General features: G+C 33.8%; 47 protein-coding genes. 22 read left to right on the forward strand and 25 right to left on the reverse strand.

Annotated features, from left to right (window positions below; translation table 11 throughout):
* Positions 1–277, reverse strand: a 277-nt coding sequence (locus BT156_RS12980) for an ISAon1 family transposase N-terminal region protein (RefSeq protein ID WP_072405990.1), incomplete at its 3' end; no start/stop codon positions are given.
* A gap of 725 nt (positions 278–1,002) precedes the next feature.
* Here BT156_RS12980 and BT156_RS12985 point away from each other — a divergent pair.
* Positions 1,003–1,830, forward strand: coding sequence for a glycosyltransferase family 2 protein (locus BT156_RS12985; protein ID WP_228430120.1), 828 nt, complete (start codon positions 1,003–1,005; stop codon positions 1,828–1,830).
* Between the two features lie 374 nt (positions 1,831–2,204).
* Here BT156_RS12985 and BT156_RS12990 read toward each other — a convergent pair whose 3' ends face one another.
* On the reverse strand, positions 2,205–2,654 hold the full coding sequence (locus tag BT156_RS12990) for a hypothetical protein (RefSeq protein ID WP_072410607.1): 450 nt from the start codon (positions 2,652–2,654) through the stop codon (positions 2,205–2,207).
* A gap of 309 nt (positions 2,655–2,963) precedes the next feature.
* Here BT156_RS12990 and BT156_RS12995 point away from each other — a divergent pair, with 309 nt between their 5' ends.
* From BT156_RS12995 to BT156_RS13030, 8 genes are all read left to right on the forward strand, one after another.
* Positions 2,964–3,506 (forward strand): YMGG-like glycine zipper-containing protein, encoded by a 543-nt coding sequence (locus BT156_RS12995; protein WP_072410608.1) that lies wholly within the window; start codon positions 2,964–2,966, stop codon positions 3,504–3,506.
* A gap of 55 nt (positions 3,507–3,561) precedes the next feature.
* Entirely contained in the window at positions 3,562–5,196 is a 1,635-nt protein-coding gene (locus tag BT156_RS13000) for an LIC_10190 family membrane protein (protein ID WP_072410609.1), read from the forward strand.
* Positions 5,197–5,246: 50 nt separating this feature from the next.
* On the forward strand, positions 5,247–6,317 hold the full coding sequence (gene aroC, locus BT156_RS13005; RefSeq protein WP_072410610.1) for a chorismate synthase: 1,071 nt from the start codon (positions 5,247–5,249) through the stop codon (positions 6,315–6,317).
* Positions 6,318–6,331: 14 nt separating this feature from the next.
* Positions 6,332–6,895, forward strand: a complete 564-nt coding sequence (locus BT156_RS13010; RefSeq protein ID WP_072410611.1) for a thioredoxin family protein — start codon at positions 6,332–6,334, stop codon at positions 6,893–6,895.
* A 54-nt stretch (positions 6,896–6,949) separates the two neighbouring features.
* On the forward strand, positions 6,950–7,489 hold the full coding sequence (locus BT156_RS13015; protein WP_072410612.1) for a TlpA family protein disulfide reductase: 540 nt from the start codon (positions 6,950–6,952) through the stop codon (positions 7,487–7,489).
* Between the two features lie 84 nt (positions 7,490–7,573).
* Positions 7,574–7,921: a YkvA family protein gene (locus BT156_RS13020; RefSeq protein ID WP_072410613.1), complete on the forward strand. Its 348-nt coding sequence runs from the start codon at positions 7,574–7,576 to the stop codon at positions 7,919–7,921.
* 208 nt (positions 7,922–8,129) lie between these two features.
* On the forward strand, positions 8,130–9,509 hold the full coding sequence (pyrF, locus tag BT156_RS13025) for an orotidine-5'-phosphate decarboxylase (RefSeq protein ID WP_072410614.1): 1,380 nt from the start codon (positions 8,130–8,132) through the stop codon (positions 9,507–9,509).
* 52 nt (positions 9,510–9,561) lie between these two features.
* Positions 9,562–12,387 (forward strand): gluzincin family metallopeptidase, encoded by a 2,826-nt coding sequence (locus BT156_RS13030; protein ID WP_072410615.1) that lies wholly within the window; start codon positions 9,562–9,564, stop codon positions 12,385–12,387.
* Between the two features lie 56 nt (positions 12,388–12,443).
* Here BT156_RS13030 and BT156_RS13035 read toward each other — a convergent pair whose 3' ends face one another.
* Both BT156_RS13035 and BT156_RS13040 read right to left on the reverse strand, forming a co-directional pair.
* On the reverse strand, positions 12,444–13,310 hold the full coding sequence (locus BT156_RS13035; protein WP_072410616.1) for a lamin tail domain-containing protein: 867 nt from the start codon (positions 13,308–13,310) through the stop codon (positions 12,444–12,446).
* Between the two features lie 221 nt (positions 13,311–13,531).
* On the reverse strand, positions 13,532–14,353 hold the full coding sequence (locus BT156_RS13040; protein ID WP_072410618.1) for a lamin tail domain-containing protein: 822 nt from the start codon (positions 14,351–14,353) through the stop codon (positions 13,532–13,534).
* 186 nt (positions 14,354–14,539) lie between these two features.
* On the opposite strand from BT156_RS13040, the gene BT156_RS13045 reads away from it, so the two are divergent.
* On the forward strand, positions 14,540–17,737 hold the full coding sequence (locus BT156_RS13045) for a hypothetical protein (protein ID WP_072410620.1): 3,198 nt from the start codon (positions 14,540–14,542) through the stop codon (positions 17,735–17,737).
* A gap of 77 nt (positions 17,738–17,814) precedes the next feature.
* Here the strand turns inward: BT156_RS13045 and BT156_RS13050 are convergent, their stop codons facing one another.
* On the reverse strand, positions 17,815–19,779 hold the full coding sequence (locus BT156_RS13050; protein ID WP_072410622.1) for a T9SS type A sorting domain-containing protein: 1,965 nt from the start codon (positions 19,777–19,779) through the stop codon (positions 17,815–17,817).
* A gap of 200 nt (positions 19,780–19,979) precedes the next feature.
* On the opposite strand from BT156_RS13050, the gene dusB reads away from it, so the two are divergent.
* Positions 19,980–20,975, forward strand: coding sequence for a tRNA dihydrouridine synthase DusB (dusB, locus tag BT156_RS13055; protein ID WP_072410624.1), 996 nt, complete (start codon positions 19,980–19,982; stop codon positions 20,973–20,975).
* 56 nt (positions 20,976–21,031) lie between these two features.
* Here dusB and deoC read toward each other — a convergent pair whose 3' ends face one another.
* The 5 genes from deoC to BT156_RS13080 all read right to left on the reverse strand — a co-directional run bounded on the left by deoC (position 21,032) and on the right by BT156_RS13080 (position 25,531).
* Entirely contained in the window at positions 21,032–21,778 is a 747-nt protein-coding gene (gene deoC / locus BT156_RS13060) for a deoxyribose-phosphate aldolase (RefSeq protein ID WP_072410626.1), read from the reverse strand.
* Between the two features lie 3 nt (positions 21,779–21,781).
* Positions 21,782–22,252 carry an Lrp/AsnC family transcriptional regulator gene (locus tag BT156_RS13065; protein WP_066755185.1) on the reverse strand — a complete coding sequence of 157 codons (471 nt, stop codon included), beginning with the start codon at positions 22,250–22,252 and terminating at the stop codon, positions 21,782–21,784.
* Positions 22,253–22,291: 39 nt separating this feature from the next.
* A complete protein-coding gene (locus tag BT156_RS13070; protein WP_072410628.1) occupies positions 22,292–23,221 on the reverse strand; it encodes an endonuclease/exonuclease/phosphatase family protein in 930 nt (309 codons plus the stop codon).
* Positions 23,222–23,594: 373 nt separating this feature from the next.
* Complete coding sequence (gene trmD, locus BT156_RS13075) at positions 23,595–24,272, reverse strand: tRNA (guanosine(37)-N1)-methyltransferase TrmD (protein ID WP_072410630.1); 678 nt, start codon at positions 24,270–24,272, stop codon at positions 23,595–23,597.
* Positions 24,269–25,531: an NAD(P)/FAD-dependent oxidoreductase gene (locus BT156_RS13080; RefSeq protein WP_072410631.1), complete on the reverse strand. Its 1,263-nt coding sequence runs from the start codon at positions 25,529–25,531 to the stop codon at positions 24,269–24,271. Before BT156_RS13080 ends, trmD begins: the two co-directional genes overlap by 4 nt.
* A 65-nt stretch (positions 25,532–25,596) precedes the next feature.
* On the opposite strand from BT156_RS13080, the gene BT156_RS13085 reads away from it, so the two are divergent.
* Positions 25,597–26,460 carry a glycoside hydrolase family 25 protein gene (locus BT156_RS13085; protein WP_072410633.1) on the forward strand — a complete coding sequence of 288 codons (864 nt, stop codon included), beginning with the start codon at positions 25,597–25,599 and terminating at the stop codon, positions 26,458–26,460.
* 1 nt (position 26,461) lies between these two features.
* On the opposite strand, the gene BT156_RS21795 is transcribed toward BT156_RS13085, so the two are convergent.
* The 3 genes from BT156_RS21795 to BT156_RS13105 all read right to left on the reverse strand — a co-directional run bounded on the left by BT156_RS21795 (position 26,462) and on the right by BT156_RS13105 (position 29,966).
* A complete protein-coding gene (locus BT156_RS21795; protein ID WP_083582348.1) occupies positions 26,462–28,108 on the reverse strand; it encodes an alpha/beta fold hydrolase in 1,647 nt (548 codons plus the stop codon).
* 163 nt (positions 28,109–28,271) lie between these two features.
* The gene (locus tag BT156_RS13100; protein ID WP_072410634.1) at positions 28,272–29,402 is read right to left on the reverse strand and encodes a peptidogalycan biosysnthesis protein; all 1,131 of its coding nucleotides are present in this window, start codon (positions 29,400–29,402) and stop codon (positions 28,272–28,274) included.
* Positions 29,403–29,447: 45 nt separating this feature from the next.
* Positions 29,448–29,966, reverse strand: a complete 519-nt coding sequence (locus tag BT156_RS13105) for a DUF1761 domain-containing protein (protein ID WP_317047200.1) — start codon at positions 29,964–29,966, stop codon at positions 29,448–29,450.
* Between the two features lie 273 nt (positions 29,967–30,239).
* On the opposite strand from BT156_RS13105, the gene BT156_RS13110 reads away from it, so the two are divergent.
* A complete protein-coding gene (locus BT156_RS13110) occupies positions 30,240–32,132 on the forward strand; it encodes an ABC-F family ATP-binding cassette domain-containing protein (RefSeq protein WP_072410635.1) in 1,893 nt (630 codons plus the stop codon).
* 163 nt (positions 32,133–32,295) lie between these two features.
* Here BT156_RS13110 and BT156_RS13115 read toward each other — a convergent pair whose 3' ends face one another.
* The gene (locus BT156_RS13115) at positions 32,296–33,354 is read right to left on the reverse strand and encodes a Gfo/Idh/MocA family oxidoreductase (protein ID WP_072410636.1); all 1,059 of its coding nucleotides are present in this window, start codon (positions 33,352–33,354) and stop codon (positions 32,296–32,298) included.
* Between the two features lie 189 nt (positions 33,355–33,543).
* On the opposite strand from BT156_RS13115, the gene BT156_RS13120 reads away from it, so the two are divergent.
* From BT156_RS13120 to BT156_RS13130, 3 genes are all read left to right on the forward strand, one after another.
* On the forward strand, positions 33,544–35,769 hold the full coding sequence (locus tag BT156_RS13120; protein ID WP_072410637.1) for a TonB-dependent siderophore receptor: 2,226 nt from the start codon (positions 33,544–33,546) through the stop codon (positions 35,767–35,769).
* Positions 35,770–35,863: 94 nt separating this feature from the next.
* Positions 35,864–36,379, forward strand: a complete 516-nt coding sequence (locus BT156_RS13125; protein WP_072410638.1) for a hypothetical protein — start codon at positions 35,864–35,866, stop codon at positions 36,377–36,379.
* 162 nt (positions 36,380–36,541) lie between these two features.
* Positions 36,542–37,132, forward strand: a complete 591-nt coding sequence (locus BT156_RS13130; RefSeq protein WP_072410639.1) for a hypothetical protein — start codon at positions 36,542–36,544, stop codon at positions 37,130–37,132.
* Positions 37,133–37,239: 107 nt separating this feature from the next.
* On the opposite strand, the gene BT156_RS13135 is transcribed toward BT156_RS13130, so the two are convergent.
* On the reverse strand, positions 37,240–37,875 hold the full coding sequence (locus BT156_RS13135; RefSeq protein ID WP_072410640.1) for a peroxiredoxin: 636 nt from the start codon (positions 37,873–37,875) through the stop codon (positions 37,240–37,242).
* 99 nt (positions 37,876–37,974) lie between these two features.
* Here BT156_RS13135 and BT156_RS13140 point away from each other — a divergent pair, with 99 nt between their 5' ends.
* On the forward strand, positions 37,975–38,856 hold the full coding sequence (locus tag BT156_RS13140; RefSeq protein ID WP_072410641.1) for a mechanosensitive ion channel family protein: 882 nt from the start codon (positions 37,975–37,977) through the stop codon (positions 38,854–38,856).
* Positions 38,857–39,103: 247 nt separating this feature from the next.
* On the opposite strand, the gene BT156_RS13145 is transcribed toward BT156_RS13140, so the two are convergent.
* From BT156_RS13145 to BT156_RS13175, 7 genes are all read right to left on the reverse strand, one after another.
* On the reverse strand, positions 39,104–39,577 hold the full coding sequence (locus BT156_RS13145; protein WP_072410643.1) for a hypothetical protein: 474 nt from the start codon (positions 39,575–39,577) through the stop codon (positions 39,104–39,106).
* Between the two features lie 78 nt (positions 39,578–39,655).
* On the reverse strand, positions 39,656–40,846 hold the full coding sequence (sucC, locus tag BT156_RS13150; protein ID WP_034723629.1) for an ADP-forming succinate--CoA ligase subunit beta: 1,191 nt from the start codon (positions 40,844–40,846) through the stop codon (positions 39,656–39,658).
* A 423-nt stretch (positions 40,847–41,269) separates the two neighbouring features.
* Positions 41,270–42,547 (reverse strand): chloride channel protein, encoded by a 1,278-nt coding sequence (locus tag BT156_RS13155; protein WP_072410644.1) that lies wholly within the window; start codon positions 42,545–42,547, stop codon positions 41,270–41,272.
* A 75-nt stretch (positions 42,548–42,622) separates the two neighbouring features.
* Entirely contained in the window at positions 42,623–43,219 is a 597-nt protein-coding gene (locus BT156_RS13160; RefSeq protein ID WP_139255478.1) for a hypothetical protein, read from the reverse strand.
* A gap of 145 nt (positions 43,220–43,364) precedes the next feature.
* Positions 43,365–43,751, reverse strand: coding sequence for a DUF423 domain-containing protein (locus BT156_RS13165; protein WP_054511731.1), 387 nt, complete (start codon positions 43,749–43,751; stop codon positions 43,365–43,367).
* A 2-nt stretch (positions 43,752–43,753) separates the two neighbouring features.
* Entirely contained in the window at positions 43,754–44,824 is a 1,071-nt protein-coding gene (locus tag BT156_RS13170) for a hypothetical protein (protein ID WP_072410648.1), read from the reverse strand.
* Positions 44,825–44,990: 166 nt separating this feature from the next.
* Positions 44,991–46,319, reverse strand: a complete 1,329-nt coding sequence (locus BT156_RS13175; protein ID WP_072410650.1) for a hydroxymethylglutaryl-CoA reductase, degradative — start codon at positions 46,317–46,319, stop codon at positions 44,991–44,993.
* Positions 46,320–46,520: 201 nt separating this feature from the next.
* On the opposite strand from BT156_RS13175, the gene BT156_RS13180 reads away from it, so the two are divergent.
* The 4 genes from BT156_RS13180 (at position 46,521) to BT156_RS13195 (ending at position 50,300) form a co-directional block, all read left to right on the forward strand.
* Entirely contained in the window at positions 46,521–47,768 is a 1,248-nt protein-coding gene (locus BT156_RS13180) for a putative DNA modification/repair radical SAM protein (RefSeq protein WP_072410652.1), read from the forward strand.
* A gap of 112 nt (positions 47,769–47,880) precedes the next feature.
* The gene (locus tag BT156_RS13185) at positions 47,881–48,639 is read left to right on the forward strand and encodes a TIGR03915 family putative DNA repair protein (RefSeq protein WP_072410654.1); all 759 of its coding nucleotides are present in this window, start codon (positions 47,881–47,883) and stop codon (positions 48,637–48,639) included.
* Positions 48,640–49,109: 470 nt separating this feature from the next.
* Positions 49,110–49,406 (forward strand): MGMT family protein, encoded by a 297-nt coding sequence (locus BT156_RS13190; RefSeq protein ID WP_072410761.1) that lies wholly within the window; start codon positions 49,110–49,112, stop codon positions 49,404–49,406.
* 99 nt (positions 49,407–49,505) lie between these two features.
* Complete coding sequence (locus BT156_RS13195; protein WP_072410656.1) at positions 49,506–50,300, forward strand: alpha/beta hydrolase; 795 nt, start codon at positions 49,506–49,508, stop codon at positions 50,298–50,300.
* A 74-nt stretch (positions 50,301–50,374) separates the two neighbouring features.
* Here the strand turns inward: BT156_RS13195 and htpG are convergent, their stop codons facing one another.
* Positions 50,375–52,267, reverse strand: a complete 1,893-nt coding sequence (htpG, locus tag BT156_RS13200) for a molecular chaperone HtpG (RefSeq protein WP_072410658.1) — start codon at positions 52,265–52,267, stop codon at positions 50,375–50,377.
* 269 nt (positions 52,268–52,536) lie between these two features.
* Here htpG and BT156_RS13205 point away from each other — a divergent pair, with 269 nt between their 5' ends.
* Positions 52,537–55,434, forward strand: coding sequence for a S9 family peptidase (locus tag BT156_RS13205; RefSeq protein WP_072410659.1), 2,898 nt, complete (start codon positions 52,537–52,539; stop codon positions 55,432–55,434).
* A 63-nt stretch (positions 55,435–55,497) separates the two neighbouring features.
* On the opposite strand, the gene recA is transcribed toward BT156_RS13205, so the two are convergent.
* Positions 55,498–56,505, reverse strand: coding sequence for a recombinase RecA (recA, locus tag BT156_RS13210; protein WP_072410661.1), 1,008 nt, complete (start codon positions 56,503–56,505; stop codon positions 55,498–55,500).
* Positions 56,506–57,072: 567 nt separating this feature from the next.
* Complete coding sequence (locus BT156_RS13215) at positions 57,073–57,663, reverse strand: hypothetical protein (protein WP_072410663.1); 591 nt, start codon at positions 57,661–57,663, stop codon at positions 57,073–57,075.
* Between the last annotated feature and the right edge of the window lie 8 nt (positions 57,664–57,671).

Here is a 57,671-nt window from a genome sequence, read left to right on the forward strand (position 1 = left end):
CTCTTTGGATGATATTACCGGTTTTCGTATCGGTCCATCTTCTGCGTTTGATGTGTAGTTTTACTGTTTTTCCACGAAGAGGAAAATCGTCAACGCTAATTTCCGGAACAAAACCTTTTGACTGCAATAACAGAGACGAAAACTCTTTCGGAGCTGTATTTTTCTCGTCAAAATAGATGTGGAGGATTTTATTTTCTTCCTCAAATTTTACAATCTCAAAATGCTCAATCAAGAGTTCAGGTAAAAATAATTTGAGGAGTTCGGCATCGTTTAACATTCCACAAAATTAGCAATATTTTTTTCCTCCCCAACTTTTGAGATTGATCCGATTTCTCTATTTTAGCTTGCGGAAATAATTCTCTGCGATTTCATTTAACAAGAAAAAAACCTCCTGGGAAGGAGGTCAAAAAACACAAATGATGAAATAAAATTATATCGAAAGATATTAATCCATTTAATTCTCTAACAAAGTTATGATGTATAAAACCCATTTCTTATGAGCATACTCATAAACCCTCAAAAAATAGGCTTAATTTTTATATAACTTAAGTATTACAGTTAATAAGAATAGATTTTTTGGAATAAAATATTAAACATATTCTCTGCTAAATTCTTACTGAATAAAGAGAGTAAGCACCTAAAAATCAAACTATAACTAGATGTAATAGAACTATTATAGGAAAAAATTCTAAAATACATACTAAATTTGCAGATAAATATTGCAGATAAGGCAACGGTTAAATTCTATCTTTTTAATATTCCTATTTCAAAATACATATTCGAGTAATTAATTGGTTTTAAATTATTAATCCCTAAAATGAAAGATAAAACAAGTCCTAAATTACAATTTTCAACAATTAATAATCATAATAGTTAAAATATATTTTAAAAATATTCATAACTATAAAATATAAAATTATTATTAAACATACATTGATTTAAATCATGATTTTCAATGAATTTAATTGATAAATTTGAAATTAAATTATAAGTCACATAATAATGAATAAAATCTCTATTCTAATTGCAAATTATAACAACGGAAAATATTTTCTGGAAGCTTATAATTCAATTATTGATCAGACCTATAAAAACTGGGAGGTTATAATTGTTGATGACGCGTCTACTGATGATTCAATAGAGATCATTAAAAATATTATTGGTAACGACAACCGTTTTAAGCTGTATGAAAATATATCAAACAAAGGTTGCGGTTATACAAAGAAAGAGTGCATGAAGTATGCAACAGGAGAAATATGTGCTTATTTAGATCCTGATGACGCACTTTACCCTATTACTTTAGAAGAATCGGCTGAAGAATATTTATTCAATAATAAAATTGTCGCCACTTATTCTAAAATGATGCTGTGTGATGAAAATCTGAATCCTCAGAAAACATTTAGCGCCACAAAAAGAATTTTCAATGACAGATACTTTTTTAACTGTCCTATACAATTTGCTCATTTTTTCACTTTCAAAAGAGAAGTATATTTTAAAACTCAAGGAATCGATCCTGAATTAAAAAGTGCAGTAGACCAAGATCTGTATTTGAAAATCCTTGAACTTGGAGAAGTAGCTTTTATTAATGAAAACCTATACAAATATAGGCTTCACGCTGATGGTATTTCTCAAAACAACTCAAAACAAGGCGCAAAAGATTCGTTTGCAAAAGTCATTCACAAAGCCATGGAACGAAGAGGAATCAAAAGAATCAACGGCAAAAATGTTCCGGATCAATTTACCAACGCAGACGAGATCTATAAACTTTTAGAATACCAGACCGCACCATTATTCAGAATAAGAAATAAATTTAATATCGCATTCATGTAGATTCTAAAAACCAATGAAAATATTTGTTCCCAAATAAGTATTGACTGTATTATTTATTCCTAATTTCTATAATTCCCTTACTAATATTCATCAAAAAAGGTCTCCCTTGCGGGAGACCGTAAAAACACAAATGATGAAAAAAATCTATCCGGAAATGAAAACCCGAATAGAATATCGTAAAAGTAATTCACATTACTTTATTGTCCTTTTTAAATTATAAACTGTTACAAATTTATAATAATAAAGCATTAGTTAAAAATCCTAATTTACTATCTATCAGTAAAACAAATGAATAATAATTACAATTAGAATACTTTTTAAATAAAAAATTTCTAGACTGATATTTTACCATTGCAAATATAAACTAATTTTTATTATTCCTCCCATGCAATAGGAATATAAACAGTAACATATCCATCTGCATCCAAATACGCATCGGAAACCACTCCTACAACTGAGCCATAACCAACCCAGCCACCTTGTCCCTGCATCGCCGTAAAGGTGTAGGTTCCGGCAGGAATTCCATCATAATATTTAGGTAAAGCCTGAAATCCACCACTGGCATACGTATCGTAAGACTCTCCTGTATTATTATTTGTTGCAATAAAACTTCCTACATCATAATTTCCGGAAAGAATTTTAGTTCCTGTACTGGAAAGCAATCCGTAACGAATATGATATGCCTGTGTTTTGGAGGTTTCCTTTGAAGTTTTATTATTCAAATTTGCTTGGGAATCAATCATAACATCATCATTTGGCGAACAGCCTGTAAAGATTATCGCTAATCCCGCAAAAGCTAAAATCTTAACTATTGAGTTTTTCATATTAATATAATTTGGTCATTCAAAAATATGAATTTTATATTAATTCAATGAAAATCAACAGTTAACATTAGTTTATATTAAATTTTAACAAAAATAAATTCTCATACACAAAGACGTAGAAAAATGAGATAATAAAGCAATTTCATTTAAAATTAAATAAACATTAACCTTATTTCGCAATCAACAAAGGGTGTTTTAATATATTTTTAGAACATTTAACATTGGTTAACTTAAGGTTGGCTTCATAATTGAAAATATTATCATAGTTAAGGTCAATTCGACTAAAACAACCTTATTAAAATTTGAGTTATGAAAAATATAGTGTTAACAGGGCTTTTGTCAGTTTTTTTATTGACAGCCTGTAAGAAAGACGACCAATTAGCTGAAAAATCTCTTGAACAACAGAAAATCGAATTTCAGGCAAAACAGTTGGATATAGAGAAACAAAAATTAGCAATTGAGAAAGAGAAAATGGCTTATGAAGCTCAGAAAAAAGCTGATAGTATCGTTGAAGTTCAAAAAGCTAAAACAGTGGCAGCTAATAATTCAAAACCACAGGTAATAAGAGAAACAAAAACCATTTACAGAGAATCAAGCTCTAGCTCTAACAATGGAACATATGCAGATAACGGAAACAGTTCTACAGGAACCACTGCAACCAAGAAAAAAGGAATGAGTAAAGCTGCAAAAGGTACCATAATCGGTACTGTAGGTGGTGCCGCTGCAGGTGCGATCATTGCTAAGAAAAATAGAGGTCTTGGTGCCGTGATTGGTGGTGTAGTTGGTGGTGCAACAGGATATACAATCGGTAGAGCCGGTGACAGAAAAGACGGTAGAGTTCAACCGAAATAATTAATATTTTCACAATAAATTTAAAAGATTGCTTATTTTTAGGCAATCTTTTTTTATGATCTTAATTTTACTTTCTACAATTCTTATTATTCCGACCTTGCTGGGTTTCGGGAAAATTGCGGAAAATTTTTCAGGTTCTTTATTTGATGGAATTTCCTCAAAAATTTTTTCCGGAATATTGGGAATCAGCTTCATATGGACGATTCTTGCATTTTTTATTCCTTTGAATATTTATGTAGAAATTATAACGTTGTTAATTGGACTTCTTTATTTTTTTAAAGATCAATTATACCAAGAAATTTATGATTTTTCAAAAAAAGATACAATTTCAATTGCAATAATCTCATTTGTAATTCTCTTAGCAAGTTCTTATTATCCTTATATATTGGATCATTTTGGATATTACGTTCCGACCATAAAATGGCTCACAGAATACGGATTCATAAAAGGAATTTCAAATCTGGATCTTACATTAGGGCAAATGTCTGTGTGGCATATTTTTCAGGCGGGATTTTCTAATTTTTCCGATCCATTCTTAAGAATTAATGCTATTTTATTGATTGTCTATGCTATTTATATTATAGAAAAGAAAAGCTGGATTCAATTATGTTTCATTCCGATTCTGCTATTGTTTTCACAATCTCCAAGTCCGGATCTTCCTGTCATCATTTTTTCGATGATTATCTTAAAAGAGATTCTTTCAGGAAATAAAAATGCGTCCTTATTAATAGGATTCTCATTTTTTGTTTTTGCCATAAAACCCACGATGATCTGGCTGCCGATTTTAAGTTTCCTCTACTCTATTCTTATTATTAAGTCAAATTTTAAAAGTCTGATTTTTGGAAGCTCAATTCTTACTTTATTCTTAATTAAAAACATCTGGACTTTCGGTTTTCCAATATTTCCGGTTTCAGTTGGCGATTTGGGAATAAGTTGGAAACCCAATCCCGAAGTTTTAAAAATATCCTCACAATATGCTATTCTGAAGACGTATGATATGCAATATTCTTATCAGGAAATCCAGCAATTTTCTACGATAGATTATATTAAAAACTGGCTTTTGTTAGATGGAATTAAATCAAAAATCAACATTTTATTCATTGTAAGCTTAATATTATTTATTGGTTTTACGATTATAAAAAAAAATAAGATCATTTCATTAATTTGCATTTCATTGATAATAAAAACCGTTTTAGTTCTTTTATTCTCAGCACAATACAGATTTCTCATTGATGTTTTTTTCGTGATATTTTTTGTAATGTTCATTAATTATTTTACCAAAAAGAAAGCTTTTTTTGTTTTCACATCATTAAGTATATTTTTCATCGGATTTTTATCTTTCCCGAATCTTATTCAAAAATATATCCCGAGTTTCAAATTAAGTAAATTCATGGGAACATTTGAAAAAGAACAATTATACAAACCTTCAAGTTATATTTATAAAAATTTCAGTACTCAAAAAGTAGGCAATTTGAAATTTAATATTTCTAAAAAATATTCATTTAATTTTGATACTCAGCTTCCTGCAATCACATCAAGCTATATTTCTGATGATGTAAAGGCAGAAATTTTCCCGCAACTTATTGATGAAAATAATATCAAAAAAGGATTTATCTGGAGAAAAATGACTCCAAAAGAGAAAAAAGAAGCCCAAAACGTTATCAATACTATCGAAAACACCAATAAATAGAACCAATCCGAAAGCTTTATTATGTGGAGAAAAATCGGTAATTTTGTATCATGTTCAATACTTTAGGTAATCTTCTCAGTCTTACAACATTTGGAGAAAGTCACGGTGTGGCTTATGGTGGAATCATCAATAATTTTCCGGCAGGTTTGGAAATCGATCTTGATAAAGTTCAGTACGAATTAGATCGCAGAAAACCAGGTCAATCGGCTATTGTTACACAACGAAAAGAAAGTGACACCGTAAAATTTCTTTCAGGAATGTTTGAAGGAAAAACAACGGGAACTCCAATTGGTTTTATCATCGAAAACGAAAATCAGAAATCAAAAGATTATGATCACATCGCTAATTCTTATCGTCCGAGTCATGCAGATTTCACGTACGATCAAAAATATGGGATTAGAGATTATCGTGGCGGTGGAAAATCTTCAGCGAGAGAAACAATCAACTGGGTTGTGGCAGGTGCGCTTGCAAAACAGCTTTTATCAGATATAGAGATCAATGCTTACGTTTCTTCTGTAGGCGATATTTTCTGTGAAAAACCGTATCAGGCTTTAGATTTTTCTAAAACTGAAAGCAATGAAGTTCGTTGCCCGGATTCAGAAACAGCAGAAAAAATGATCTCAAGAATCAAAGAAATCAAAAAAGAAGGAAATACAATTGGCGGAACAATTACCTGTGTAATTAAAAATGTTCCCGTGGGAATTGGAGAGCCTATTTTCTCTAAACTTCAGGCAGAATTAGCAAAAGCAATGCTAAATATCAATGCCTGCAAAGGTTTTGAATATGGAAGCGGATTTTGCGGAGCTAAAATGACAGGAAGTGAGCACAACGATGGTTTCAACACAGATTTCACGACAAAATCTAATCTTTCAGGGGGAATCCAGGGAGGAATTTCTAATGGAATGGATATTTATTTCCGTGTAGCTTTCAAACCTGTGGCTACAATTTTACGACCTCAGGAAAGCGTTGACAAATACGGAAATCCGGCTATTGTGGAAGGAAAAGGAAGACATGATCCTTGTGTGGTTCCAAGAGCCGTTCCTGTGGTAGAAAGCTTGGCTGCTTTTGTATTGGCAGACTTATTTTTGATCAACAAAACAAGAAACATCAATAATTTTTAATAAAAATTAATCGTATGAAAAATTACTGGGATAAAGGAATTTCTTTCGAAGAGTATGTAAATACAGGAAGAGAAAGATTAGAAAATCCAACCACTGAACAGGACAAAGATTATAAACAATATTACGAATTGGGACTTCAAAGAATGGAAAGAACTTTAAAAAAGTACACTCCCGATGAAGAACAATTAAAAGAATTGGAATCTAAAAATTTCGACGGAAAAATTTTAATTATTTCAGAAACCTGGTGCGGGGATGCAAGTGCAACCGTTCCAGCTTTGGTTAAATTTTTCGAAGGTCACAACGAAGTAAGAATATTTTTAAGAGACAGCGATAAAAGCCTGATCAGTCAATTTCAAACCAACGGAACAGAATCTATTCCGAAAGTTATTATCTTGGATAAAGATTTTAACGTAAAAAATTCTTGGGGACCACGTCCAAAATTCGGAAAGGAATTATTAATGAAATACAAAGCCGATCCGGAAGCATATACAAAAGATCAGTTTTATAATGACCTGCAGTTGTATTATGCCAAAAACAGAGGTAAAGACGCTGTTCAGGAGATATTGGAGTTGTTATAAATAGGTATTAGTGTTTGGAAGTTAGTATTTGGTGTTTGGTTTTAAAAAGTAAAAATGAAAAAAAATATAATTTATATAGTCTTGATCGCCATTATCGGCGTGAGCGCTTTCGTTCCGGGAGTAAAGCACACTCTTAAAGACCTGTTTTTCCCGATCGCGACGATTGAAAACGCGGTACACATCAGCGAAGAAGATTATGATATCGAATTAAAAGGAATCAACGTTCCAAGCACGAATCTTAAAAACTTCAAAGACAAACCTATTTTCCTGAACTTTTGGGGAACCTGGTGCCCGCCGTGCAGAAAAGAATGGCCTTCAATTCAAAAATTATATGACACCAGAAAAGGAAATATAGACTTCGTTTTGATTGCAATGAATGATCAGGAGCCGGCTGTGAGAAAATTTTTAGAAGAAAACAAATATAACGTTCCCGTTTATATTGCTCAAAGCCCGATCTCAGAAAAGCTTTTGCCAAAAGTATTTCCAACTACCTTTCTCTTAGATAAAAGCGGAAGAATCCTTATAAAAGAGGATGCTTCAAGAGACTGGAATACAGAATCTACCCATCAATTTATTGATAATATTATTAAGTAATATTTAACTAAAATTTTTATTGAGTTGGTACGGAATTTGCGAAATTTGTATAGTTGAAAAAATTATTTCAAAACTAAACACACAATGAAGTATTCAAAATTAAATTTGGCAAAAGAAGCCATTAGCCATAAAGGTTTCGTAAAAAAAATCCCTGATATATTCAGGATGATAAAAATGTGGAGGAAAGGAGAATATCCTGTAAATTCGATTGATATTATTCTACCTTTATTAGGTCTTGTCTATGTAATTTCACCAATCGATTTACTTCCTGAGGTTGCAATACCTGTTTTGGGAGTTTTGGATGACCTGGCAGTTCTGTCATTAACGATTCCTAAATTGGTAAAAGAAGTTGACAAGTTTTTACTTTGGGAAGCCGAAAAGGAATACAGCTCGGGTCAGACGAAAGTAATCGACGCGCAAATAATAAAATAAATAAAAACCATTCCGAAAAGGAATGGTTTTTTGTTAATAGTGAATAAGTCAATTAACTTCGTTGTGAATTTTAATAATTTAAACCTAACAAATAACTGCAAACAATTCACAATTGCACTTTCACTTGCAAAGCAAAATTGACAATTCCCCTTTCACATTTTAAAGTTCCCTTTCAAATCCTTAAATTTGCAACATCTAATAAAAAATAATGGAAAGTAAAAAAGAATTCTTTTTGGAGTGCTACAAGCTAGGTATCATTAAATTCGGAAGATTCACTTTAAAAAGTGGCATTGAAAGTCCGTTTTATGTAGACTTAAGACCTTTAGCCTCAGATCCTAAAATTTTAAAAAATCTTGCTAATTATTTATTGGAAATGCTTCCTTTAGATAATTTTGATTTGATCTGCGGAGTTCCTTACGCTGCACTTCCGATGGCAACAGCTATGTCTCTGGAAAGCTACATTCCGTTGATTATCAAAAGAAAAGAAGCAAAAGATTACGGTACTAAAAAAATGATTGAAGGAATTTATCAAAAAGGACAAAACTGTCTTTTGGTAGAAGATGTAATTACTTCCGGAAAATCTTTAGTAGAAACCATCGCCGAAATCGAGCAGGAAGATCTTAAAGTTGCAGACATCGTTGTTGTTCTTGACAGAGAACAAGGCGGAAAACAGCTTTTAGAAAACAAAGGATTTAGAGTTCATACCCTTTTCAATATTTCAGAAGTTTGCGAGATTCTTCAGGAAACTGGAGATCTTAGTGATGAAGAAGTAAAAAGAATTCAGGATTTTCTTCAAGGGAATCATATTCAGTTTGAAGAGAAAACAAGATCTTCTTATGAGCAGAAATTGCAGAATGCTCAACATTCGGTTTCTAAAAAATTATTAGAGACAGCTTTAGCAAAACAATCAAACCTTATCGCTTCTGCAGACGTTACCACAACCCAGGAATTGTTGGAACTGGCAGAAAAAGTAGGTCCAAATATTATTGCATTAAAAACTCACATTGATATTATTTCTGATTTCGATTACGAAAAAACAATCGTTCCATTAAAAGCATTGGCTACAAAATATCAATTCTTATTAATGGAAGACAGAAAATTTGCCGACATCGGAAACACTCAGGAATTACAGTTCACAAGCGGAGTTTTCAAAATTACAGATTGGGCAGATTTCGTGACTTCACAAGTTATCGGAGGTTTTGAATCGTTAGACTGCTTCAAAAATGTAGGTGTTGTAGCCATCATCGGAATGTCTTCAAAAGGAACTTTAACAACCAACAGTTATAGAGAAGAAGCTCTTAAAGTTGCTTTATCTCATCCAAATGTAATCGGTGGTGTTTCTCAAAATCCTATTCCGGAAGAGATCTTATTGTTTACTCCGGGAGTAAATCTGGCAGACTCAGGAGACGGAAAAGGACAGCAGTATAATACACCTGAACATGTATTCAAAACACTTCACACAGATTTCATCATTGTAGGAAGAGGAATTTATAAATCTGATAATCCTGAACAGGCTTCTATCACGTATAAAAACGAAGGTTGGAGCGCCTATTTGAATTCTTTGGAAAAAAAAGCAATTCAGAACTAAAATCTTACGAAATTTCTTCAAAATAAGTTATATTTGGTACTTTATCAGAATTTTGAAAAAAAGTATTAGTATTTGTCTTGTTTTGTTTTTGGGTGTTGTAGAGGTTTCTGCGCAGAAAGACAGCATTTATATTGAGGCCAAATTGTCTTCGGATAAAAAAACGCTGAACATTAATCAGGAACTCGTTTATTACAATAATTCCGAAAAAGATCTCAATACCGTAAAACTTTTAAACTGGGTTTCAGCTTACAGAAAAAGAGGAACTTCGCTGGTTTATAGAAAACTGGAAGACAGAAATAACGATCTGCATTTTGCCAAATCTGAGGAACAGGGAAAACTTTTAAGTTTAAACATTAAAAGTTCTGACAATCAGGACATTTCTGTAAATAATATTTCAGAAGAGAATCTTTTCCTTCCTTTGGCTAAGGTTTTAAAACCCGGCGAAAGCGTAAAATTACAACTGCAATATCAGATGCAGCTGCCTGATAAAAAATTTACAGGCTACGGAACATCTGATAAAAATATAGCTTTAAAATATTTCTTTATTGTTCCGGATCATTTTGATCCGGACAATATTTCTCAGAGAAATTATCATGATATTGAAGAATCTATCAGCTTTAATACGTATTGGACGATCAATTTTGACATTCCCGTCAATTATTTTATTGAAAGTAATCTTCAGCAGATCCAGATGAACTCTTTTAAAGGATATTTAGATTCTGATCCTGAATTCCTGATCTCACAAAATGAGTTTCCTTCCATAAAAATCAATACTGAGGATATTAATACCGAAGTAAAATTTGGATATAATTTAACTCCGGAAGAAAAGCAGAATTTAGAATTTTATTTACCCTTACATTTAAAATTCATTAAAGAAAAAATAGGTTCCGTTCCTGAAAAAATATTTATTTCAGACAAGTTCAGAGACAAAGAAGACTTCTTTGGAAATAATGATATTACGTTTTTGAAATTCAGATTCAGGCTATTTACCGAAGCTGAAAAAACAGATATGGATTATTTTGGGATCATTGCTAAAAAAATTCTTGACGAAGGTATTATCACAGACAAACAAGACAACCATTGGTTTAAAAATGGTTTAAAATCTTATCTTGAAATCCAGTATTTAAATAAATTTTACTCAGAAACTAAACTTTTAGGAACTTTACCCGAAACCAAAATCTTCGGTGTAAAACCTTTAAAACTGTTTCATGCTTCAAAAGTTAAGTTGATCGACCGTTATGGTTTGGCATATCAATATATCATGTCTCAAAATCTTGATCAGAAAATTGATGAAAAATTTACTGTTTTAAGCAATTTTAATGACATGGCGATCAGTGGTTTCGAAACAGGAAGTCTGTTCAATTATTCAGCCGATAAAATGGGGTACGAAAAATTCAATACTCTGTTAAAGAATTATATTGCTGAAAATACTGATAAACAAATTAATCCAAAGGATTTCTTAAAAGAACTTTCTCAGGAAGATAAAACAACAGGTTATTTAACTGATTTTCTTGAACATAAAAACAGGGTTAATTTTAAACTGAAAAGATTTAAAAAAGAAGATGATTCTTTAAATATCAATATCTATAAGAATACCCTTTCTTCAATTCCCGTAAAACTGGAAACTGAGACTAGGGAAACAGAAGAGAAAAAAGAATATTGGATAGAAACAGATGAAAATGAAAAGTCGAAAATGTTTTCTATTCCGGCATTAGATATTTATAAAATCACCTTGAATAACGATTTTATTTTCCCGGAATCGAAGTACCGAGATAATTTTCTTTATGCAAAAGGCTTCTTTTCAAATACAAAAAAGATCAAATTAAAACTGATAAAAGATATTCCGAATCCTGAATTCAATGAAATTTATATTAGTCCGAGGGTTCGTTTTAATAATACCTATGACAAATTTTTGATCGGATTTAATTTTAAAAATCAATCTTTTTTTGATCAGAAGTTTTTGTACTCTGTAACGCCTACTTACAGTACAGGAACCGGGAAAATGACAGGTTCAGGAGCTGTTTCATACTCTTTTCTGCCTGCTGAAAGCATTCTCAGAAGTTTGACTTTTGGAGTTTCAGGATCTTATTTTCATTATGATTATGATCTTGCTTACAGAAAAGCATCCATTTTTTCTAATATCAATTTCAGGAAAAATCCTAGAAGTACAGTAAGCAGAGGAATTGGCCTTTCTTATACTTATTTTGAAAGAGACCTGAGTCAGGCAATGATCGATAGACATGATTATGACAAATATAATCTTTGGAGTGTTGGTTATGGATATTCCGACAGTCAGATGATTCACGAAAAAAGTTTAAGCGTAAGCACACAAGGAATGGAAGATTTCAACAAAATCACCGCAGAAGCTTTTTATAGATGGGAATTTGCCCCAAAACAAAAATTAAGCGTAAGATTGTTCGGAGGCTATTTTCTTAGAAACGATACACGAAATAACACTTTCAATTATGGTATTTCCAGAGTTTCCGACTACTCTTTTTCTTATAATCTTTTAGGACAAAGTGCCAACAGCGGAATTTTATCCCAGCAATTTATTTTGGCTGATGGCGGTTTCAAATCGTTTATTCCCGGAAGTGTTAACAAATGGATTACCTCTGCGAATGTAGATTCAAGTGTCTGGAAAATATTTCATATTTATGCTGATGCAGGTGTTTATAAAAATAAAGATCAGCCTACAAAGTTTATTTGGGACACAGGCGTAAAAGTAAGAGTAATTCCTGATTTCCTTGAAGTGTATTTTCCAATTCAGTCTTCTTTAGGATTTGAGCCTTCATTTAAAGATTATGCGAGAAGAATAAGATATACATTGGTTCTTAACTTAGGGTCAATCATCAATGCAGCCAGAAGAGGATGGTATTAAAAAATAAAAACAGCTACAAATGGCAGCTGTTTTTTATATACAAAGATTATTTAAAACTAATCTTTTAGTATTTTTTGAGAAACAGGTTCATTATTGATGGTTCCCGTAACAATATAATTTCCTTTTGGCAAATCAGAAACATCTAAACTTAGAATATTTTTCACAGAAGTTGCTTTTAGAATAGCTCCTGCGGAGTTGTATATTTTTACATTTTTCACTTCAGTTCCGAATATCAATTCATTTTCTTTTACAAATCCATTTTGGATGAAATTGAATTTTCTAGAATTATTATAAATATCAGCAACCGCTAATGTTCCACCGGAAGAATTACCCGGAGAAGCCGTTGCAATAGTAAAATCGACTACATTATTATTGGTGTCGCCAGAGATTCTTGTAATAGAAGTTGTTGTGGTTGGTGAAGGAGCCGGCCCAGGACCTTCAAATTGATCTGCTGTAGGTCCATAGCCTACAAAATCTAACACATTTGTAGCTGTCGGTCCGGTAACCTGTGTCGCATTACTAGCCAAAACAACTTTTCCGGAAGTAACAGCTATCCCGATTCCGACTGAAGGATTTGGATTTCCATTAAAGTTAATAACCGTTGTAGCAATAAAATCCGGAGTTGGGAGATCTACCGTTCCGCCGCCGCCGGTTGCCTCTTGAATCAGGTACGCCTGGCCAGGAGTCAAAGTAATAGTTGGCAACGTATGATATTGAGTAAAAGCTCCAACAGCCGGAGCGTACTGAATGGTTGCTCCTGTTAAAGTAGCTGTTGACGAACCAATATTTTTCAGTTCTATAAAGTCATTCTTCAATGTTGCCCCCGAATTTCCGCCGCCGCCGTATATTTCGCTGATAACAATCTGAGCATTCGTTAATGCAACCGTCGAAACTAATCCGATAATAGTAAAAATTTTTCTCATGATAATATGATTTTTGTGATGTTATCATGAAAATGCAAAAATAATACCGAAAACAATAATTAAAATCAAATATATATTTAATTATTTAAATTAAAATCAACATAATTAATTTAAAAGAACATTATCTATTTTAAACGAATATATTTAATAAAGATTAATTAAACAAAAAAAACCGCTGCTTCAATGAAACAGCGGTTGTATATCTAAAAAAATATTTCAGATTAGTCTTTCAAGATTTTTTGAGAAACCGGTTGGTTATTTACCGTTCCTGTAACGATATAATTACCTTTTGCTAATTCAGCAACATTTAAAGTTTCATTTTCTTTTACAGAAGCAGTTTTTACAACTTGTCCGAACATATTGTAAACTTTTACATCTTTAGCCTGAGATCCGAAAGTAATTCCTTCATTTTTAACGAAAGTGTTTTTCACGAAGCTTCCTTTTACTTTAGATAGATCAGAAACTGCTAAAGTTCCTGTAGAAGAAGAATTTTGTGGTGTTGGCGCACCTGCTACAAAATCAGCACCGTTATTGTTAGTATCTCCACTAACTCTAGCGATTGAAGTTGTATTAGATGGCGCAGGTGCTGCTGATCCCTCATAATAATTTGCAGTTGCTCCAAATCCAACGAAATCAATTACGTTAGTACTTGTTGCAGAAGTAACAGCTGTACTGCTAGAAGTTAATGCAACTTTACCGGCCGTTCCAGACAAGTTAAGAGCACCTGTAAAATCTGCAGTTGGCAAATCTACACCATTTGCACCCCCTGATTCCTGAATTAAATAAGTTTGTCCTGGAGCCAAAGTAATATTCGGTAAAGAGTGTGTGTTTGTTCCTCCATTAAAAGTTCCTGTCGCTGATGCGTACTGTATAAACGCTCCTGTTAAAGTAGCTGAAGATGTACCTACATTTTTCAATTCAATAAAATCATTTTTGTAAGGAGCACCTGAGTTACCTCCTCCTCCATAAACTTCATTAATCACAATCTGAGCATTTGCAGACGAAATAATAGCAATCCCTAAAATAGTAAAGATTTTTTTCATGATTTAAATTTTTAATTATTAATAATTTACATGACAAAATTACGTAGATTTTTTTATTCTATACAATAATTGGGTTAATTTTTTGTTAATAATGATTAACCCCTCACCATTAACATTTTTTAAGTATTTTTACCAATTATTATTAAAAGCTTGCGGAATTTTATCCTATTATTCTCGTTGTTTTTTATGGGCCTATTCTCGGGAAATGCCCAAGTCTTTTCGTGGAAAAATCCTAATATTCAGGAAGACAGTATAAAAAAGGACAGTATTCTCGCCGCAAGACTTGAACAGGATATTTTCACAAAAGATACTTTAGACTTTGTAAGAACAAGCAACAGAATTATTGTAGATGAAGCTGTACTTGCAAAAAATGATAAAAAAAGATTCTTAGGAGAACTAAATTCTAAAGGTTCAATTATTCGAGGGATAACTTTTGGTAATAATCAGGGGCAATCTGTGCAAAGTTCGATGGATCTGCAAATTTCGGGGAGACTTTCTAAAGATGTGACTATTTTGGCCAGTATCTCAGATCATAATTTACCCATTCAGGCAGATGGATACACGCAAACTTTAGAAGAATTTGATAAGATCTACATGCAGCTTAATATAAAGGATAAATCTATTCTCAGGGCCGGACATCTTGATCTTAATGAATCTAAAAACTATTTCGCAAAATACCAGAGGCGAAGCATGGGACTTCAGTTCCAGACAGAATTTGGAAAGGACAATAAAACTTTTGTAGATCTTTCCATGGGTGTGGCTCGAAGTGAGTTCCACAGAGTTCGTTTTCAGGGAGTCGAAGGAAACCAGGGACCTTATCGTTTAACAGGTAAGAATGGCGAACAGTTTATTACCCTGATCTCAGGTTCCGAACAGGTTTTCATTGATGGTATCTTAATGAAACGTGGTGAAAACCAAGACTATATCATCAATTACAATACAGGCGAGGTAACTTTTACCAGTTTCCGACCTATTTTCCAGCAAAATTTCATTACTATTTCTTATAATTATGCGAATAGAAATTATTCGAGATATTTATTTACCGGAAAACTTGAGCATAAGAGAGAAAAAATGAAAGTCGGCTTAAGCTGGTTTATGGAAAATGATAACAAAAATGCTCCCTTAGCGCTTAATCTTTCTAAAGAAGACGAGCTGATCTTGGCTAATGCTGGAAATGATCCTAATTTAATGTATGCTCCATCAGGCGTGATTACCGAATATGATGTCAATAAGATTTTATATAAATTATCACAAAATGGTAACGGAAATTTCTATGAATTTTCCACCGATCCTAACGAAACACTTTATCAGGTCTCGTTTACGTATTTCGGGGTCAATCTTGGAGATTATAAAATCACGCAGACCACCAATAACGGTCGTGTTTTTGAGTATGTAGGACCAAATGCCGGAGATTACAGAGCTGTAAGAAAATTGCCTTCACCACAAAAATCTCAGGTATATTCCGTAAATTCTGAATTCTTACTGAAAGACGGTAAAATAGGAGCCGATTTTTCATTAAGCAATTATGATTTAAACTTATTCTCCTCAAAAGATTCTGATCAGAATATTGGCTATGCGGGTCGTATTTTCGGGAATAAAACTTTCACCAAAAACAACTGGAAAGGTACTCCAAGCTTTGAGTATCAATATATAGATAAGCAATTCCATATTTTAGACAGAATTAATGATGTAGAATTCTCGAGAGACTTCAACTTGACTCAGGAATTCAGCGGAAGAACTCAAAACAGATTTATTTTCAGTTTTTTAAACAAATGGAATAATAAATCTACATTAAACTACCGCATTAACTATCTGGACGAACAGGATTCTTATAAAGGAATGAAAAATGATCTGGATTTTGGCTGGTTCAAAGGAAAATTTTTCACAAAAGGAAATTTATCTTATTTGAACACCAATGCCATTCAGCAGGATACAAAATTCATCAGAGGTGGTGTTTCAACCGAATTTACGGGACAAAAAGGAAGCTGGGCAGTCGGTGGAAGCATGGAACACAACGAGAAAAAATACAACGACACCCAATTGATGGATGTTACAAGCTTCAGTTGGAAAGAGCTGTTTGTTCAGAAGAAAATTGGTGATAGTACAAGAACGAAATTATTGGCCAGAGTTTACATGAGAGACAATGACTCGGTGCGTGACAACAGGCTTCAAAATATGAATAATATTTTAGGTTTCATGGCAGAAAGTCAGATCATCAAAACCGAAAAAACGACTTTAAACGCTTTAATTCATTACAGAAAATTCTTCTATCAAAATCAGGATATTGACGCTTCAAGAAACAATGATTTTGTGGTTGGAAATATTCTTTACAATCAACAGCTTTTCAGAAACGGTATGCGTTTGCAGGCTTTTTATGAATTAGGAAACGGACAGGAAGCGCAAAGAGAATTTCAATATTTAAAGGTTACGGACGGGCAGGGAATTTATAAATGGACCGATTACAATGGTGACGGCGTTCAACAGCTTGATGAATTTGAAATTGCAGAATATTCGGATCTGGCACAATACATTAGAGTTTACACGAATTCTGTGCGGTATATTCCTTCCAATAAAAATAAGATCCAGTTGGCATTATTTGTAAATCCTTCTATCGTTTTTAATTCTGAAAATAAATTTTTAAAGCGTTGGAATTTTAATATTTCCTTAAATTCTCAAAACTCATTCTACAAAAAAGATAAGGTTTTGGTGATAAATCCTTTTGAAAAAAATGCTGATCAGATTCTGAAAAATCAAAACATATTAGCATCGTTCCAATTCAGTCCGACAGAAAAATCCGGATGGAATGGTAATTACCGCTTTATTTCCAACGACAACCTCATCAATGCCAATTTCAGTAATGAAGAAAGAGAGCAGATTTCTCATTTCTTAAATGTTGGATATTGGTTTAATAAAGAATTCAGGGTAGATTGGGAAAATTCTGTTCATGATATTCAAAACTCGTCACAGTTGTTTGCTACGAGAGATTATCGTCTGAATAATTTTGAGACTAAGCCAAAAGCAACGTATAAATTTACGGATGCCATTCAGGCTGAATTATCGTCTGCTTTCCGCCAAAAGCAAAGAATGGATGGCGAAGAATTATTAAAGGCCTTTGACATCACAGGAACGATACAGTGGGATCGTAAGAAAACTTCCATCAGAGGAAATTTCTCTTTCATTAATAATAATTTTAATGGAAATAATTTCAGCATCGTCGGAAACCAAATGCTGGATGGCTTAAAGCCGGGTAAAAACCAGGTTTGGAGTGTTTTCATTCAACAGGCAATCAATTCTTTCTTACAACTGAATTTAAATTATGAAGGAAGAAATTCCGGAGACAGAACGATACACATCGGAAGTATGCAGGTGAAGGCGAGTTTCTAAAATTCATTATTTATCATTTCAAAGCAACAAAAAACCCGACTTAAAAGCCGGGTCATAATTTTAATTCTTATTTGGTTTTATCTTTTTATAACTTTTATGGATTGTGATTCTCTTTCAGAATTAACTTTCAGGATATAAATACCGGCTGGTACTTTTCTCATATCAATTAATGCTTTATCTGAATTTACATTTTCAACAATCACTCTTTGTCCAACCGTATTGTATACTTCTACGCTTTTGATTTTATTCACATCATTAATGGAGATAAAATCAACCACAGGGTTTGGATAATAATTGAGTTTCTTCTTAGCAACATCCTGTACCGCTAAAACTGTTGTAACAAACTCATAACCTCCAAGATCCGGTGTTGTTGCATTTCTGGCATTTCCGTCAGCATCTACCGTAACTTCCGGAACCGGTGTTGCTTTATTATCAAGAGTGGAATTACCTGATGATGCTAAATGAAAATCTGTAGCCGAAACAAATACAGGAAGTATATTAAGGGAATTTACATTTCCTCCGAAACCCGTTTGTATATCCGCCAAAGTAGCTCTTGAGGAACCTATATATCCAAGATTTGCTCCCGAAGAAAAATAATCATTATAATTAATATTAGAGAAAATAGTATTCGCAGCACCTGAATAAACTGTATATCTGTCACCTGTCTGTGTTTGGCTGTTTACAAAAATATTATTTCTTAAATCTATTGCTCCTGCAGCTGTTACAGTTGACAAAGCATTGAATGCAGAAGGTCTTCCTGCTACAGTCTGGTTCACATCCATCACAACGGTATTATAATAGATTTTATAGCCGCCACCTGCACCGACTACAATTCCGTTACCGTTATCATTTACTCCGCCACCTGCAGCATATCCGTATCCAGAAATACCATTTACAATGTTATTGGATATCAAAGTATTTGCAGCAGGATTTGTAGAAGCTACATAAATACCCTGAGAGCCATAGCCATTTATATTCGTATTTTTAATTGTACTCACTTTATTTTTATCTATGACTACCCCATTTGTCAAAGTACCCGCAACATAAATCCCAGTAAAGATAGTGCCCGTTCCGCTTGACGTAAAATTGTTAATATTATTACTTCTTATAATAATATTTGCAGCTGCTGACGCCCCTGTATTGCCCGATGTCACTGTAATTCCCGTTGCTCCTCCTGCACCTGTACCGGTATATCCAAGATTCGTTATCGTATTTGATGTTATTGATGAGTTCACCGTTCCTGTTGCAAACCAAACACCTCTTTTAATTTCGGCATTTGCAGTTTCAAAATTTCCAATTGTATTATTGGTAACTGTTGCTCCGTCTAATCCCTGCAAATATATTCCTACCAATCTGTTTGCATCCGTTCCGGTTGCAGTAAAGTCGTTGCCCGTAACCAATGTATTCGCACCGTTACCTGCAGCTATCGCCGTAAACAGATACATTCCTATATAAGATTTTTTTACGGAGTTATTTTGAAGAGTAACATTATTAAAATATCCTCCTGTAGGCGTTGTGTTTCCATCGTACATGATAAAGGCTGAAGAAGTATTAATACCATTAATGATATTTAAATTCTTAACAACAATATTCGTATTTGCCGCTGCCGCAGAGGTAGCTATAAAGTTAATAACCTGTGGCGCTGTTGTAGCTGTATTTGTAAATGTAAGATCTCTTGTTGTTCCTGAAACTGTATTACTTCCGTCCAATGTAATATTACTTCCCAGAATTCTTACAAGCGCTGAACTTGCCAAATTCCCTGAAACAACCGGGGTTGTTCCCGTTGCAGGTTTTATAGCAACAGAAGTGTAATTTGTTGTTCCTCCGCTTGCATTTAAAACCGCCATCGCTGTTTCTGTAGTACTTGCTGTAATACTAATATTAATAGCTCCCTGATGTGTTCCTGCATTAATGGCATCAAAAGCATCCTTTAATGTAGTATACGTTCCTGTTGTTGTGCCTGAAGTAGCAGCCAAGCTGACTTGTGCATTTAAGTTCACAGCTGCAGCACTTACAGCAATAAAAAATAGAATTTTTTTCATGGTATTGTAATTTGAATTGGATTATAAATATATGCAAAATATTCAAACAAAAATTAAAATAAATTAATTTAACACAAATAATCTATCATTAAATTAAATAAGAATCAATTAATTAGGGATTTTTAACACATATTTCATTCCCAACTTAAACACAGTAAAAGTACTTTTTTAAATGTTTTATAATTTCGTAAATTTGCATCATGATAAAAATTGGCAACATAGAACTGCCGGAATTTCCGCTTTTGTTAGCTCCAATGGAAGATGTAAGTGATCCTCCATACAGACGCTTGTGTAAAATGCATGGTGCAGATTTAATGTATTCAGAATTTATTTCTTCTGAAGGGTTAATTCGTGATGCTATGAAGAGCAGAAAAAAATTAGATATTTTCGATTATGAAAGACCTGTTGGCATTCAGATTTTTGGTGGAGATGAAGAAGCAATGGCAATGTCTGCAAGAATTGTAGAAACCGTGAATCCTGATCTTGTGGATATCAATTTTGGTTGCCCTGTAAAAAAGGTAGTCTGCAAAGGCGCCGGAGCAGGGGTTTTAAAAGATATTGATTTAATGGTGCGTCTTACAAAAGCCGTTGTAAGCTCTACTCACCTGCCTGTAACCGTGAAAACACGTTTAGGATGGGACAGTCACACGATCAATATTGATGAAGTAGCAGAACGTCTGCAGGAAACCGGGATAAAAGCATTAACGATTCATGCAAGAACACGTGCCCAAATGTATAAAGGCGAAGCTGATTGGGAACATATTTCAAGAATTAAGCAAAATCCAAATATTGAAATTCCGATTTTCGGAAACGGTGACATTGATTCTCCCGAAAAAGCTTTAGCATACAAACAAAAATATGCGTGCGACGGAATCATGATCGGTCGTGCAGCCATTGGTTATCCTTGGATTTTTAATGAAATAAAACATTTCTTTAAAACAGGAGAACATTTGCCTGAACCTACAATTTTCGACAGATTATTAGCTGTTCGCCAACATGCAGAATGGAGTGCAGAATGGAAAGGTGAAAAATTAGGATTGATAGAAATGAGACAGCATTACAGCAATTATTTCCGTGGAATCCCTCATTTTAAAGATTTCAGAAGAAAATTCTTAGAAGTATATACTTTGGAGGAAATGGATGAAGTAATTAAAGAAACTCACTCATTTTACGAAGAATTTCAGGCTCAACTATAAACAAGAAAACCATCAAATATTTGATGGTTTTCTTTTATTATTTAAAATTGAATATTTTAATATCCTTCTGAAGAAGACTGATTCTTAATTAACCCTAATGCTGAAGAAGTTCCTATTCTTTTCACTCCCATATTGATCATTTTCTCGGCATCTTCTGGAGTTCTTACACCTCCTGCAGCTTTCACAGGAAGTTTTCCGGCATTATCAAGCATAATTTTTACACCTTCAAACGTTGCTCCGTTAGGTTTTCCACCGGTAGTTTCATAAAAACCTGTTGAAGATTTCACAAAAATATTCGGAAGATCATTTTCAGAGAAATTTTCTTCTGCCCAATTGGATATCTTTTTAGTAAGATCTGCAATTTGCTCATCAGTTAAAGCTGCGATCTCAATGATCCATTTTGCAACCTTATGATTCTCGATACACAATTGTGTACACTTTACAAATTCTTCTTTTACCAACTCAAGATCTCCGTTCAGATAGGCATTATAATTAATAACAAAATCTAATTCGTCCGCTCCGTGCTGTATTGCTTTTGAGGCTTCTGCAAGCTTTTCATCAACAGAATAAGTTCCTTCATGAAAACCGATCACAGTCCCTACAATGACATCTGAATTCTTTTCCCGAATATACTTTTTGATCTCGGACACATAATCCGGACGGATCATGACCGCAAGAATACTATTATCAATAGCCTCTTGTGCAAGATCTTTGTCTTTCTGTAAAGTTTCTTCGTTTGAAATACCTGATTGTGCAGGAGTTTTCAAATATGTTGAATCCAAATATTGAGCAATATTCATAATCTGTTATACTTTCAATTGTCTGTAAATACCTTGTTCCAAAGATATGAAAGTTTCTGTTCTTGTCACTCCTTTTAACTTCTGAAGTTTGCTGAGAATCATCATCAAATGATCATTATCCTTACAAAGAACTTTTAAGAAAATCGTATAATTTCCTGTGGTGTAATGCGCTTCTACTACTTCATTGATTTCTTTTAAAGCTTTCACAACTTCAGGATAATGACTTGGCTGATCTAAAAACACACCGATATAAGAAATTACCTTATATCCGATCTTTTTAGGATTCAGAAAAGAAATTGAATTTTCAATAACTCCTGCATGCTCCAGCTTCTTAATTCTCTGGTGTACAGCGGTTGTTGAAATTCCTACGTTTTTTGAAATGTGAGCTAAAGAAGTTTTAGCATTATCCATCAACATATAGATGATCTCCTTGTCGATTGAATCTAAATGGTAGTTTGCGTTTGTTGAATTTTTCATTTTTTCTACTTTTTAAATTATTTATGTTTTTACATTGTGTTATAAATCTCTAAATTTTACAAAAACCGGAAAATGATCGCTATACCCGCCCAAATACCGTGTACCGGCATAAGTTCGAAAGGGTCTGCCTTCAAAATTCCTGTTCCTACTGCTTATTTTTTCAGAGTTGAACACTTCAGCATCCTGAAATGATAAACCTACATTATCAAATAATGATTTTGACAATATAATCTGATCAAACAGCAATCCGGATTTATAATGAAAAGTAGAATAATTTCTTGAGGAAAACAACTGCTGGAAAGGATTTTCTAATACCTTTTCACTGGCGTTGTCATAGAGAATTTTTACTAAATTTTCATCATCTGGGTTTTCGTTAAAATCACCACACAAGATTACATGCTCTTTTTCATTTATTATATTCAAGATCCGCCCCCGAATCTCGTTCAATATAAAAGCTCTTTTTGGCTTATTAATATCTTTTTCTCGCTTTGAGGGAAGGTGCGCGATAAAGACATTAACAATCTCTCCTTTATATTTCACTTTAGAATACAATACATCTCTTGTTGTGTCGTAGTTTTCTGTGTTTTTATCTATAATTTCAAAGAAGAAAGTAATGGTTTCTGAGTCTATTACTTCTACTTTATTCTTATCATATAACAGGGCAACATCTACATTTCTCTCATCCATAGAATTGTAATGAATGATGCCATATTCTGAATTAAAGGGTTCCAGTTCTACAAGATCTTCCAATACTTTCCTTCCGGATACTTCAGACAGACCTATCATAAATGGTAATACCCCATTCTCCTCCTTCATCAATTGAAATACGTGCGCAATTTTAAGAAGCTTGTTTCTGTATCTTTTGTCGTCCCAACCTTTTAATCCTGATTTTGTAGGATCCAATTTATGAATTGGTGTGGGATCTGGCAAAAATAAATTTTCAACATTGTAAAAACTGAACAACTCCATCGCCTCGCATTTCTATTCTTTATTTTTTATACCTTAGTTTCGATATGTAAATTTATTATTTTTTTTCAAATATGGTTAATTTATTTACAATATATTTACATTAATTTCATACTTAAAACAATAATGTATTAGTAATAAAAATAACCACTTACAATAATTTAATTAAAATTTTTAATCATAATCAAGTTCTATCACTCAAAACAAAATCAAAACAGTATATAAAATTTAAAATAATTAGAATAATAATCTATTATAAATAGGATTATGTAAACATATTTAAATCTTAATCGCAGTTATTGCAATTATTATTCCATTTTTCGAATTAATTATTCAAAAAGTAAAAAAAATGTTTCTGATTAACGAATTTAAGTAACTATTCCGAGAGTAAATCAGGACGTTTTTCTCTTGTAATCCTCATTGCCTCGTCATGACGCCATTCTTCAATTTTAGCAAAATTACCGCTTAATAAAATTTTAGGCACTTCTAAACCTTTATAATTTTCAGGTCTTGTATAAATTGGCGGAGACAAAAGATCATCCTGGAAACTATCCGTCAAAGCGCTTTGCTCGTCATTTAAAACTCCGGGAACCAAACGGATAATTGAGTCTGCAAGAACACACGCGGCCAATTCGCCACCCGTTAGAACATAGTCTCCGATCGAAATTTCTTTTGTAATATGCATATCTCTCACTCTTTGGTCGATACCTTTATAATGTCCGCACAAAAAAATCAGATTATTTTTAATAGAAAGTGTATTAGATATTTTTTGAGTTAAAGTAACACCATCCGGTGTCAGATAAATAACTTCATCATATTCTCTCTGAGATTTAAGCTCTGAGATACATTTATCCAGCGGCTCAATCATCATCACCATTCCTGCCCCACCTCCGTAAGGCTCATCATCAATCTGCCTGTGCTTATTAATTGACCAATTTCTCAATTGGTGAAAATGCACTTCTACCAACCCTTTATCCACCGCTCTTTTCAAAATGGAAGTCTGAAAAGGACTTTCCATCAACTCAGGAAGCACGCTTATGATATCAATTCTCATTGTAATGTTTCGTTTTTCTTATTCGGTAAAATAATGAGTCTTAAAGAAGAGTCTTTATTAAAGTAGCTCCACATCCAGTTGAAGAACACAGCAAGTTTATTTCTTACACTTAAAATTAACATTAAGTGTAAAAACATCCAAAAATACCATGCAAAAAAGCCCTGGAATTTTATAAATGGTAAATCTACAACAGCTCTGTGTTTTCCGATGGTTGCTAAAGATCCCTTATCTTCATATTCATACTCCTTCCATTCATCAGAAGTTTTCTTTAAGAAGTTTTTACCTAAATTTTTAGCTTGATTTATGGCCACATTGGCAACCTGTGGATGCCCCTGTGGATATTTTGGAGTTTCCATATAGGAAATATCTCCGATAGCATATATATTATCGTAGCCTTTTATTTTATTAAAACGATCTACAATATATCTGTTTCTGTTTAATTTATCCTGAGGAAAACCATCTACAACGTTTCCTGTAACTCCGGCTGCCCAAATCACATTGTTTGACGGAATACTTTTTCCGCTTTTCATGTGAACCTTATCACCGTCATAATCAGTAACATATTCTTGGCTCATGAAAGTTACTCCCAGATCTTTCAGATACTTTTCAGATTGAACCTGAGCTTCCGGGCTCATTACAGCAAGCGGTTTTTCTGTAGAACTTATTAAAATGATCTTCAGATTATCGAAATTCATGTAAGGATAATCTCTTGGCAGAATTTCTTTTTTCATTTCAGCAAAGGCTCCGGCTAGCTCAACACCTGTCGGCCCGCTTCCTACGATAACTATATTCCAGTTTCCGTCGTCGCTTCGGCTTTTTTCGATAATCAGCTTTTCGAAGGTCATCAAAACATGATTTCTGATTCCGATTGCTTCCTGAGTATTTTTCATTCCGAAAGCCCTTCCTTCAAGATCTTTATTACCGAAAAAATTAGTCTTACAACCTGTCGCGATTACTAATTTATCATATGTAAATTCTGCTTCATCCGTAATCACTTTATTATTAGCCGCATCAATTTCTCGAACTTCCGTCAAACGAAACTGCGTATTCCTGGACTGCTGAAAAATTTTTCTGAACGGGAAAGAAATATTGGAAGGCTCTATCCTTCCACACGCTACCTGATAGAAGAGCGGCTGAAACATATGATGATTAACTTTATCCAGAACAATTACCTTTTTGTTCTTGTTATTCAACGTTTTTGCAAGTTGTAATCCCGCAAAACCTCCTCCTATAATGATGATTTTTTCGCGTGTTTCCATATTATACAAATTTACTGATTTTATTTAGCATTTTAGTCGTTAAAAAGTTAGTTTTGCAAAACTTTATGACACAAAAAAAGTACACCAAAAAAACTGCCAAAAAGATTCATAACAACAGGCGAAAAAATTATTTTTTCCGCAGGAAAATCGTTTTGGCTATTTTATTTGTTGCTTTATTGGGTACAGGATTGTATTTAAAACAGTCGATAAGCTATTACTACGCTTTATATTTTAATAAATTCAGTCATAAAAAACTCCATAATAACGAAAGGGAAACATTAAGAATTCAAAAAATTCTTAGTGATAACCTCGATAAAACGTATGGTTTTGACATTTCTCATTATCAAAACAGAGAAGATATAAAATGGGACAGCCTGAGTATCGGGAATAAAACCATTCCGTTAGAGTTTGTTGTGATGAGAGCTACAATGGGCAACCGAAGTGCCGACAAACATTTTGAAGAATTCTGGCAACAGGCAAAGAAAAATGAATTAATACGTGGCGCTTATCATTTCTACAGAGCAGATGAAGACCCTGTAATTCAAGCGAATAACTTCTTAGCAAATGTAAAATTGGAAAGCGGAGATCTTCCCCCAATTTTAGATATTGAAAAAATTCCGAAACGAAAAACCAACAAAAAATTAATTGAAGATTTAAAGGTTTGGTGCAAAATCATCGAGGAAACTTACGGCGAAAAGCCTATTATCTATACCTATTATCATTATTATAAAGATTTTCTAAAAGGTGAATTTGATGATTATCCGCTTTGGTTGGCCAATTACAATGACGTTCCCACTCCCGCTCCTGAGGGCAATTGGGATTTCTGGCAGTTTACAGAAAACGGAATCGTTCACGGAATCAACACCAAAGTAGATCTCGACATTTACAATGGCAGCTTATGGTCTTTGAAAAGGCTGACGATAGATTAAATCATTTTCTAAGAAATTCTAAAATATCAGGATTTAATTCTTCAGGATTTTCAAAAGGGATAAAATGCGTTCCGTTTTTATAGATTTTAAACTCAGAATTAGGAATCTGTTTCGCTATAAATTCGGTATGTTGCTTTTTGATCACATCATTTTCTCCCGCAATCACAAAAACAGGATTTTGAATTTTATTTAAAGAATTTTTAGTAATATTCGGTTCTTTCAGCATAATTTTCAGCAAGCGTATTTCATTGAACTTCGCAGGATTATTTTCCGCCTGCAGAACCTGAAGCTGAGTTTTCATATTATTTAAAAGTCGAGAATCTACACCTTCAGGAAATACGTTAGCCCCTATCGTTACAAGTTTTTTTACATGATCGGGATATTTCAGGGCAAATTCAAGACCTGTATTTCCGCCATCGCTCCATCCGACGATATTTACTTTTTTTAAGCCCAATTCATCAATCAAAGACTCTACATCATCTGCGAAAATTTTATAGGTAAAATCGGTTTTTGATGTATCTGTACTTTTTCCCTGACCTCTCGTATCTACCGCAATTACTTTATAATATTTAGAAAGCTCAGGAATCTGCTGATAAAATTCTTGAATACTTCCACTGTTCCCGTGAAGCAAAATCAAAGGCTCGCCTTCACCATATATTTCATAATACAGATCTGCATTTTTTAGCTTTAAAACCTTTCCTGCAGAAGAATTTTTACCGTAAATAGAATTTTCTTTTTCCATATTATATTTGCTTAAATCAGGAATAAGGTCTGTAAGGTTTTCATCAGAAACAACCGTTTCGTCTTTTACATTCTTTCCTTTTTTATCAACTTTAACATCAATATTTATTGCAGGAGCCGCCAACGTTATCTTTTCCCAATCTCCGTAGAATTTTCTTAAAAAACCTGTCCGAAATAATGCTGCACTGATATTTATCTTACCCTCAAATTCCTTTAAAAACTGAATTCCAATGAAAAATTTTCCCTGAACCCAAATATTATAATGATTAACATCTAACGAAAAAACTCCGTCTTTTATCATATCTTCAGTTAATTGCACCGTAATTTCTTCCTCTAAAATATTTTTATTCGGAAAACCATTTTTCTCGCTGTAAATACTGTAACGCATTACAACCGGCTTATCCGATTTATAACTTGCAATATTTAAGTTGATATTTTTAATCTTGGATCTTTTGCTGGCATTAAATTCCAAGGCAGTTTCTCCCAAGAAATCTTCTTTTCGAAATTGTGGATTTACCGAGTACATCACATGTTTCGTCTTGGTATTCACACCCCAGTTTTTATCAACTACCTTTTTAGGCGCAATTTTTACTTCCTGAATACTTCTAACTTTCTCATTTAGAAAAATTTTCTGATAATTTTGTTTAGAAAAATTTTGAACAGATTCTGAATAATTTTCATAACCAGGAACTTCAATTCTTACTTTATGAGCTGTATCACTTCCGGAAAGATCGATTGAAAAATTTCCTTTTTCATCTGAAATAGCACCTATTTTTTCTTTTTCAACACCTATCTTTACATAAGGAATCGGTTTATGGTCTTCTTTTGAAAAAACGGTTCCCGAAACAATCTGCGCGTTGATGCAAAAAGTAAAAAATATAAGAAATAAAATATTGAGTTTTTTCATGGTAAAAGTTTGATGCAAAAATGTCCATTTTTTTCATCAAAAGTTCCCAACAGCTTATTAAATTTAAAATCAATTTAGTTAAAGTTATTCTAAAAAATCACTCCCACGGATTACAAAAATTTGCCAGATGACTGAGTTACAAATTAATTAATTCCGATAAAAATTATTTAAAAGGTCTCCTCTGAATCCATTCAGATTTAGGATTAAGTGATGAAAATATTTTTCCCATGAACCGATTTAGTAGAATATTATTATGTTTTATTAAACCAAAAATTTCAATAGGTTCTGCGCCAATGGTTGATTTTATTTCCAAGGCTGTTCTTCCGAAAATGATTCTTTTAAACTTGTTATTAATTGAAAATTCCACTATGTCTAAAAGCATATTAAGATACAATTGATTTTCCTTTTGAAGCTCTTTATCATAGCCTAAAAAATAGGTATCAATATCTTTGTCATTCAGAATTAAAGTATAAAATCCAATCAATTTTTGATCTAAAAAATATCCAAATATTTTAAAATTTTGATTTAAATTTTCTTTCATACTTTTAAAATGATTTTCAGCAAGAAAAAAAGTATTGAAAGGAGCATTTTCGGCTACATTTTGATAGAGAATAGTCATTTCTTTTTGATGCTTCTTTATATCATCAAAATTCATTTCGCACTTTTCAATTCCCTCAAATTTCTTTCTGGCAGAGCGGGCTCTTGTTCTGTATTTTTTAGAAAAATCATTTAAATAATCTTCAAAAACAGTCCAGTTTTCTTTTAATTTCAACATCATATTCGGCTGAACTGAAAATCTGAAATAAGACTGGTGACTTTTACCCTGAAAATAGTTCACAAAATTAGACTGATAATCTTTATAAATGATCAAAGATGTTTTTCTGATTTCTTTTTGCATCTTTTGAACCGCCTTATCCAAAAGCAGAATAACTTGTTCTAAAGTGATCTGAGATGAATCAAAATAAAATCCATTTTGACCTGTCAACATATTGTTTCCCAACACCATAACATCTTTACTGAATTTTCTCCCAAAGAAATTTCTGATGTTGCACCAAACTTCATTCTTCTGAAAAGTTGCATGATTTTGAAAATTTAAATACTGAAATAAAGCACCGCCAATCAGCTCATTATCTTTAAAAAATCCAACATAAAAACATTCCATATTATCCGGTCTGGAAGATTCTAATACTTGAAAATACTCTTTGGAAAGCATGATATTCTGATTTCCGATCACAGCATTCCACTGTAAGGGTAAATCCGAAACGCGATTGTATATTTTTAGATTATATGACATAAAAAAGGCCACAAATGTAGCCTTATAATTTTGACCGTTAGAATTTTATTTTTGTGTAACCCAATTAAAACCTTCCGGAGAATACCAACCGCAGACAATTCCACCCATAATTGTGATCGTTATCGTCCAATATGCAGTATTAATGAAGGTGTATTTCCAAGATTTCCTTTCAAACATCGCATTAATTGCGGTAAGAGGAAACACAAAGAAAACTCCCGCCATAAAACAATGCAAAGCACCGTGGCCAAAAGAACGATACGCAGTTCCATAGTCTTTCATAAAGGCAAAAAATGAAGGTTTTGCGTTCGTTTCGTCTCCACCAACCATTCCTAAAGCTCCAAATTGATGTATTGTAATCATTTGTAGGAAAAAAGCAATCAAAAAAGATAGAATAAATGCGAAAACAAAGACAAATCCCATGTTTGATCCTTTCATTTTCTCTTCTGTTAATCCTACTTCCTGCATCCAAACAGTTCCGAAAATTTTTGGATGATACCAGATAAATCCCATAACAAGGGGTACTAATGCGGCTACCGCAATAGCCAAAAAGTTAATTTGCATCATAGTTTTGTATTTTAATTTGTATATCAAATCTACATTAAAAAACAATATAAAATACACTTTAGATAAATTATAATTCATTTTAACTAAAAATTAAAACCAAAATAGAGCAAACTCAATTAAAAAGCCAATAGCAATCTACATTTTTATACTAATTATAAAAAATGATATCTGTTTTAAAAGATATTTATATAATAATATTAATAAGTTTTAAGTGTTTACATTTTCGTATTTTTGCCGCTCAATTGAATTCCTAAATCAAACCATTAAATTCCAATGAATTACGTTTCTGTCGAAAACCTTACCAAATCTTATGGCATCAAAGTTTTGTTCGAAAATATCTCTTTCCATGTAAATGAAGGAGACAAAATTGCCATTGTTGCCAAAAATGGGAGCGGAAAATCTACCCTTCTGAAAATTTTAATGGGAAAAGAAATTGCAGACAGCGGAACTGTAGTTATTAATAAAGATATTCAGGTTGTTTTGTTTGATCAGGAAATCGAGTTTGATTCTGACTTAACGATCGACGAGTTCATGATGACTCTTGATTCTGCACCGATTCAGGCATTGAAAAATTATCATAAATCACTACTTTCAACAGATTATGATTTCATTGAAAAAGCTTTAGCCGAAATGGAAATTCATAAAGCCTGGGATCTGGAAAATGACATGAAACAAATTCTGTCTCAACTGAAAATCACAGATTTGGAAGCCAAAATGGGTACGCTTTCCGGAGGGCAAATAAAACGTGTTGCGTTGGCAAAATTATTAACCGAAACCAGAGCGGAACACCGCCACACTCTTCTTATCATGGATGAGCCTACCAACCACCTTGATGTGGAAATGGTAGAATGGCTGGAAAGTTATTTAAGTAAAGCTAAAATCACTTTAATACTGGTAACCCACGACAGATATTTCCTAGATGCTGTTTGTGGAATTATCTGGGAAATGGAAGATAAAAATCTATATTTCCACAACGGTTCTTATGCGACGTATCTTGAAAACAAAATGATTCGTGAGGATAATATGAATTCTACTATCGACAAGGCCAACAATCTTTACAGAAAAGAATTGGAGTGGATGAGAAGACAACCTAAAGCACGAACTACAAAATCGAAATCCAGACAAGATGACTTTTACGAAACTGAAAAAATAGCTAAAACCGATACCAGAAAAGAATCTCTTGAGCTTGATTTCGAAATGAAAAGGCTCGGAAATAAAATTCTGGAACTTAGAGACATTTCTAAAAGTTATGGAGATAAATTATTATTAAAAGATTTCAGTTATCAGTTTCAAAGAGGCGAGAAAGTAGGAATTGTAGGAAAAAATGGTGCGGGAAAATCTACATTATTAAATATTATCCAAGGGCTTGAACCAAAAGATTCCGGAGAAATTGAAACCGGAGAAACCATCAAATTCGGTTACTTTTCGCAAAAAGGACTTAAATATAAAGAAGACGAAAGAGTTATTGATTTCATCAAAGAAATTTCTGAAAATTTTCCTTTAGCCAACGGAAGAACAATTTCTGCATCGCAGTTTTTGAGATTATTTTTATTTGATGACCAAACTCAATATTCGCCTATTTCAAAACTTTCCGGAGGTGAAAAAAGACGACTGCATTTGATGTATATTTTATATCAAAATCCAAACTTTTTGATATTTGATGAACCTACGAATGATCTTGATCTTCCAACTTTGACGGTATTAGAAAATTTCCTATTAAACTTTCAAGGAAGTTTGATTATTGTTTCTCACGACAGATATTTTATGGACAGAATTGTTGACCATATTTTAGCGTTTGAAGGGGAAGGAAAAATCAGGGATTTTATCGGAAATTTCTCGGAATACAGAGAGAATTTAAAACTAGAAGAAAAAAATCCGAAAGTTGTTGTTGAGAAAAAAGCTGAAGCTCCTGTTTCGGCTCCTGTTCCAGTTTCAACACCACAGCCGCAGGCTCCAAAAAGAAAACTTTCTTTTAAAGAACAAAGAGAATTGGAAACTATTGATAAGGAAATCCCTCAATTGGAAGAACAACGCGCAAAGATTCTTGAGCAACTGAATAATGAAACTGAATACGAGAAAATTGCTAAACTGTCTGCTGAGTTAGAAGCAATTTCCGAGAAATTAGAAAACCATGAAATGAGATGGCTGGAGCTTCAGGAGATTTAATTGAGTTATAAGTTTTGAGTTATAAATTATAAGTTAAGATGCTTCGACTTCGCTCGGCATGACATCGCTAAAAATTTACTGCTAAAATTAGACAGTTAGTATTAGAAATGTCATGCCGAGCGAAGTCGAAGCATCTCTTTTTATATAAAATTCAACTTATTCTTTAAATCAAATTTATAATCTTCCCAGCATTAGAGCTTTCCCAAGCGGCATCAATAATCTTCATATTCTGAATGATCTCTCCTGCCGGCGATGGTAAATAGTATCCAAACACAATATGTTCGTAGATATTTTGGTAATAATTCATGTAATTTCCGGATTCACTTGAGGTAAGAATTCTTTCTGTTTCTGAATTTTCATTTAAAACATTTAAAATTCCGTCCGCTTCTTTTAAAGGAATTGTCCAGTCTTTACCGTAAACAGGAATTGATCCTGCAACCAATTCATTCTCCTGATTGTCTGTCCTTTCCTGTAAAAAAGTTCCTTTTTCACCATGAATTACATAAGCGTAATGCGCTTCTTTACTGAAAACAGAAGATTTTAATCTTACTCTTAAGTCATTCTTATAATAAAGAAGGATCTCGAAATAATCATTCGCAAACTCTTCTCCTTTCATAGAAAATACATCAGCAAAAAGTTTTTCGGGAAAACCAAAATACTGTACCGCCTGATCTACCAAATGCGAGCCTAAGTCATGAAGTGAGCCAGAACCCGTTTGCTCAGGATTTTCTTTATGCGCTTTTCCGCTCGCTGTTGTACGGAAACGGTCAAAACGAATTTCAGCTTCTTTGATTTCACCTAATTTCCCTTCACTCATTATTTTTTGAACCTGAAGAAAATCACGGTCAAATCTTCTGTTTTGATAGACACTTAAAAATAAACCTTTCTCTTCTGCTAATCTTACCAATTCTTCAGCTTCAGCAACATTTACGGTGAAAGGTTTTTCAACAATTACATTTTTCCCTGCTTCAAGAGCCATTTTAACATATTCAAAATGAGTCTGAACCGGAGTATTGACTACCACTAATTCAATATCAGCATGAGCCAACATTTCTTCTACCGATTTATAGATTGTCGCGTCCGGATATTTTTCTTTTGACTCTTCTTTACTTCTTTCTACAACAGCCGACATAAAAAATCCCGGATGTTCTTTTAAAAAAGGAGCGTGAAAAATTTTTCCGCTCATCCCAAAAGCACAAAGACCAACCTTTACCAATTGCATAATTTTATTTTTAACAAATATATTCATAAAAAATTTCACAATGAATAGTCTGCGCTATTAATAGAAATAATCCATTTATCTATAAAAAATATGACAAAAATCACAATAATTATTTTGAATTAGTCTAAATAACAATGACTGAATACTTACATTTGCACCTTATTTAAAACCCCTCTAAATAAAGTGAACATGAAAAGACAAATTACCACCTTAGGCTTTATAGTGCTAGCAACCGCCGCTACTGCACAAATGAGGTTTACACCTGAAAATGATACGATTAGAATCCAGACTATAGAAGACGTAAATCTTCATAAAACAGGAAACCCTAATAAAGCAAGACCATTATCTACCAAGTCTAATCTTACGGTAATGGAAACACCGCAACCAATTTCAATTGTTACTCATGAAATTATTGAACAACAGCAGGCAAAACAATTGAGTGAGGTCCTTCAAAATGTAAATGGTGTTTATCTTACTTCTGCAAGAGGTGGTTCGCAAGACAGTTTCGGAGGACGTGGTTTTATTTTCGGAAACGATAATATTTTCAAAAACGGATCAAGAATTAACAGTGGAGTTTTTCCTGAAGTAAGTGGCTTAGAAAGAGTTGAAGTTTTAAAAGGAGCCAACGCAATGCTTTACGGAAATGCGGCTGCCGGAGGTATTATTAATATGATTACTAAAAAGCCTAGGTTCAATTTCGGAGGAAGTGTTGGATTGAATGGCGGAAGCTGGAATTCTTACAAACCTACGGTTGACATTTACGGGCCACTATCCAAAAACATTGCCTTCAGGGTAAATGGAGCTTATGAATATGCAGAGAGTTTCAGAGATGTGGTGCAGTCTACAAAATATTATTTTAATCCTTCATTTTTATTCAATATCAGTCCAAAATCACAATTGATAGTTGAGGCTGATTATCTTAAAAATGATTTGACACCGGATTTCGGGGTTGGATCAATAGAAAATAGGGATAAAAGCTATTCTTTGAATACCGGTGTAGGAAGGAATGTCTTTTTTGGAACAGATTGGCAGTATCAAAATGTTGAACAAGTTTCAACGAATGTTACTTTCAATCATCAGTTTAATGAAAAGTGGTCTTTAAACACCACTGCTGCTTATTCTAATTACACCAAAGATTATTTTTCTACAGAAAGAGTACAGTGGGCTTTTGACAAAGTGCAGACTAATCGTATTTCATGGTCAAGACCTTTTGGAAAAACTTACAACGAACAAAACTATACTTCTGCACAGGTGAATTTGAATGGTGAATTTAATACCGGAAAAATTAATCATAAAGTATTATTTGGTACAGATGCAGATTATAACCAAGCAGATTCTTATGCTTATAATGTAACTGCCCCAACGAATGTATTATTCTTGGACGATCCTACGACATGGGGAAATGTAGCAATGCCAAGTAGCAGTAAAAACACTAAGACCAGAGTAAATACCCGAAGAATAGGTGTTTACGCTCAGGATTTCATCAGCTTAACCAAAGAGTTTAAGATAATTGCAGGCTTACGTTGGTCGTATATTCAAAATATGCCTTCTATAAAAGAAACTGAAGCTACTAACAGTAAACCTTATGACAAGAGTTTCGTTACCAATTCTTCCACTTCAGACCAAGCCTTTTCACCAAAAGCAGGTTTAGTTTATACACCAAATGAAAATCTTTCTGTTTTTGCAACATATACTAATTCTTTTATAGCGAATACCGGACAGACAATATTTAATGAAGCTTTGAAGCCAACAACTGTTGATCAATATGAAATTGGAGTTAAGAAAAACATCTGGAACAATGCAGTTGCCATTAATTTATCTTTATATCAAATAATTAATCAAAATTCTTATCAAACTGCCTTATTTAAAGCAGATGGAACGCCAAATATTGACACCAACTTTAAAGAATTTGTAGGTAAAATGCGTAGCCGAGGTGTAGAATTGGATATCACAGGTAATCCAATGCCAAACCTTTCCATTATTGGAGGTATTTCTTATAATAATTCAGTGTATTTAGATACACCAGAAAAAGTGGGTTATGTAGAAAATCAAAGATTAGTGAGAACCCCAGCTACGACAGCAAATGCCTCTGTATTTTACACCTTTACTAAAGGAATTAAAGGCTTGAAAGTAGGCGTTAGTGCTTATTATATAGGTGATAGATTGGCAGGATGGAACGATACAAAAACGGGAAGCAGTACAAGTTTAGAAGCAAGAAATGGAGTAAGCAGAACTTTTGAATTAAAAGATTACACAACAGTTGCTTTATCTGTAGGTTACGAATGGAGCAAATTCTCAATCCAGGGAAAAGTGGGTAATTTATTTGATGTTGTAAATTCCAATGTTCACGAAAACTACTCCGTAAACCCTATTACCCCTAGAAATTACTATTTCACATTAACATATAAACTGTAATAATTTAATATTATTAATAATTTCATCATTCAAAGTGGAAGTTGCATTTTAGCAGTTTCCACTTTTGAAATTTAATAAAAAAAGATATTGAGACATGGATAAGATTAAGAACACAAGAAGTTTTATGAGAATCACCCACCGTTATCTGGGATATTTCCTTGCAGGAATTATGGCCGTTTATGCCGTAAGTGGTGTTTTATTGGTTTACAGAGATACAGACTTTCTGAAAAAAGAAAAAAAGTATGAAAAAATAATTGCTAAAAATCTGAATGAAAAAGAATTAGGCAAGGAATTAAAAATGAAAAACTTCGAAGTAGAAAAAACTGAAGGCGATATTTTAAAATTCAAACAGGGAACTTATAACTCTGTTACAGGTGAGGCAAAATACTCTAAAAAAGAGCTTCCTTTTGTTTTAGATAAGATGACAAAACTTCATAAATCCCAATCTAAAGACAAACTATCACCATTAAATACTTTTTTTGGCATAGCATTGTTTTTCTTCGTTATATCAAGCTTCTGGATGTTTAATCCAAAGACAAAAGCATTCAAAAGAGGAATTATTTTCACTGTTGCAGGGCTTGTAATCTCTATAATTCTCTTATTTATATAATATCATAAAATCCCTCATCAAATGTTAAAATAATATGACATAAAAAACATTAATTCACGCCCTGGTTCCCAAAAAAACACGTGACATTGAGCAGTCTGGCACATTTGTTGTTTAATCTATATTTTAAGAATAATAAACATTAATTATTAAAAATTATAAATTATGAAAAAACTAATTCTATCAGGAATATTAGCTGTAGCAGGATTAACTACTACAATGAATGCTCAAATTCAGGAAGGTAACTGGTTAGTTGGAAGTAGCCTTTTATCAAGTAATTTTGGATTAAACACTGGTGGTGGTTATAGCATTGCATTACAGCCAAAAGGTGCATATTTTATTAAAGATAATGTAGCAGTTGGGGGGTATGTAAACTTAGGTATCAGTAAAGTTACAAACGGAAGCCCGACAGATTTCACTTATGGAGTTGGTGCATTAGGTCGTTATTATCTATCTCCGGGTGAGAAAGGTGTTGATAACTTATTAAACCACGGTCGTTGGTTCTTCGAAGGTAACTTAGGTGTTGGAGGTAGATCTGTTGAAGGAGGTAACTCTACAACTGGTTTAGACTTCGGTGCTGGTCCTGGTTATTCTTACTTCATTACACCAAATATTGGTGTTGAAGGTTTAGTAAAATACCAAGGTCAGTCAGGATTCGGTAGTGAAGGATTAAATTCTAACATTACTTTCAACGTAGGTTTCAGTATTTATTTACCAACTTCTAAAGGTAAGCAGATTATCAACGACGTAAAATAGTCAATCACTTCACATATACATATAGTATACAAATGAAATCGCCTCGAAATATTTTTTCGAGGCGATTTTCGTACAAATTAAAACTAAACTATAAAAAATCAAATAAATCACGTATTCGGCTGTGGTGTGTATCTCAGATAAGGCTTAATCTCTGTAACACCTTTCGGAAATATTTTCCTTGCATCTTCTGTTGAGATTGATGGCGGAATAATAACATCTTCACCATCTTTCCAATTGACAGGTGTTGCAATTTTATAGGAGTCAACCAACTGAAGAGAATCCAAAACTCTAAGAATTTCATTAAAATTTCTTCCTGTTGAAGCAGGATAAGTAATAATCAATCTTACTTTTTTCTCAGGGTCAATAATTAATAAAGAACGAACCGTAGCTGTTAACGAAGCATTGGGATGAATAAAATCATACAACTCAGAAACTTTTCTGTCTTTATCCGCAATGATAGGAAACTGTACATCCGTATTCTGAGTTTCATTAATATCTTTAATCCAATTTTGATGATCTTCTACTCCATCTACACTTAATGCAATTACTTTGGTATCTCTTTTTTCAAATTCTGACTGTAATTTTGAAGTATATCCAAGTTCAGTTGTGCATACAGGCGTGTAATCCGCAGGATGCGAAAACAAAATCCCCCAAGAATCTCCCAAATAATTATAAAAATCTACATCTCCCAAAGATGATTCAGCCTGAAAGTTGGGTGCGGTATCTCCTAATTTAATTGACATAATATTCTGCTTTATTAGTCTACAAATTTAGTAGACTTTTTGAAACTGGCAAAATATTTGTTAAGAATTTATATATTTATTTAATAAAATTTTCATTTCATGCAGAAAAATGGTTTAAGTTACATCGATGTTGTATATAGAGTCCTGGAAAACTGGTATTTAAAGTTCGCAGAAATTACCCCAAAATTAATTGTAGGGATTCTGGTTTTTACCTTTTTTCTTATTACAAGCAAATATTTAAGTCAGGGTTCTGTAAAAGTCTTCCATAAACTATTCCCGAAAAGCAAAAAAGAAAGCTCTTTAGTAACATTGATCGGAGTTTTCAGATTTCTGATCATGATCATGGGAAGTTTTATTGCTTTGGAAATTATGGGATTCAGTGGTTTCCTTTGGAAATTCATCGGAAGCTTGGGAGTTGCCGGGGTTATCGCCGGGGTTGCTTTGAAGGATCTTGTTTCGAGTATATTTTCAGGGATGCTTATCGGGATCGATAAAGCCTTTAAGATCGGAGATTATATCACAATAGGTGCTCATTCCGGGACGGTGCAGGAAATTGGTTTTTTAACCACCAAACTCATCACAGACGACGGAAAGAAAGCTTACATTCCCAATCAGGTAATTTTTAATGCTCCTTTTTATAATATTACCGCTTCACCTCAGCGAAGGATTATTTTAAATTTTGAAATTCCGGGAGATGAAGATCTCAACAAAGCTCAACAAGGTATTTTAGAAGTCATCAAGAGTCTGGAAAATGTTGATAAATTAGATACATTAGAAGTTATTTTCACAGATCTGAAACAAGGCGCATTCACGCTACAGGCGAAATTCTGGATGAAGGTCGGGGCAAGTATGGTTCAATTAAAAAGCGAGGCTTTAATGAAGATCAAGCAACGTCTTGATGCAGATAATATTCAGTTGGTAACGCCCACAAGTATTAGCATTACGAATGGAGAAAGTCTTATCAATGAAAATCATGATTAATAAAAAAACCGCTTTGTGAAAGAGGGCACTGAAAAACTATCCAAAAATAAAAGGGCTTAAACTTTAAATCAGTTTAAGCCCTTCTCTTTGCTATATTTTCAAATTTAAAAGTTTTCAAACTCAATCAAGCGATTCTCTCAGAGCCTTTATTTCATTTTTTTTATCAAAATTTTGTCTCATTTTTTATAAGAGGACTTTTTCAGTGCCCTCTTGTGAAAGGCGGTTTTCTTTTATCTGTAAAGTGAAATTATTTCAACTTTAAGCTATCTTTCTTAGGCATTGTAGCACAGGAATCATTTTCAATTTTAACTTCACCCATTTCGTACTTTCCATTTTTAGGAATAGAATCTTCTTCAACCACAACCATTCCTGTTGTTGCATAAGTAGTTTCTTTAGGTTTTGAGCATCCCGTTAAAAATAGAATTAAAGAAAATATAGCCATTGTAACTCTACTATTTTGAAAGTGTGATGGAATATATTTAAAAAATTGATTTTTTAACTGCTCAGATTTTTCAACTTCTTTAGTTAATTGATGACTGTAAAATCTTCCGCAAACTTCTTCATCTTTCTTTTCATCAATAATTTGCAGGATTTCCTCCGGTTGTTTTTCTGTAAAATCAATCACACATTTATTGCAAACGGAACAAAACCTCCCTTTTTCCTGAGAAGACATCGATTCCCAATTTTCTGAACACGGATTTGGAATGTGTAGATTTTTCATCAATTATTATTTAATTTTTAAAAAGAAAAAACCGTTCCAAAAATGAAACGGTTTTAATTTTATATAAAAATTTTAGTCTTAAGCTAAAACTTCTTTTACTTTGTTTGCAGCTTCTTCTAAAGTAATTGCAGAGTGTACTGGAAGACCTGACTCATCAATTAATTTTTTAGCTTCAACAGCGTTAGTTCCTTGTAATCTTACGATCAATGGAACCGGAAGGCTACCCATTGCTCTGTAAGCATCAACAACACCTTGAGCAACTCTGTCACATCTTACGATACCTCCGAAGATGTTGATCAAGATTGCTTTTACGTTTGGATCTCTCAAGATGATTCCGAAAGCAGTCTGTACTCTCTGAGCATCAGCAGTACCTCCAACGTCCAAGAAATTAGCAGGGCTACCACCAGATAATTTGATGATATCCATAGTTGCCATTGCAAGACCAGCTCCGTTTACCATACAAGCAACGTTACCGTCTAGTTTTACGAAGTTAAGACCAGCTTCACCAGCTTCAACATCCATTGGATCTTCTTCTCTTGTATCTCTCAATGCTTCAAGATCTTTGTGACGGAACAATGCGTTACCATCTAAAGTTACTTTAGCATCTACAGCGATAATTTTGTTATCAGAAGTTTTCAACACAGGGTTGATCTCGAAAAGAGAAGCATCAATTCCTGTATAAGCATTGTAAAGAGATGCAATGAATTTTGTGAATTCTTTGAATGCATTTCCTTCAAGACCTAAGTTGAAAGCAATTTTTCTAGCCTGGAAACCTTGAAGACCTAAAGCAGGATCAATGATTTCTTTGTGGATCAAATGAGGAGTTACTTCCGCAACGTGCTCAATATCCATACCACCTTCAGTAGAATATACGATTGTATTTTTACCTTCAGCTCTGTCTAAAAGAATAGAAACATAAAATTCTTTAGTTTCAGATTCTCCAGGATAATAAACATCTTCTGCAACCAAAACAGAGTGTACTTTTTTACCTTCAGCAGAAGTTTGTGGAGTTACCAACTGCATTCCGATGATGTTTTGAGCGTTTTCTTTAAGCTTATCCATGTTTGGAGAGAACTTTACACCACCACCTTTACCACGACCACCTGCGTGAATTTGTGCTTTTACAACCCAAGCCTGAGCTCCGGTTTCAGCAGTCAATTTTTCAGCAGCTGCTACAGCTTCTTCTACATTGTTCGCTACGAAACCACGTTGGATAGCAACTCCGTACTTTGATAAAATCTCTTTTGATTGATACTCGTGAAGATTCATATTATTTTTATTATTTTATATTAAATTTTAAAGGTTGACAAATTTACTAAAAAGACATGGAAGTTCAAGTTTATTGGCTTAAAAATTCAGACAGTCTTTAGTATTTTTTCCGCGATCTAAATTAAGCAAAGATTTAAAATATAGAAAACTGCGAAAAAAAGATAAAATTTTTGAAGTCTTTACGACAATGTTTGTAACCTAAATACAATTGACGAAGGTTTAAAACACTATTGTTTGTAACCAAATACAAAATACATTAATCGAAAACACTATTGTTTGCGACCACATACAAACTATTTTTATTTAAAACAACAGTGTTTGTAATCAAATACAAAGTACTTTTGTTTCCCACAATATTGTTTGTAACCAAATACAGTTTTATTTACAATAAATCACTCAAATTATTATCAGATTAGCAAAAAATCATTCTTCTTCTAACCTTTCTGACTGTGACCCAATAAATGGAATTCTCGGAGCCAGAAAATAACCCGTTAAACTCGCAAAAAGTATTGGAACAAAATATGTAAACCCGGTTAAAGTTCCCAAAATAATGGTTGTACTCATCGGTGTTCTCGTTACACAGGCATTAATTGCAGCCATACAACTTACAATTGCCAGTGTTGTATCAACGGTCGGAAATAAATTATGGATAATCAACCCCAATGTTGTTCCCACAAAGAAAAGCGGAATGATGAAACCACCTCTCCAACCCGAAGTTACGGTGACTGCGATGGCTAATATTTTGAAAATTAAGATTAAAACTAAAAAGTTCAACGCAAAATTTCCGTTGATGATCTGATTGATCTCGTTATGCCCGAAATATCTTGTGATCGGAAAATAAAAAGCGATAATTCCCAGAATAACTCCACCTACAAAGGTTTTAATATAAATTGGTAAATTTCTGTATTCAAAAACTTTCTTGAAAAATTTAACGACAAAAATAAAGATCCAGCCAAATAAAGTTCCTACAATTCCGAAAGCGGTTGCATAAGCAAAATCGTAAACTCCTGTGTAATGATAGGCCTTCAGATCCCAAGTCGCCCCGATTCCCAAATGGATGATCAAAGCAAACATCAGATAACTGAAACAACTCGCCACCAAAGCCGGAATAATGGCTTTATAATATTCAACTGCGTGTTTATGATGCAAAATTTCTAATGAAAAAAGACTTCCTCCAAGCGGAGCACCGAATAGTGCCGTAAAACCGGACGCCATTCCGGCAATACTTAAAGAACGTAATTCCTCTCCTTTCAATCTGAAAATTTTTCCCAACCAAGTTCCTGTAGAACCCGTCACCTGAACCAAAGGTGCTTCCGGCCCTAAACTTCCACCTGACGCCACACAAAAAAGGGATGACAAGATCATGGAAGGATTATTTTTCGGCTCTAGTTTTCCTTTATTAAATCTGATATTATTAACGATCAAATGAATTTCTCCCGGATCACCGATAAAATGAATGACCAAACCGGCTAGTAAACCACAAATCGCCATCGTCGGAATCACCATCCAACCTTGAAATTGAGCTAAAAACTCAGTGAAATGCTCAAGGACGATCCAATATAATCCGGCAATAACTCCACCGACAAGACCTGTAAAAGCCCACATAAAAAAGGTTCGACTAAACACAAACGGATTAAATCTTATGGGTTGATCCAAAAGATCAAATGTTTTGATTAAGCGCCTTCTTCTATTGATTTTCATTTTAATTTATTTTAGATATTAAAAGAATCTCATCATTTGTCTTTGCTGATTATTACAGCTATTACAATAAATATTTTATTCAAATCTTAACACAATTGGCTGTGCAAAGTTCTGAACAATCGGTTTTTTGTTATAAATCAAAGGTTTCTCCAAACCTCCAACCGCATAAAGGAACAGTGCACTGATGATACCGAATTCTGTATCAGATGCTCCTTTATATTTTATATTTTTGAACTTTCCATCAACATCAATCATAAAATACAAATTACAACGATAGGTTCCTCCGTCAAGATCTTCTACCAAATAAACCGGAAAGTCAAGTGTCAATTGTTTTTTCAACTCTTCAAGCTGTTGATAATTCTCAACCTCAGCAAGATCGATAGATTTGTTTTTCACTTCCACCGGAGGTGTGATTCCTGTTTGAGGCACATTATTTTCGATCTGTATTCCGCTTGTTGTTTTAAATGAAATATTGGGATCAACTTTTCCTATCATCGCCTCTTTGTCATAAATGCTTTGATACAGATTTTTCAGATTCTTTATTTTTTCACCATAAAAAGCTTTGTACTTTTGACGATATAAAGCAGAATCTTTTTTGTAATCATACTGATAAATACTATCAGAAAAGCACTTTTGTATCCTTTTTACTTCCGTTAAAATACCTCTATTCATTAATTTTTTCTTTTCCTGAGCATTTATTTTTTGAACACTTAAAGAAGAGATTATGAACGTAATAAAAAATAATAAAAAGCGATGATTCATGGTTTGATTTTTCAATAAACAATCTACATAATATATTGCAGATCTACTTTTTTGATTAAATTCTATTCTTAGCAAAATAAACAATCAGCATTCCCCAGCTAATGATCATCAACAATCCTCCAAGCGGTGTAATTGGTCCTAAAAATTTAAGGTTAGCCCCCAAATAATCCTGTAAGCTCAAGAAATAAATACTGAACGAAAATAACATCGTTCCCGCGATCATTAAAATAGAAACCCACTTTTCTGATGATGTTTCAAATTTTAAAATGTATCCAACGATCAATAAAAAGAAAGCTGCATACATTTGATATCTTACTCCTGTCTCAAAACTTTCCAGTCTTTCCACAGATAATATTTTCTTTAAAGCGTGCGCGCCGAATGCACCTAAAATTACTGACAACATGCCGTAAACAGCACCAAAGACTAAAGTTATTGTTTTCATTTTTATAATTCTTCTAATTCTAGATTTAAATATTTTTTTGTTTTATGATCCTGCCAGGTTCCTATGATCTTATTGCCTTGTATATCTGCTTCAATCAAGCCTCTCAGCATCCATTGTCTGGCTTCCTCACTATAATAATCACTTTCTACAAGCGAAATATGACTTCCTTGTATCTTCCCATTCCACTCGATCAGTTTTTTATTTTTATCATACCAGTACATCGCGGAAAAACCTCCGTCATCATACATCTTTTTGATCAAAACTGTAATAGGATATTTTCCATCAATTTTCCCTTTATATAGTTTATTACTTAGACTTGTTTTATCAATTTGTTCCGAACCTGACAACAAATTTTTCGCATAAGGGCTCCAATATTTATCCAGTTCTTTGTAAGGGAACTCAACAACGTGACTGTCCAGCTCATCCAATGCTCTCATTGCATGATTAGAACATCTTCCAGCAATAAATCTTATTTTATCCTTTCCGAAATAATACCCTATATCATCTAAGCTATATGCTGTAAAACATTCTTCATATATGGAAATCTGATCTAAAACCTCTTCTGAAGGATTTTTCTCAGATTTTAATTGTAAAAGAAAATCATCAACCTCTTTCTTTACCTGTTTCTGAATTAAATTTTCAACTGTTTTTATTGAATTGGCTTGAAATAAATCTTTAGCATTAATAAAGTTCCCAGTTCTCAGGTCAAAATTTTTCCAGATTAAAAAACTTTCAGGATAAGCTCCGGAAGCTTCACCGTCTAATGCAAGACTTAAAATATTTTTAGGAGTTTCCAACTTTTCCCAACTGTAAAAATAGACGTAATTGGAATATGAAGTTTTTCCTGCAGAAACCAGCTTAAAAGGATTTCCTTCTGCTCCCGGAACGTATTCCAACTGATCAACCTGCAAAAAAGTATTGATTTTATTTTCGACTCTAAGATTTTCAGAATAAGCAACCAAAGGAAAAACAGAATCCTCAGTCTTCGGTTTCAAATCAGTTATTTTTACATTTTTCTGTTGTGAAAAACTTAAACCTGAAATAAGCAAAAAGAATAAAATCTTACTTTTCATTACTTAGATTTCAAATACAGGGTAATAAATCTGGCTACCAACGTAGAAATTCCCAAAATAATAAACATAATGGCGAATTTCTTTGAACTTCTAAAACCCGGATTGTTTGTTTTCTTTAAAAATATTCCAAATATGATAAACAGGATCGGTAAAGCAATTTGCAGCATTATTTGTTTCTTAATCTGTTAAATTCATTGATAACTTCGTGATGTGTAACGGTTTTATCTTTAAAATAGGTCACAAAATGCTGTTTTTCTTCTTCCGTAGCTCCCATTTGATTCAGAATATTGAATAAATGCATTTTCATATGACCTTTTTGAATCCCCGTTGTCACCAAAGAACGTAATGCGCCAAAGTTTTGAGCCAGACCGGAAACTGCCAAAATACTCATCAATTCCTGAGCAGAAGGTTTTCCTAGTAAGGCTAAAGAGAATTTTACCAAAGGGTGAAGATTCGTTAAACCTCCTACAACTCCTACAGAAATCGGAAGATCGATCCAGAATCTGAAAATTCCGTTATCGGTTGTACAATGCGTTAATGACCTGTATTTACCGTCTCTTGCTGCGTATGCATGCGCACAAGCTTCTGTTGCCCTGAAATCATTTCCTGTTGCAATTACCACAGCATCCACCCCATTCATCACACCTTTATTATGAGTTGTCGCACGGAAAGGCTCAATTTCAGCAATCGTAACCGCCTGTTTGAATTTTCTTGCAAACTCTTCATTGGAAATTCCGCTGTCGTCTTTTAAGTCTTCAATTTTACAGGAAACCTCCGCCCTTACGATACAATCAGGTGTGAAATTAGAAAGAATATTCATTACAATCTGTAATGAATTCTTTTCTTCCTGCGTGAAAGATTCGCTTGTTGCAACTTCCTGCTTCAATGTCTTTCCAAACTGCTCAAGACAAGAATTAATAAAGTTGGCGCCCATTGAATCTACCGTATCAAAGCTTGCTTTAAGCTGGTAATAATTAGGCATTTCAGCAGTTTTATCAATCAATTTTATATCTAAAATTCCGCCGCCACGATTTCTCATGTTTGCCGTGATGTCATTGGTAGCTTCAATCAGTTGTTTCTTTAAATTGAAATTAAAAAAATTAAGCAGTTTATGAGGTTCTACATTAAATATAAAGTGCGTATGACCTAATTTCTCAGTATTGATGATTGTTGTTTTAAAACCACCTTTATCAATCCAGAACTTTGCAGCCTTTGAAGCTGCCGCCACCACAGAACTTTCTTCAACGGCCATCGGAAGAGCGAATAATTTTCCGTCAATTAAGAAATTAGGGGCAATTCCGTAAGGCATATAAAAATTGGAGATCGTGTTTTCAGAAAACTCATCATGAAGCTTCTGAAGATCAGCACTTTCGTTCCAATATTGTTTTAATATATTTTGATATTCTTCGTTTCCTTCAAGATATTCTGTGACAAGCCAGTCGATTTTCCCTTGTTTTGTTAATTTGGAAAAACCTTCTACGGGTTTATGGTTCATATGGATAGATTTTTATTTCTTATTATATGGATGATAAATCGCAAGTTTACGATTTAACGCATAAATTGATGACCGTAAATATAGTAATTTTGTCTCTGTAATATATTGATAACTTCCATGAAAAAAGATTGACATTTATCAATTTTGGAACTACATTTGAACAGAAAATAATATTTAATAATAACATTTTCAATTAAAAAAATGAATTTTGACCGTCTGAAAGAAAAACTCGAAATCCTTGCCGATGCCGCGAAATATGATGTTTCATGCTCATCCAGCGGAGGATCGAGAAAGAATAAAAAAGGCGCTTTGGGAGACAGTTCTGCAAGCGGAATTTGTCATACCTATACGGAAGACGGACGATGTGTTTCTCTTCTCAAAATTCTATTGACCAATCACTGCATTTACGACTGTGCCTACTGTGTTTCCAGAAGTTCGAATGATATTAAAAGAGCCGGATTTACAGTGGATGAGGTAGTTGATCTAACAATAAATTTTTACCGAAGAAATTATATTGAAGGACTATTTTTAAGCTCAGGTATCTTTAAAAATGCCGACACGACGATGGAACGCTTGGTTCGTGTTGCGAAAAAATTACGCCTTGAAGAGAATTTTAACGGGTATATTCATTTAAAATCAATTCCTGGTGCGAGTGACGAATTGATGCAGGAAGCCGCTTTGTACGCCGACAGATTTGAAATTCCTACAGAAAGCGGACTGAAATTACTGGCTCCTGAAAAAAATCGACAGGATATGCTTAATCCGATGAAATATATTCAGAATGGGATTGCACAATACAAAGATGAAAAGAAAATCTTCAGGAAAGTTCCAAAGTTTGCGCCTGCAGGACAATCTACTCAAATGATTGTTGGTGCAACGAATGAAAATGATTTACAAATCATCAAAGTTGCAGACCATTTTTATAAAAATTTTAATCTGAAAAGAGTCTATTACTCTGGCTATGTTCCTGTTTTGGAGGATAAAAGATTGCCTTCTTTAACGACAGCAGTTCCGATGCTTAGGGAAAACCGTTTGTATCAATCGGATTGGCTGATGCGTTTTTATGGTTTTAAAGCGGAAGAAATTTTAGATCCAAATATGCCGTTTCTTGATTTGGAAGTTGATCCGAAATTGAGCTGGGCATTGAGACATTTGCATCAATTTCCTATTAACCTTCAAACTGCGGATTATCAAATGATTTTAAGAATTCCAGGAATTGGTGTGAAAACAGCTCAGAAAATTGTCAGTGCAAGACGTTTTCAGATTTTAACGATGGATCATCTTAAAAAATTAGGAGCAGCCGTGAATCGGGCGAGATATTTTATTGATTTTAATGCAGGAAACGCTTATTTGAGATATTTAACGGATAAAAATTTGAGAAAATTATTGATTGGAGGAAGCTCTTCTAAATTTCATAATCAGTTTTCGCAGCAGTTGACTTTATTTTAAACTTTTTAAACACAAATTGCGCAAATAATTTTCACGAATTTCACTAATAATTCTAAAACTTAAATATCAATTCATTCTAAAACTCCAAAACCCTATAATTCTCCAACTCAACATGACTACCCTCCTCTACGACGGAAGTTTCGACGGGCTTTTCACAGCGATATTTGAAGTTTTCGAATATCGTTACAGAGATGTAGAAATTGTAAGCAGAGAAAAGTTTCATCAGGAAAATATTTTTGCGGAAATCCATGACGTGATTACGCAAACTGAAAAAGCAGAAAGAGTTTTAAATAAATTAGAACAAAACATCGGCAAATCCGGAGTCCATGAATTGCTGAAAGTGTATTTATCTGAGGATTTGGAGCTAGAACAGCTTATTTTATCCGCAGTCAAACAATCGATTCAACATCCAACCGAAAACATTCTGCAAAATTATGCAGATAATGATATGTTGAAAATCTCTAAAATCTGCAAATCTGTAAGTCGAGAAAGACATAGAATGACCGCCTTTGTTCGTTTTGAAAAAATGCAGGATGATGTTTTTTTTGCTAAAATTGATCCCGATTTCAATGTACTCCCTTTAATTCGTAAACATTTTAAAGACCGTTACCAAGATCAAAAGTGGATGATTTATGATCTGAGAAGAAACTACGGAATTTTGTATGATCTGGAAAACTGCGATTTCTTTTATCCTGATGAAAAATTAGATTTAAATAAATATCAACAGAAGTTTCACGATGAGGAAACTCAATATCAGAGGCTTTGGCAACGATATTTTACAAAGACTAATATTGTAGAAAGGAAGAATTTGAAATTGCATATCCAACATGTTCCAAGGAGGTACTGGAAGTATTTGACGGAGAAGAATTGATTTTTTATTTTAATAGATTATTTTGTGAAAATCTGTGGTCAAAATACTTATATAAATCTGGGCGTGCCCCTCGCCAAAGCAAACCCGGAGCTCGGGTCGGGCTTCTCCGGGCTCCACTTCGTTTCGGTGCTTTGCACTGCTCGCTTCGCTCGCACCCTCCATATCCCTCACGCAAAACTGTCAGTCCAAAGAATTGGTCAGCACGAAATATCGATAAGCTAAAATCCCTCTCTGAATTTTGGTAAGATCGCTTTATTGATTTTATTGACGAGTTTAAAAAATGATTTTTTCATAACTTTATATTTTAATGAGAAACACCATTGAAGCTATTAGAGTTCAAAAATGATGCAAAACAAATAATACTGTATTCTATCCTTTCGTAACTTTGCTGAGTGAAACGCCTTTGCGAACTTAAAAACACTAAGTTTGTAAAAAAAAGCTTTGCAATCTTTGCGTTAAAAACCAAAAAAATGGACGAAATATTCAAACAGCAAGTCTGGGAAATTACCAAGCTCGTTCCCAAAGGAAGAGTAACAAGTTATGGAGCTATTGCAAAAGCAGTCGGTTACCCCAATCATTCACGACATGTGGGAAAAGCAATGGGAGGCTGCCCGAAAGATGTTCCGGCTCATCGTGTTATTTCAAGTTCAGGAACTTTATCCGTTCCGGAATTTCAAGTTAAATTAGAAGCAGAAGGAATTGAGGTTGAAAATTTCAGAATTAAAAATTTCAAGAAACTATTTTGGAATCCATTGGAAGAATTATAGGATTTCTACAGCTCAGCAAATAAAAAATACGGCTGAGTACCTTTTTTTAGTGAAAAATGTTTGAGGAGTTTAGTTTTGTCTCATAAAATAAATGAAACCATGAAAACAAAGCTTTTATCTACCGTATTTTTCTTATTTACCATTTGCTTATCAAAGGCACAAATGGACGATAAATTTTACCAGCCGAGTAAAGAAATGAAGCCATTAGAATTTTCAAATGTAAAATTCATTGCACTTCCTGTAGAGAATGATACGATCACTGCGGTAGTGTTGAAACCTCAAACCAACAACATTAAGAAAACGATTTTATTTTTCCATGGTGCGAATGGAAATGTTTCGACTTATCAATATATTACAAAGCCATTGGTGGATGATGGTTTTCAAATCGTAATGATAGATTTCAGAGGATACGGAAAATCAACAGGAAAACCTACTCATGTTAACGTAGCTTCAGACGGGCAAAAAATGTTTGACTTCTTACTAAGTAAGCCTGAGATCAAAAACACTAAAATATATATTTACGGAGCTTCATTAGGTTCTCAGATTGCGACTCATTTGGCAAGAGAAAATAAAGAGAAAATATCTGGATTGATCATAGATGGCGGGATGTCATCATTTGCAGACATAGCAACAGTTCATGCTCCTCAGTACAAAGATTTTATTAACCAAATGTTACAAAACGTTTACTCGGCAAAAGAAGATGTAAAATATACGCAAGGTCTTCCTAAGCTATTTATCTATAGTAAAAATGATAAAACAATTCCTTTTTCTCAAGGACAGGAATTTTTTGGAAATGCCTCGGAACCTAAACAATTTCTTGAAAACACATCAGATCATATTCAAGGTTTAAAAGATGAGCCTAAAGAGATTTTAAAGGCAATTGAGAACTTATAGAGATTGATTTGTTTGGATAAAAAAGTTTCGGGGTCGACTTTGTCGACCCCGAAACCACAATATAATTAATTGAACTATTTTTCCAGTTGTTTATAGCTTCTTTGGATAAAATCGGTAAGATCTTTTCCTTTCAATAAGTTTTGAGAAAGTTTAGCTAGATCTAAAGCATGCTTTATTAATCCTTCTTTCTCTTCGGTATTTTCAGTTTTTAAGATCTGGTTGGCAAATTCACTGTTGGAGTTTACAACCAAATTATACATTTCTGGGAAACCGCCCATTCCAAACATTCCGCCACCGCCGGTTGCCTGCATATCCTTCATTCGTCTCATGAATTCGGGCTGAGTGATGGTGAACGGAGCATCATTACTTTCCAAATCTTCCAGCTGAACAGTGAATTTTTTATCCTGAACCGCATCTTCAACATTCTTTTTTAATGATTCTTTTTCAGTTTCATTTAATTTAGAAATAGTTGGTTCGTCTTTTTTGATCAGATTATTTACATGATCAGCATCCACTCTTGCAAATGAGACTTTCTCCTTAGAAGTTTCCAGTTTTTGAATAACGTGAGGAATGATATGAGAATCTAAAAGAAGAACTTCATATCCTTTATCTTTTGCAGACTGAATATAGCTGTGCTGCTCATCAGCATTAGAAGCATAAAGAATGATTAAATTACCATCTTTATCTGTCTGTGTCGGCTTCAGTTTTTCTTCCAACTCATTCCAAAGGAAATATTTTCCGTCAGTGGTAGGATATAAAGTGAATTTGTCTGCCTTTTCTGCAAATTTTTCTTCAGTAACGATTCCGTATTCAATAACTATTTTAATGTCATTCCATTTTTGTTCGTAATCCTGACGGTTTTCGTTAATTAAAGAAGCCATTTTGTCGGCTACTTTTTTAGTGATATAAGAAGAAATTTTCTTTACAGCACCATCCGCCTGAAGATAAGAACGGGAAACGTTCAACGGAATATCAGGAGAATCAATTACTCCACGAAGAAGCATTAAGAAATCCGGAACGATGCCTTTTACTTCATCTGTTACGTATACTTGGTTTTGGTATAATTGAATTTTATCTTTCTCGATATTTAAATTGTTGCTCAATTTAGGGAAGAATAAAATCCCTGTTAAGTTGAAAGGATAATCAACATTCAAGTGAATATTGAATAAAGGCTCCTCAAACTGCATTGGGTACAACTCGTGATAGAATGACATATAATCTTCACTCGTCAAATCACTTGGAGCAACCGTCCATGCCGGAGTTGGGTTGTTGATGATGTTGTCTACTTCTTCAGTTTCAGCAACCGCATCTTCCGGAGCGTCCTCTGGTAAAGGTAAAGTGTGCGTTTTTGTTCCGAACTTAATAGGAACTGGCATGAATTTGTTATACTTTAATAATAATTCACGGATTTTTGCTTCCTCTAAAAACTCTAATGAATCTTCTGCAATATGAAGAATGATCTCGGTTCCTCTGTCGGTTTTATCTGTTGTCTCTTCAAGAGTAAATTCCGGGCTTCCGTCGCAGATCCAACGAACTGCTGGTTCATCTTTGTAAGATTTAGTTAAGATTTCAACTTTTTCAGCCACCATAAACGCTGAGTAAAATCCAAGTCCGAAATGACCGATAATTCCTGAATCTTTTGCGGTGTCTTTATATTTTTCTAAGAACTCTTCAGCTCCTGAAAAAGCAACTTGATTGATGTATTTTTCAACTTCTTCCGCAGTCATTCCAATTCCCTGGTCGATGATGCGAAGTGTTTTTTGTTCTTTATCAATTTTCACTTCAAGCTTCGGATTTCCGTACTCTACTTTTGCTTCGCCGATACTTGTTAAATGTTTCAATTTTAAAGTAGCATCCGTTGCATTTGAGATCAACTCTCTTAAGAATATTTCGTGATCACTGTAAAGAAATTTCTTGATAAGCGGGAAAATATTTTCCACAGATACATTAATATTTCCTTTAGTCATAATAATTTAGTTTTGATTTGTTTTATTATTCACAAAAAAAATACCACGCGTCAGAAAGTGACAGATTGACATTATTTTTTTTGCAGGAAGAAGGAAGCTTGAGGAAGGTAGTTATAGTATCGTCCTTTAATTTCGGAGAGAGGCGAACCTTTAGCAGGATTGAAGTACCAAGGTAATTTTGTCTGTCTCCCTCTTCCATTAAAATTACAACTGTGTAATATGAATTTTCAATGAAATGTCTTACTTTTAATCCTTAAATTTTTTTTAAAATGAAGTTGAAATGTATAGTTTTTATTCTGCTCGCCATGACCTGTTTTATGTATGGACAGAAAAAGCCTTTGGATCATTCTGTTTACGACAGTTGGCAAAATATAGGTGCGAGAAAAATCTCAAATGACGGAAAATGGATTGCCTATTCTGTAGATGCTCAGGAAGGAAATCCCATCCTTTTTTTATATTCGGTTAAAAATAAAGATTCGAAGAAGTTTCCTAGGGGAACGAAAGTGGAATTTACAAATGATTCAAAGTTTGGCATTTTTCAAATCCGCCCTTTGTATAAAGATGTAAAAGCGGTGAAGGATAAAAAATTAAAACAGAATAAGCTAACAAAAGACAGTCTTGTCATCGTTGATTTTTCGAGTGGTAAAACGGAGAAAATTCCTAATGTAAAAGGGTTTAAAATTCCTGAAAAAGGAGGTTCTTATGTCGCCTATCTTTTGGAAAACATGAAAGATAAATCTTCGGATGATGCTTCTGATAAAGATGATGGAGAAGAAAAGAAAGACGACGATAAAAATGCAAAGCCTTTGCAGCTGGTAGTTCGGAATCTTTTGGATGGAAAAAGTACAACCTATGAGAATGTTTTCCGCTATGAATTCAGTAACAATGGGAAGCAACTTGTTTTTGTAACCAAGAAACCGGAAGAGAAAACCAATAAAGATAAAAAAGAGAAGAAAGATTCTTTGGATGCTCAATCTGCAGAGAAAAAAGTTACGGACAAATCAAAGCCAAAGAAATATACGCTTCAAACCGTACAGGTAGTTAATTTACAAACAGGAGCTGTAAATAAAATTTCGGAAATGGAAGGCGATTTCTCCCAGTTATCTTTTGATGAAGAAGGAAATCAGCTGGCGTTTGTAGGAACTTCTTCTGCACAGAATGATTTGGTGAAATTGTATCAGTTTTATTATTTTAATTTAAAAAACAATAAAAAGGAAATTGTAGCCAATGATAATGCACAAATGAAGAAGAATTGGGTAATTTCTGAAAATAGGTTACCAAAATTCAGCAAAAATGGGAAGCAGTTATACTTTGGTGTTGCTCCAAAACCTATTGCAAAAGATACTGCAATGATTGCAAACGATCATGCTGTTGTGGACATTTGGAATTATAAAGATGATTATCTGCAAACGGTACAGCTAAAGGAATTGAGGAATGATCTGAAAAAATCTTATGCAGCAGTAATGCAAACCGAAAAACCGGATTTCTTCAGAAATATCAATGGTGAGGATCTGGATACTTTACGATTGGTAAGCGAAGGAAATGCCGAATTTGCGCTGGGTATTACCAGTTTGAATAACCGTATTTCTTCGCAATGGGAAGGCTCAACAAAGAAAACCTATTTCCTTATCGATAATAAAACAGGAGAGAGAACAGAAGTTATTAAAAATCTGGATGGGGCAGTTGCAGTATCTCCGCTTGGAAATTTTGTTGTGGTTTTTGACAGAGAAAAAGGGAAATGGCTGAGTTATAATGTGAAAACAAAACAAACACTTCCGTTGAGTACCGATTTGCCTGTTTCCTTCGTTGAAGAAGAATTTGATATGCCGGACTTTCCAAATTCTTATGGTATTGCATCATGGACGGATAAAGATGAATCTGTGATTATCAGAGACCGTTATGATCTTTGGGAATTTTTCCTGAACGGTTCAAAAAAACCAAGAAATATCACCAATGGATTCGGTCGTAAAAATAAAATAACATTTGATACTTACGATTTAGATAAAGATATTAAAAGCTTAAACCGAAAATCTTCCATTTACTTGTCGGCTTTTGATAACACATCCAAAGCGAACGGAATTTTTAAAACATCTATTCATTCGAATGGTGATCCTGTAAAAGTTCAGATGGAAAATGTCTGGGGATATCGCAGTCTTCAAAAAGCGAAAAATGCGGAGGAGTATATTTTGATTAAAGAATCATACACTGACTCTCCAAATATTTTTACAACATCAGATTTCTCTAAGCAGGACAAGTTGAGTGATACCAATCCGCAGCAAAAGATTTACAATTGGGGAACAGACGAATTGGTAAACTGGACAACGCCAAAAGGAAATACATCTACAGGAGTTTTATACAAACCGGAAAATTTTGATCCGAATAAAAAATATCCTATGATTGTCTATTTCTATGAAAAACTTTCGGATAACCTGAATCGTTATGTAGCTCCGGCTCCAACGCCTTCAAGATTAAATATCTCTTATTTTGTGAGCAACGGATATTTGGTTTTCACCCCTGATATTTCTTACACTGATGGCTTACCTGGAGAATCTGCGATGGAATACATTAATTCCGGAGTTGAAAAGCTAAAGCAAAATCCGTGGGTAGATGGCGCTAAAATAGGAATTCAGGGGCAAAGCTGGGGAGGATATCAGGTGGCTTATCTTATTGCTCATACCGATATGTATGCTGCAGCATGGAGTGGCGCACCTGTCGTCAATATGACTTCTGCTTATGGAGGAATTCGTTGGTCTTCAGGGATGAACCGCCAATTTCAGTATGAAAAATCGCAGAGCAGATTAGGGAAAAATCTATGGGAAGCACCGGATCTTTATATTAAAAATTCACCGCTTTTTACAATTGATAAAGTGAAAACTCCCGTAGTTATAATGAGTAATGATAAAGACGGAGCAGTGCCTTGGTATCAGGGAATTGAAATGTTTACCGCATTACGCCGTCTGGGGAAACAAGTTTGGCTTCTGAATTATAATGGCGATGATCATAATCTTATGAAACGCCAGAACAGAAAAGATATCCAAATCCGTGAACAGCAGTTTTTTGATTATTATCTTAAAGATACTAAAGCTCCGGCTTGGATGACCAAGGGCGTTCCTGCCACGCAAAAAGGGAAAGACTGGGGATTTGAGCTAACAGACGAAAAGCCTTAATATTGATAAATAAGAATCGGCGGCACCTTTGGTGCCGCCGATTTGTTTAATATGAATTAGAAATTACTGCTTTTTAATAGCGATTTCTTCTTTGATTTTGTTTTCTAATTCCTCAGAAAGCTCGGGATTGTCTTTTAATAGATCTCTTACAGCATCACGGCCTTGTCCAAGCTTAGTTTCGCCGTAGCTGAACCAAGAACCACTTTTCTTCACAATTCCCATATCTACTGCAGCATCAAGGATTTCTCCTGTTTTAGAAACACCTTCACCGTACATAATGTCAAATTCTGCCATTTTGAAAGGTGGAGCAACTTTGTTTTTCACAATTTTCACTTTTACACGGCTTCCAACAGCTTCATCTCCGTTTTTGATCGGCGCACTTGCTTTTCTGATGTCTACTCTTACAGAAGCATAGAATTTCAATGCGTTACCACCCGTTGTTGTTTCAGGATTTCCGAACATTACACCGATTTTCTCTCTCAACTGGTTGATGAAAATTACTGTACATTTTGTTCTGGAAATAGTTGCCGTCAATTTTCTTAATGCCTGAGACATCAATCTTGCATGAAGACCCATTTTAGAATCTCCCATTTCACCTTCGATCTCCGCTTTTGGAGTTAACGCAGCTACAGAGTCAATTACCACAATGTCAATTGCTCCTGAACGGATCAGGTTGTCAGCAATTTCTAAAGCCTGCTCACCGTTGTCGGGCTGAGAAATGATTAAGTTTTCAAGATCAATTCCCAACTTTCCTGCATAACCTCTGTCGAAAGCGTGCTCTGCATCAATAAATGCAGCAATTCCGCCTGCTTTCTGAGCTTCTGCGATTGCGTGAAGCGTTAAAGTTGTTTTACCTGAAGATTCAGGTCCGTAAATTTCAATGATTCTTCCTCTTGGATATCCGCCAACGCCTAAAGCGATATCTAATCCTAAAGATCCTGAAGGAATAACTTCGATAGTAGTGTCGATTGCACTATCTCCTAACGTCATTACAGTCCCTTTTCCGTATGTTTTATCTAGCTTGTCAAGCACTAATGCAAGTGCCTTTTTCTTATCTTCTATGTTGCTCATCTGTTGTTAAAATAATTGCTCAAAAATAGTGAATTTTACCGTCAAAAACTAATATTATTTGTTCCTGAGAATTGATTTTATAGTTAAAAAATAATAAAATTTGATGGGGTATGTTATTCAAAACGAATTAAATGCAGGATTAAAATCGTGTTGCTTATTGAGGGGTAAAGTTTGCGAATATTTTTACTATTCAAACATTCTTTTATATTGGGCTTATTTAAACTTTTCTTCTTTTAACAATCATCCCCAAAGCTTGTCATCATGAAAGGATCTCGACATAGTATTAGAAAATAGCATGGAAAGATTCGTGTTTGGATCCTTTCAGGATTGTAAAATACAATACAAATATTTGATTTTCAATACTATTTAAATCAGCTTAGTCAACCCCTAGTCAATAAGTTTAAATTTTAACTTTAATTGACTATAATTTATCTAAACTTTTTAGATTCTTTCATCTTACTTCTGCATTAAAAATCTTAAAAACAAATATAAAATAAAAACGGAATGAAAGAATCACCCCGTTTATACATAATTGCAAATCTTTTGCAAAAGTTACAGCAAAATTTTTTACATCAGTAAAGCCCTTTCCCAATCTTCAAAATTGATGTCCTTTCTTGCATTAATCTTTTTCATGAGCTGTAAATATTTCTTTGTCGGTTTCCCGTTATAGAACTTCTTAAAATGCTTTTTATAGAGTTCCTCATACAATTTATCATTCAGGTAAGAGCCAAAGACCTTTTCCCAATCCCTCCACTTTTTAGACTGCAACTGTTTTTCATAATACAAACCGTTAAAAGCTGTCCTATGCAGAAAGTACCCACTGTTTAAATGCAGTTTCCTGCAAACCTTTTGCGTATGAGGACAGACGAAAAACCATAATAAACCATTTCCCAGATTGGAGGGACGGGTAATTAATTTCACTTTGTAATTGACCTTTTGAGAGTCATTAAAGGTATAATCTAGGGTAATGTAGCCATCCGTGTCGTTAGTCTCTATAATGACCGTTATTGAACTTGCCTTGGCTCCATTGCTCGTATTCCAATATATACTCCTGTTAAGGTGTACATTAGGCTGTAAATAGCCCAATTTCTTTAAATCTGCAATTGTGATTCGTTTTAAACATTCTACCTCATCGGGACTGTTGCTCCATCTTCCCATAATCTTAA

Source organism: Chryseobacterium limigenitum, assembly GCF_900114875.1.
Lineage (GTDB): Bacteria > Bacteroidota > Bacteroidia > Flavobacteriales > Weeksellaceae > Chryseobacterium > Chryseobacterium limigenitum.

Excerpts from the sequence above, each read along its gene's own strand:
- BT156_RS13135 (WP_072410640.1), bottom strand. The coding sequence starts at position 37,875 with ATGTCAATTAAATTAGGAGATACCGCACCCAACTTTCAGGCTGAATCA.
- BT156_RS13180 (WP_072410652.1), top strand. The coding sequence starts at position 46,521 with ATGAATTTTGACCGTCTGAAAGAAAAACTCGAAATCCTTGCCGATGCC.
- BT156_RS13045 (WP_072410620.1), top strand. The coding sequence starts at position 14,540 with ATGGGCCTATTCTCGGGAAATGCCCAAGTCTTTTCGTGGAAAAATCCT.
- BT156_RS13100 (WP_072410634.1), bottom strand. The coding sequence starts at position 29,402 with ATGTCATATAATCTAAAAATATACAATCGCGTTTCGGATTTACCCTTA.
- BT156_RS13145 (WP_072410643.1), bottom strand. The coding sequence starts at position 39,577 with ATGAAAAATCTACACATTCCAAATCCGTGTTCAGAAAATTGGGAATCG.
- BT156_RS13115 (WP_072410636.1), bottom strand. The coding sequence starts at position 33,354 with ATGCAATTGGTAAAGGTTGGTCTTTGTGCTTTTGGGATGAGCGGAAAA.
- dusB (WP_072410624.1), top strand. The coding sequence starts at position 19,980 with ATGATAAAAATTGGCAACATAGAACTGCCGGAATTTCCGCTTTTGTTA.
- htpG (WP_072410658.1), bottom strand. The coding sequence starts at position 52,267 with ATGACTAAAGGAAATATTAATGTATCTGTGGAAAATATTTTCCCGCTT.
- BT156_RS13040 (WP_072410618.1), bottom strand. The coding sequence starts at position 14,353 with ATGAAAAAAATCTTTACTATTTTAGGGATTGCTATTATTTCGTCTGCA.
- BT156_RS13085 (WP_072410633.1), top strand. The coding sequence starts at position 25,597 with ATGACACAAAAAAAGTACACCAAAAAAACTGCCAAAAAGATTCATAAC.
- BT156_RS13010 (WP_072410611.1), top strand. The coding sequence starts at position 6,332 with ATGAAAAATTACTGGGATAAAGGAATTTCTTTCGAAGAGTATGTAAAT.
- BT156_RS13035 (WP_072410616.1), bottom strand. The coding sequence starts at position 13,310 with ATGAGAAAAATTTTTACTATTATCGGATTAGTTTCGACGGTTGCATTA.
- BT156_RS13155 (WP_072410644.1), bottom strand. The coding sequence starts at position 42,547 with ATGAAAATCAATAGAAGAAGGCGCTTAATCAAAACATTTGATCTTTTG.
- BT156_RS21795 (WP_083582348.1), bottom strand. The coding sequence starts at position 28,108 with ATGAAAAAACTCAATATTTTATTTCTTATATTTTTTACTTTTTGCATC.
- BT156_RS13015 (WP_072410612.1), top strand. The coding sequence starts at position 6,950 with ATGAAAAAAAATATAATTTATATAGTCTTGATCGCCATTATCGGCGTG.
- pyrF (WP_072410614.1), top strand. The coding sequence starts at position 8,130 with ATGGAAAGTAAAAAAGAATTCTTTTTGGAGTGCTACAAGCTAGGTATC.
- BT156_RS13110 (WP_072410635.1), top strand. The coding sequence starts at position 30,240 with ATGAATTACGTTTCTGTCGAAAACCTTACCAAATCTTATGGCATCAAA.
- BT156_RS13175 (WP_072410650.1), bottom strand. The coding sequence starts at position 46,319 with ATGAACCATAAACCCGTAGAAGGTTTTTCCAAATTAACAAAACAAGGG.
- BT156_RS13190 (WP_072410761.1), top strand. The coding sequence starts at position 49,110 with ATGGACGAAATATTCAAACAGCAAGTCTGGGAAATTACCAAGCTCGTT.
- BT156_RS12990 (WP_072410607.1), bottom strand. The coding sequence starts at position 2,654 with ATGAAAAACTCAATAGTTAAGATTTTAGCTTTTGCGGGATTAGCGATA.
- BT156_RS13070 (WP_072410628.1), bottom strand. The coding sequence starts at position 23,221 with ATGGAGTTGTTCAGTTTTTACAATGTTGAAAATTTATTTTTGCCAGAT.
- BT156_RS13215 (WP_072410663.1), bottom strand. The coding sequence starts at position 57,663 with ATGGGAAGATGGAGCAACAGTCCCGATGAGGTAGAATGTTTAAAACGA.
- BT156_RS13105 (WP_317047200.1), bottom strand. The coding sequence starts at position 29,966 with ATGATGCAAATTAACTTTTTGGCTATTGCGGTAGCCGCATTAGTACCC.
- BT156_RS13120 (WP_072410637.1), top strand. The coding sequence starts at position 33,544 with ATGAAAAGACAAATTACCACCTTAGGCTTTATAGTGCTAGCAACCGCC.
- BT156_RS13080 (WP_072410631.1), bottom strand. The coding sequence starts at position 25,531 with ATGGAAACACGCGAAAAAATCATCATTATAGGAGGAGGTTTTGCGGGA.
- BT156_RS13170 (WP_072410648.1), bottom strand. The coding sequence starts at position 44,824 with ATGAAAAGTAAGATTTTATTCTTTTTGCTTATTTCAGGTTTAAGTTTT.
- BT156_RS13000 (WP_072410609.1), top strand. The coding sequence starts at position 3,562 with ATGATCTTAATTTTACTTTCTACAATTCTTATTATTCCGACCTTGCTG.
- BT156_RS13140 (WP_072410641.1), top strand. The coding sequence starts at position 37,975 with ATGCAGAAAAATGGTTTAAGTTACATCGATGTTGTATATAGAGTCCTG.
- BT156_RS13160 (WP_139255478.1), bottom strand. The coding sequence starts at position 43,219 with ATGAATAGAGGTATTTTAACGGAAGTAAAAAGGATACAAAAGTGCTTT.
- BT156_RS13165 (WP_054511731.1), bottom strand. The coding sequence starts at position 43,751 with ATGAAAACAATAACTTTAGTCTTTGGTGCTGTTTACGGCATGTTGTCA.
- BT156_RS12985 (WP_228430120.1), top strand. The coding sequence starts at position 1,003 with ATGAATAAAATCTCTATTCTAATTGCAAATTATAACAACGGAAAATAT.
- BT156_RS13185 (WP_072410654.1), top strand. The coding sequence starts at position 47,881 with ATGACTACCCTCCTCTACGACGGAAGTTTCGACGGGCTTTTCACAGCG.
- sucC (WP_034723629.1), bottom strand. The coding sequence starts at position 40,846 with ATGAATCTTCACGAGTATCAATCAAAAGAGATTTTATCAAAGTACGGA.
- BT156_RS13205 (WP_072410659.1), top strand. The coding sequence starts at position 52,537 with ATGAAGTTGAAATGTATAGTTTTTATTCTGCTCGCCATGACCTGTTTT.
- BT156_RS13195 (WP_072410656.1), top strand. The coding sequence starts at position 49,506 with ATGAAAACAAAGCTTTTATCTACCGTATTTTTCTTATTTACCATTTGC.
- aroC (WP_072410610.1), top strand. The coding sequence starts at position 5,247 with ATGTTCAATACTTTAGGTAATCTTCTCAGTCTTACAACATTTGGAGAA.
- BT156_RS13065 (WP_066755185.1), bottom strand. The coding sequence starts at position 22,252 with ATGAAAAATTCAACAAACGCAAACTACCATTTAGATTCAATCGACAAG.
- BT156_RS13130 (WP_072410639.1), top strand. The coding sequence starts at position 36,542 with ATGAAAAAACTAATTCTATCAGGAATATTAGCTGTAGCAGGATTAACT.
- BT156_RS12995 (WP_072410608.1), top strand. The coding sequence starts at position 2,964 with ATGAAAAATATAGTGTTAACAGGGCTTTTGTCAGTTTTTTTATTGACA.
- trmD (WP_072410630.1), bottom strand. The coding sequence starts at position 24,272 with ATGAGAATTGATATCATAAGCGTGCTTCCTGAGTTGATGGAAAGTCCT.
- recA (WP_072410661.1), bottom strand. The coding sequence starts at position 56,505 with ATGAGCAACATAGAAGATAAGAAAAAGGCACTTGCATTAGTGCTTGAC.
- BT156_RS13050 (WP_072410622.1), bottom strand. The coding sequence starts at position 19,779 with ATGAAAAAAATTCTATTTTTTATTGCTGTAAGTGCTGCAGCTGTGAAC.
- BT156_RS13125 (WP_072410638.1), top strand. The coding sequence starts at position 35,864 with ATGGATAAGATTAAGAACACAAGAAGTTTTATGAGAATCACCCACCGT.
- BT156_RS13020 (WP_072410613.1), top strand. The coding sequence starts at position 7,574 with ATGAAGTATTCAAAATTAAATTTGGCAAAAGAAGCCATTAGCCATAAA.